Annotated in this window: 51 protein-coding genes (2 of these 51 cut by a window edge); 35 read left to right on the top strand and 16 right to left on the bottom strand. The window is 68.7% G+C overall.

Going from position 1 to position 57,671, the window contains the following annotated elements:
* A protein-coding gene (locus KEG38_RS03760; protein ID WP_272417595.1) for a YbaB/EbfC family nucleoid-associated protein crosses the window boundary here: on the bottom strand, positions 1-126 show its start. The gene continues 198 nt to the left of window position 1, outside the view; the window shows 126 of its 324 coding nt (coding positions 1-126); its start codon is at positions 124-126; its stop codon lies off the left edge, out of view.
* 155 nt (positions 127-281) lie between these two features.
* Between KEG38_RS03760 and dnaX the strand changes: the two genes are divergently transcribed.
* Together dnaX and KEG38_RS03750 are read left to right on the top strand one after the other, a co-directional pair.
* Complete coding sequence (dnaX, locus tag KEG38_RS03755) at positions 282-2,285, top strand: DNA polymerase III subunit gamma/tau (protein ID WP_272417594.1); 2,004 nt, start codon at positions 282-284, stop codon at positions 2,283-2,285.
* 8 nt (positions 2,286-2,293) lie between these two features.
* Positions 2,294-3,625 (top strand): MYXO-CTERM sorting domain-containing protein, encoded by a 1,332-nt coding sequence (locus KEG38_RS03750; RefSeq protein ID WP_272417593.1) that lies wholly within the window; start codon positions 2,294-2,296, stop codon positions 3,623-3,625.
* A gap of 3 nt (positions 3,626-3,628) precedes the next feature.
* On the opposite strand, the gene bioA is transcribed toward KEG38_RS03750, so the two are convergent.
* Positions 3,629-4,966, bottom strand: a complete 1,338-nt coding sequence (bioA, locus tag KEG38_RS03745) for an adenosylmethionine--8-amino-7-oxononanoate transaminase (RefSeq protein WP_272417592.1) — start codon at positions 4,964-4,966, stop codon at positions 3,629-3,631.
* Positions 4,963-6,537, bottom strand: coding sequence for a sensor histidine kinase (locus KEG38_RS55405; protein WP_272417591.1), 1,575 nt, complete (start codon positions 6,535-6,537; stop codon positions 4,963-4,965). Before KEG38_RS55405 ends, bioA begins: the two co-directional genes overlap by 4 nt.
* Positions 6,538-6,923: 386 nt before the next feature.
* Here KEG38_RS55405 and KEG38_RS03735 point away from each other — a divergent pair, with 386 nt between their 5' ends.
* The 20 genes from KEG38_RS03735 to gspN all read left to right on the top strand — a co-directional run bounded on the left by KEG38_RS03735 (position 6,924) and on the right by gspN (position 29,308).
* Positions 6,924-9,821 (top strand): vWA domain-containing protein, encoded by a 2,898-nt coding sequence (locus tag KEG38_RS03735; protein WP_272417590.1) that lies wholly within the window; start codon positions 6,924-6,926, stop codon positions 9,819-9,821.
* Complete coding sequence (locus KEG38_RS03730) at positions 9,803-10,978, top strand: pre-peptidase C-terminal domain-containing protein (protein WP_272417589.1); 1,176 nt, start codon at positions 9,803-9,805, stop codon at positions 10,976-10,978. The genes KEG38_RS03735 and KEG38_RS03730 overlap by 19 nt, the downstream gene beginning before the upstream one ends.
* Before the next feature lie 36 nt (positions 10,979-11,014).
* On the top strand, positions 11,015-11,404 hold the full coding sequence (locus KEG38_RS03725; RefSeq protein WP_272417588.1) for a (2Fe-2S) ferredoxin domain-containing protein: 390 nt from the start codon (positions 11,015-11,017) through the stop codon (positions 11,402-11,404).
* A complete protein-coding gene (locus tag KEG38_RS03720; RefSeq protein WP_272417587.1) occupies positions 11,401-11,844 on the top strand; it encodes a hypothetical protein in 444 nt (147 codons plus the stop codon). Before KEG38_RS03725 ends, KEG38_RS03720 begins: the two co-directional genes overlap by 4 nt.
* A 30-nt stretch (positions 11,845-11,874) precedes the next feature.
* Positions 11,875-12,435 carry an isochorismatase family protein gene (locus KEG38_RS03715; RefSeq protein WP_272417586.1) on the top strand — a complete coding sequence of 187 codons (561 nt, stop codon included), beginning with the start codon at positions 11,875-11,877 and terminating at the stop codon, positions 12,433-12,435.
* A 134-nt stretch (positions 12,436-12,569) separates the two neighbouring features.
* Entirely contained in the window at positions 12,570-13,973 is a 1,404-nt protein-coding gene (locus KEG38_RS03710; RefSeq protein ID WP_272417585.1) for a sigma-54-dependent transcriptional regulator, read from the top strand.
* Between the two features lie 181 nt (positions 13,974-14,154).
* The gene (gspC, locus tag KEG38_RS03705) at positions 14,155-15,123 is read left to right on the top strand and encodes a type II secretion system protein GspC (RefSeq protein ID WP_272417584.1); all 969 of its coding nucleotides are present in this window, start codon (positions 14,155-14,157) and stop codon (positions 15,121-15,123) included.
* Entirely contained in the window at positions 15,120-15,476 is a 357-nt protein-coding gene (locus KEG38_RS03700; protein ID WP_272417583.1) for a hypothetical protein, read from the top strand. The genes gspC and KEG38_RS03700 overlap by 4 nt, the downstream gene beginning before the upstream one ends.
* Positions 15,477-15,515: 39 nt before the next feature.
* Positions 15,516-18,170 (top strand): type II secretion system secretin GspD, encoded by a 2,655-nt coding sequence (gspD, locus tag KEG38_RS03695; RefSeq protein WP_272417582.1) that lies wholly within the window; start codon positions 15,516-15,518, stop codon positions 18,168-18,170.
* A 2-nt stretch (positions 18,171-18,172) separates the two neighbouring features.
* Positions 18,173-19,957 (top strand): type II secretion system ATPase GspE, encoded by a 1,785-nt coding sequence (gene gspE / locus KEG38_RS03690; RefSeq protein WP_272417581.1) that lies wholly within the window; start codon positions 18,173-18,175, stop codon positions 19,955-19,957.
* 13 nt (positions 19,958-19,970) lie between these two features.
* A complete protein-coding gene (gene gspF, locus KEG38_RS03685) occupies positions 19,971-21,197 on the top strand; it encodes a type II secretion system inner membrane protein GspF (RefSeq protein ID WP_272417580.1) in 1,227 nt (408 codons plus the stop codon).
* A gap of 15 nt (positions 21,198-21,212) precedes the next feature.
* On the top strand, positions 21,213-21,626 hold the full coding sequence (locus KEG38_RS55400; protein ID WP_272417579.1) for a type II secretion system protein GspG: 414 nt from the start codon (positions 21,213-21,215) through the stop codon (positions 21,624-21,626).
* Between the two features lie 7 nt (positions 21,627-21,633).
* Entirely contained in the window at positions 21,634-22,068 is a 435-nt protein-coding gene (locus tag KEG38_RS03675) for a type II secretion system protein (RefSeq protein ID WP_272417578.1), read from the top strand.
* Between the two features lie 11 nt (positions 22,069-22,079).
* Complete coding sequence (locus KEG38_RS03670) at positions 22,080-22,832, top strand: pilus assembly FimT family protein (RefSeq protein WP_372518157.1); 753 nt, start codon at positions 22,080-22,082, stop codon at positions 22,830-22,832.
* Positions 22,833-22,852: 20 nt separating this feature from the next.
* The gene (locus KEG38_RS03665) at positions 22,853-23,698 is read left to right on the top strand and encodes a type IV pilus modification PilV family protein (protein ID WP_272417576.1); all 846 of its coding nucleotides are present in this window, start codon (positions 22,853-22,855) and stop codon (positions 23,696-23,698) included.
* Positions 23,695-24,396 carry a type II secretion system protein GspJ gene (locus tag KEG38_RS03660; RefSeq protein ID WP_272417575.1) on the top strand — a complete coding sequence of 234 codons (702 nt, stop codon included), beginning with the start codon at positions 23,695-23,697 and terminating at the stop codon, positions 24,394-24,396. The genes KEG38_RS03665 and KEG38_RS03660 overlap by 4 nt, the downstream gene beginning before the upstream one ends.
* Before the next feature lie 3 nt (positions 24,397-24,399).
* Complete coding sequence (locus tag KEG38_RS03655; RefSeq protein WP_272417574.1) at positions 24,400-25,848, top strand: type II secretion system minor pseudopilin; 1,449 nt, start codon at positions 24,400-24,402, stop codon at positions 25,846-25,848.
* A gap of 21 nt (positions 25,849-25,869) precedes the next feature.
* Positions 25,870-27,396: a type IV pilus biogenesis protein PilM gene (gene pilM / locus KEG38_RS03650; RefSeq protein ID WP_272417573.1), complete on the top strand. Its 1,527-nt coding sequence runs from the start codon at positions 25,870-25,872 to the stop codon at positions 27,394-27,396.
* Positions 27,393-27,998, top strand: coding sequence for a type II secretion system protein M (locus KEG38_RS03645; protein WP_272417572.1), 606 nt, complete (start codon positions 27,393-27,395; stop codon positions 27,996-27,998). The genes pilM and KEG38_RS03645 overlap by 4 nt, the downstream gene beginning before the upstream one ends.
* Positions 27,995-29,308, top strand: coding sequence for a type II secretion system protein GspN (gene gspN / locus KEG38_RS03640; protein WP_272417571.1), 1,314 nt, complete (start codon positions 27,995-27,997; stop codon positions 29,306-29,308). Before KEG38_RS03645 ends, gspN begins: the two co-directional genes overlap by 4 nt.
* Before the next feature lie 57 nt (positions 29,309-29,365).
* On the opposite strand, the gene KEG38_RS03635 is transcribed toward gspN, so the two are convergent.
* Positions 29,366-29,935 carry a cytochrome c maturation protein CcmE gene (locus KEG38_RS03635; protein ID WP_272417570.1) on the bottom strand — a complete coding sequence of 190 codons (570 nt, stop codon included), beginning with the start codon at positions 29,933-29,935 and terminating at the stop codon, positions 29,366-29,368.
* Between the two features lie 108 nt (positions 29,936-30,043).
* Positions 30,044-30,736 (bottom strand): hypothetical protein, encoded by a 693-nt coding sequence (locus KEG38_RS03630; protein ID WP_272417569.1) that lies wholly within the window; start codon positions 30,734-30,736, stop codon positions 30,044-30,046.
* Positions 30,737-31,217: 481 nt separating this feature from the next.
* Between KEG38_RS03630 and KEG38_RS03625 the strand changes: the two genes are divergently transcribed.
* Entirely contained in the window at positions 31,218-34,106 is a 2,889-nt protein-coding gene (locus KEG38_RS03625; protein ID WP_272417568.1) for a hypothetical protein, read from the top strand.
* Between the two features lie 21 nt (positions 34,107-34,127).
* Here KEG38_RS03625 and KEG38_RS03620 read toward each other — a convergent pair whose 3' ends face one another.
* The 3 genes from KEG38_RS03620 to KEG38_RS03610 form a co-directional block, all read right to left on the bottom strand.
* Positions 34,128-35,483 carry an MYXO-CTERM sorting domain-containing protein gene (locus KEG38_RS03620; RefSeq protein WP_272417567.1) on the bottom strand — a complete coding sequence of 452 codons (1,356 nt, stop codon included), beginning with the start codon at positions 35,481-35,483 and terminating at the stop codon, positions 34,128-34,130.
* A gap of 806 nt (positions 35,484-36,289) precedes the next feature.
* Positions 36,290-36,907 (bottom strand): cysteine hydrolase family protein, encoded by a 618-nt coding sequence (locus KEG38_RS03615; protein ID WP_272417566.1) that lies wholly within the window; start codon positions 36,905-36,907, stop codon positions 36,290-36,292.
* Positions 36,908-37,044: 137 nt separating this feature from the next.
* A complete protein-coding gene (locus KEG38_RS03610) occupies positions 37,045-37,185 on the bottom strand; it encodes a hypothetical protein (RefSeq protein WP_272417565.1) in 141 nt (46 codons plus the stop codon).
* Between the two features lie 384 nt (positions 37,186-37,569).
* Between KEG38_RS03610 and KEG38_RS03605 the strand changes: the two genes are divergently transcribed.
* The 3 genes from KEG38_RS03605 (at position 37,570) to KEG38_RS03595 (ending at position 42,043) form a co-directional block, all read left to right on the top strand.
* Positions 37,570-38,430 carry a sigma factor-like helix-turn-helix DNA-binding protein gene (locus KEG38_RS03605; RefSeq protein ID WP_272417564.1) on the top strand — a complete coding sequence of 287 codons (861 nt, stop codon included), beginning with the start codon at positions 37,570-37,572 and terminating at the stop codon, positions 38,428-38,430.
* Positions 38,427-40,319, top strand: coding sequence for a protein kinase domain-containing protein (locus tag KEG38_RS03600; RefSeq protein WP_272417563.1), 1,893 nt, complete (start codon positions 38,427-38,429; stop codon positions 40,317-40,319). The genes KEG38_RS03605 and KEG38_RS03600 overlap by 4 nt, the downstream gene beginning before the upstream one ends.
* 572 nt (positions 40,320-40,891) lie before the next feature.
* The gene (locus KEG38_RS03595; RefSeq protein WP_272417562.1) at positions 40,892-42,043 is read left to right on the top strand and encodes a pectinesterase; all 1,152 of its coding nucleotides are present in this window, start codon (positions 40,892-40,894) and stop codon (positions 42,041-42,043) included.
* Positions 42,044-42,129: 86 nt separating this feature from the next.
* On the opposite strand, the gene KEG38_RS03590 is transcribed toward KEG38_RS03595, so the two are convergent.
* From KEG38_RS03590 to KEG38_RS03580, 3 genes are all read right to left on the bottom strand, one after another.
* Entirely contained in the window at positions 42,130-43,152 is a 1,023-nt protein-coding gene (locus KEG38_RS03590) for a DUF6585 family protein (RefSeq protein ID WP_272417561.1), read from the bottom strand.
* Positions 43,153-43,230: 78 nt separating this feature from the next.
* Positions 43,231-43,785, bottom strand: a complete 555-nt coding sequence (locus tag KEG38_RS03585; RefSeq protein ID WP_272417560.1) for a hypothetical protein — start codon at positions 43,783-43,785, stop codon at positions 43,231-43,233.
* A 305-nt stretch (positions 43,786-44,090) separates the two neighbouring features.
* Positions 44,091-44,651 carry a hypothetical protein gene (locus KEG38_RS03580; RefSeq protein WP_272417559.1) on the bottom strand — a complete coding sequence of 187 codons (561 nt, stop codon included), beginning with the start codon at positions 44,649-44,651 and terminating at the stop codon, positions 44,091-44,093.
* A 22-nt stretch (positions 44,652-44,673) separates the two neighbouring features.
* Between KEG38_RS03580 and KEG38_RS03575 the strand changes: the two genes are divergently transcribed.
* On the top strand, positions 44,674-45,282 hold the full coding sequence (locus KEG38_RS03575) for a hypothetical protein (protein ID WP_272417558.1): 609 nt from the start codon (positions 44,674-44,676) through the stop codon (positions 45,280-45,282).
* A gap of 185 nt (positions 45,283-45,467) precedes the next feature.
* Here KEG38_RS03575 and KEG38_RS03570 read toward each other — a convergent pair whose 3' ends face one another.
* Positions 45,468-45,911 (bottom strand): hypothetical protein, encoded by a 444-nt coding sequence (locus tag KEG38_RS03570; protein ID WP_272417557.1) that lies wholly within the window; start codon positions 45,909-45,911, stop codon positions 45,468-45,470.
* Between the two features lie 124 nt (positions 45,912-46,035).
* On the opposite strand from KEG38_RS03570, the gene KEG38_RS03565 reads away from it, so the two are divergent.
* Both KEG38_RS03565 and KEG38_RS03560 read left to right on the top strand, forming a co-directional pair.
* Positions 46,036-46,848 (top strand): hypothetical protein, encoded by an 813-nt coding sequence (locus KEG38_RS03565; protein ID WP_272417556.1) that lies wholly within the window; start codon positions 46,036-46,038, stop codon positions 46,846-46,848.
* Between the two features lie 54 nt (positions 46,849-46,902).
* Positions 46,903-47,088 (top strand): hypothetical protein, encoded by a 186-nt coding sequence (locus tag KEG38_RS03560; RefSeq protein ID WP_272417555.1) that lies wholly within the window; start codon positions 46,903-46,905, stop codon positions 47,086-47,088.
* Here the strand turns inward: KEG38_RS03560 and KEG38_RS03555 are convergent.
* Both KEG38_RS03555 and KEG38_RS03550 read right to left on the bottom strand, forming a co-directional pair.
* Complete coding sequence (locus KEG38_RS03555; RefSeq protein WP_272417554.1) at positions 47,085-48,110, bottom strand: formylglycine-generating enzyme family protein; 1,026 nt, start codon at positions 48,108-48,110, stop codon at positions 47,085-47,087. The genes KEG38_RS03560 and KEG38_RS03555 overlap by 4 nt on opposite strands.
* Before the next feature lie 46 nt (positions 48,111-48,156).
* The gene (locus KEG38_RS03550) at positions 48,157-49,830 is read right to left on the bottom strand and encodes a VWA domain-containing protein (protein ID WP_272417553.1); all 1,674 of its coding nucleotides are present in this window, start codon (positions 49,828-49,830) and stop codon (positions 48,157-48,159) included.
* A gap of 328 nt (positions 49,831-50,158) precedes the next feature.
* Here KEG38_RS03550 and KEG38_RS03545 point away from each other — a divergent pair, with 328 nt between their 5' ends.
* On the top strand, positions 50,159-51,118 hold the full coding sequence (locus KEG38_RS03545) for an NYN domain-containing protein (protein WP_272417552.1): 960 nt from the start codon (positions 50,159-50,161) through the stop codon (positions 51,116-51,118).
* Between the two features lie 61 nt (positions 51,119-51,179).
* On the opposite strand, the gene KEG38_RS03540 is transcribed toward KEG38_RS03545, so the two are convergent.
* Together KEG38_RS03540 and KEG38_RS03535 are read right to left on the bottom strand one after the other, a co-directional pair.
* On the bottom strand, positions 51,180-52,061 hold the full coding sequence (locus KEG38_RS03540; protein WP_272417551.1) for an MBL fold metallo-hydrolase: 882 nt from the start codon (positions 52,059-52,061) through the stop codon (positions 51,180-51,182).
* 45 nt (positions 52,062-52,106) lie between these two features.
* Positions 52,107-52,265 carry a hypothetical protein gene (locus KEG38_RS03535; protein WP_272417550.1) on the bottom strand — a complete coding sequence of 53 codons (159 nt, stop codon included), beginning with the start codon at positions 52,263-52,265 and terminating at the stop codon, positions 52,107-52,109.
* A 143-nt stretch (positions 52,266-52,408) separates the two neighbouring features.
* Here KEG38_RS03535 and KEG38_RS03530 point away from each other — a divergent pair, with 143 nt between their 5' ends.
* The 5 genes from KEG38_RS03530 to KEG38_RS03510 all read left to right on the top strand — a co-directional run.
* A complete protein-coding gene (locus tag KEG38_RS03530; protein WP_272417549.1) occupies positions 52,409-53,566 on the top strand; it encodes an acyl-CoA dehydrogenase family protein in 1,158 nt (385 codons plus the stop codon).
* A gap of 317 nt (positions 53,567-53,883) precedes the next feature.
* A complete protein-coding gene (kaiC, locus tag KEG38_RS03525; protein ID WP_272417548.1) occupies positions 53,884-55,590 on the top strand; it encodes a circadian clock protein KaiC in 1,707 nt (568 codons plus the stop codon).
* Positions 55,587-55,901 (top strand): circadian clock KaiB family protein, encoded by a 315-nt coding sequence (locus KEG38_RS03520; protein WP_272417547.1) that lies wholly within the window; start codon positions 55,587-55,589, stop codon positions 55,899-55,901. Before kaiC ends, KEG38_RS03520 begins: the two co-directional genes overlap by 4 nt.
* Positions 55,902-55,911: 10 nt before the next feature.
* The gene (locus KEG38_RS03515; RefSeq protein ID WP_272417546.1) at positions 55,912-56,304 is read left to right on the top strand and encodes a circadian clock KaiB family protein; all 393 of its coding nucleotides are present in this window, start codon (positions 55,912-55,914) and stop codon (positions 56,302-56,304) included.
* Positions 56,301-57,671, top strand: partial view of a hybrid sensor histidine kinase/response regulator gene (locus KEG38_RS03510; RefSeq protein WP_272417545.1) — the 5' portion only. Its footprint extends 360 nt past the window's final position; only the first 1,371 of its 1,731 coding nucleotides appear in the window; its start codon is at positions 56,301-56,303; the stop codon falls past the right edge of the window. Before KEG38_RS03515 ends, KEG38_RS03510 begins: the two co-directional genes overlap by 4 nt.

Raw genomic sequence — 57,671 nt, 5'->3', positions numbered from 1 at the left:
GACCTTGTCCGACGCGGCGGTCGCCGAGATCTCGTGGTCCTTGATCTTGGCTTTCGCCTCGTCGATTTTGCGCTGCATCCGGGCCGCTTGGCGGACCAGCTCGTTCATTCCACCGCGAAATTGCATGGGAGGAGCGTGTATGCCGTGAAGTCGGCTGGGCTGCAAGGCCGGACGAACGCCCCGGCGCGCCTCATCGTCCTCCCTTGCCCGCCGCGTCGGTCCGGCTGCGGGGGACTGGGTAGGGAGACGCCAGCACGCCTTTCTGCTACGTCGAGGCGGCGATGAGCTACGTCGTCCTCGCGCGCAAGTACCGACCGCAGTCGTTCGAGGATCTCGTCGGTCAGGGGCACGTCTCGACCACGCTCGAGAACGCGATCGCCAAGAACCGCGTCGCGCACGCCTTCTTGTTCACGGGCGTCCGCGGCGTCGGCAAGACGACGAGCGCGCGCATCCTCGCGAAATCGCTCAACTGCGTGAAGGGTCCGACGTCGAAACCCTGCCAGGAGTGCCCTCCTTGCAAGGAGATCACCGTCGGCAGCGACGTCGACGTCCAGGAGATCGACGGCGCGAGCTACACCGGCGTCGACGACGTCCGCAAGCTCCAGGAGAGCCTGCCGTACCGGCCTTCGCGCGACCGGTTCAAGATCTTCATCGTGGACGAGGTCCACATGCTCTCGAACAACGCGTGGAACGCGTTCCTCAAGACGCTCGAGGAGCCGCCGCCCCACGTGAAGTTCATCTTCGCGACGACCGAGGTCCACAAGATCCCGGTCACGATCCTGAGCCGCTGCCAGCGCTACGACTTCAAGCTCATCAGCGCGCTCTCGATCACGTCGCGCCTGCGCTTCGTCCTCGACCGCGAGGGCGTCGCCTACGAGGACGCGGCGCTCTCCATCATCGCCCGCGAGGCCGCGGGCAGCATGCGCGACGCGATGAGCTTGCTCGATCAGGTCCTCGCGTGGGTCGGCGTCGACGGCGACAAGCTCACGGCCGAGGGCGTCGCGCGCGTCCTCGGCGTCGCGGATCGCTCGGTCCTCCATGGGCTCGCGGCCGCGCTCGTCGACGGCGACGCCGAGGCATGCCTGCGCACGGTCTCCGACCTCGCGCATCAGGGCTACGATCTGCCGCACGTCGCGCGGGATTTCCTCGCGCATTTGCGGGACCTCGTGGTCGCCAAGGTCTCCGCGGATCCGACGGGCCTGCTCGACCTCGCCGACAGCGAGCTCGCCGACGTGAAGGCCCTCGCGGCACGCGCCGAGGCGGACGACCTCACGCGCTTGCATCAAGGGTTCTCGCGTTCGTTCGATGACGTCACCCGGAGCGGCCAGCCACGCGCGGCGCTGGAGATGACGCTCGTCCGCCTCGCGCGCCGGCCGCCGCTCATGCCGGTGGACGATCTCTTGCGGCGGATCGGGGAGATGGAGCGTCGCCTGCTCGGCGGCGGCGGAGGCGGCGGCGCGCCTTCGGGGAGCGTCGGGCACGGCAGACCCATGCAAGGCGGCGGAACCCCGCCAGGCCAGCGCCGAGGGGCCTCCGCCGACCCGTCGCCCGGTCCATCAGCCGCGAACGTCGCTCCAACCACATTTTCGGCGCCTCCGGCACCCGCGAACGGGGTCGCGCACGGTCCGTCGACCTCCTCGCCACCTTCGAACGGGGTCGCGCACGGACGGCCTCCGTACGCGCCTCCCACGAATGGGGCTGCGCACGGAGCCGCGACCTTTTCAGCGCCCACGAACGGCGCTCCGCACGGTCGGCCTTCGTTCGCACCTCCCACGAACGGCGCCGCGGCACGGCCTTCGACCGTTCCGCCTCCTGCCGAGGGCGTATCCCGAGGACCTTCCGCCCCGAACCCCGCCGATCTCGCTGCCTTTCGCGCCGTGATCGAGCTCGTCCGCGCCAAGCGCGCTCCCCTCGCCTCCGTCCTCGAACATGCCGCGCTGGTCCGCATCGGCCCCGACGGCATCGTGCTCGGCTTCGAGGCCAACTCCTTCCTCGGCAAGCAAGCGCAGGAGCCCGTCGCCATAGAGGCCATCCGCGCCGCCCTCGCCGCGCATTACGGCGGCAAGCCCGACGTCACCTTCGAAGCGCTCCGCCCCCAGAGCGGCGCGGTCACGCTCGCGCAGATCGAGGGCGCCGGCCTCCGCGCCCGCCTCGACAACGCGCGCCGCGCCATCGCGGATCACCCCCTCGTCACGGCCGCGATCGAGCTGCTCGGCGCCGAGCTCCGTGACGTCCGCCTCGGACAGGAAGACGCCGCCGCCGCCGAGCGCATGTCCACGCGCTAGGATCGGCCATGCGCTTGCTACCCTTCGCCGCGGCGATCGCGGCCCTCTCGCTCCTCGTGCCCGCCGAATCCCACGCGAACGGGCGCTTCCCCATCGCCGACCAGCTCGTCGTCGATCCCAAGGATCCTTCGCACATCGTCCTCCGCACCACGTACGGCGTCCTCGAGAGCTCCGACGCGGGCGGCACCTGGTCGTGGATCTGCGAGGGCGCGGTCGGCTACGGCGGCACCCAGGATCCGGCCATCGGCGTGCTCGGCGACGGAACGATCCTCGCCGGCGTCTTCGAAGGCCTCAGCGTGAGCCACGATCGCGGCTGTTCCTGGGGCTTCGTCCAGGATCCCTTGAAAGACGAGTACGTCATCGACGTCTCCGTCCACCGCGACGACCCCTCGCGCGGCGTCGCCATCACCTCCACCGGCAAGGGCACCGACGGCTTCCACGTGATCCTCGCCGAGACCGCCGACAACGGCGCCACCTGGACGCAGGCCGGCACGCCGATCCTGAGCGATTTCATCGCCCTCACGGTCGACGTCGCGCCCTCGAAGCCCGAACGCATCTACGCGAGTGGCATCGTGGGCAAATCCTTCGCGCCCGCGATCGAGCGCTCCGACGATCGTGGCGCCACGTGGACGCGCACCTACCTCGACGCCTCCTTCGCGAGCGGCGTCCCCTTCCTCGCCGCGATCGACCCGCAAAACCCCGACCGCGTTTACCTGCGCCTGAGCGCCGATCCCGTCGACAAGCTCCTCGTCAGCGAAGACGCGGGCGCGAGCTTCACCGAGGTCTTCACGGCCGCGGACGATCTGCTCGGCTTCGCCCTCTCACCCGACGGCACGCGCGTCGCGGTCGGCGGCCCCAAGGACGGCGTCCAGATCGCGAACGCGGCCGATCTCGCGTTCCAGAAGGTCAGCGACATCTACACGCGTTGCCTCACGTGGACGACCGCGGGCATCTATGCGTGCGGCAACCAGTTCGACGACGGCTTCACGGTCGGCTTCTCGAAGGACGAGGGCAAGACGTTCGAGAACCTCTACAACCTGCCCGACATCTGCCCGCTCGCATGCGGCGAGGGGGCGACGACGCCGGCCGCGTGCCTGATGACCTGGCCCGGCATCGCGGCGACGCTCGCGATCGATCCGTGCGCGTGTGACGGCAGCGGAGCCGTCACCTGCGGCGGCGGCGACGGCGGCGTGCCGCGCGAGCTCGAACCGGCGGGCGGATGTGATTGCGGCCTCGGAAGCGCGTCGAGTGCATCCGGCGCGGCCGTCGTGGCTGGGCTCGGTGCGCTCGTGCTTCGCTTGCGTCGCCGCAGGGCTCGCTTGGGGAGAGAGCGCGCGTAACGGCTACCGCAGCACCGCCCGCACGCTTTCCTCGACGATCCCAAGCAACGTCTCGAGCTCGTCGTCCGCGATCGTGAGCGGCGGCGCCACGTACACCACGTCGCCGAGCGGCCGTAGATACGCCCCGCGCCGCCGCGCCTCCGCGAACACCCGCCATCCGAGCCCGCCGAGGTAACTCGCGCCCTTCGACAGATCGAGCGCCCCGATCATCCCGAGCGATCGCGCCCGCGAAACCCCCGGGATCGCGCCCATCGCCGCGAACGCCTTCGTGATCCGCGCGGCCTTCGGCTGGGCCTTCGCGAGGATCTCCTCCTCGCGGAAGATCGCGAGCACCTCGCGCGCGATGGCCGCGCCGAGCGGGTTTCCGCAGAACGAGTGCCCGTAATAAAAGGCTCGGGTTGGCGCGCCGAGGAACGCGTCGAAGACCCGCGGCGACGCGAGCGTCGCCGCCATCGGGAACATGCCGCCGGAAAACCCCTTCGCGAGGCACATCAGATCGGGCGTGATCCCGGCGTGCTCGCACGCCCACATCGGCCCCGTGCGCCCGTAGCCCGTGAACACCTCGTCGATCACGAGCAGTACGTCGTACCGATCGCAGAGCGCACGCGCATGCCGCAGGTACGCCGCGTCGTACATCCGCATCCCCGTCGCGCCTTGCACGAGCGGCTCCAGCACCACCGCCGCGATCGTGTCGCTGCCCTCCGCGAGCAGCTTCTCGAGCGCTTCGAAGGCCCGCGCATAGCCTGCATCTGCCGGCGTATCTCCCTCGGGCGGCGGCACGTGGATGCACTCCATGAGCACGCCTGCGAAGGGCTTGCGAAACACCTCCACGCCCCCGAGGCTCGTCGCGCCGATCGTCTCGCCGTGGAACGCGCCGTCGAGCGCCACGAACCTCCGCCGCTCGGGCCGCCCTTCGTTGTGCCACATCTGCAGCGCGAGCTTCAGCGCGACCTCCACCGCCGTCGAGCCGTCGTCGCTGTAGAACACTTTTCCGAGCCCCGGCGGCGCGATCGCCACGATCTCCTCGCCGAGCACCGCCGCGCCCTCGTGCGTCACACCCGCGAGCGACACGTGGCAGAGCTTCTCGGCCTGACGCGCGAGCGCCGCCACGAGCCGCGGGTGGTTGTGCCCCAGCGTCGCGACCCACCAGCTCGAGTTCGCGTCGAGGTAGCTCCGCCCATCCACGTCGAAGAACCGCGCGCCCGAAGCCCGCTCGACGACCAGCGGATCCACCTCGTCGATGTACCGCTGCATCGGCGTGTACGGGTGCCACACGTACCGCTTGTCCGCGCGCACGATCTCCGCGCGCCGCTGGGCCCTTTGATCTACGCCTCTCGTCACGCTTTCCTCCCGGCGAACGCGCGCCGGACTTCCACCGGCATCGGCGGAAGCGAGCTCGTCCGGTTGATCTCTGGCGGCACCGATCTCCGCCCCGGCATGGGCTCGCCCTGCTGTGGCAAGAAGATCCGCACCTCCGTCCCCGCGCCCACGTCGCTCTGGATCGACAGCCGCCCGCCGTGCGCGTCCACGATCCGCGCCACGATCGCGAGGCCGAGCCCCGTCCCCGCCGCGCGCGTCGTGAAGAACGGATCGAGCGCGCGATCTCGCACCGACGTGTCCATCCCCTCGCCCGTGTCCGCGATGCGCACCTCGACCCCGCTCGCGCCGCTCTCCGCGTGCGGCACGAGCGTCACCGTCAAGGAGCCGCCACCCGGCATCGCTTGCAGCGCGTTCGTCACGATGTTCTCGAACACCTGCCGGAGCAGCATCGGATCCGCCTGGATCCGCTCGAGCGGCTCGGGCTCCACGAGCGTCACCTTCACGCTCGTCTGGTTCTGCGACAGCGCGAGCGCGCGCTCCACGATCTCGCGCGGCGACACGGGCTGACGCTCGCAGCGCACCGGCCGCGCGTACCGCAAGAGATCCCCCACGAGCCGGTTCAACCGCGACGCCTCCTCGTCGAGGATCCCGAGCAGCGTCTGCCGATCGTCCTCGCCGAGCCCTTCACGCCGGAGCGTCGCCACCGCGGTCGTGATGATCGCCAAAGGATTGCGCACCTCGTGCGCGATCACCGCCGACAGCTCTCCCACGGCCGCGAGCTGCTCCTTGCGCACGAGCTCCGCTTGCGCCGCGCGCAGCTCCTCGTAGGCCCGCGCGATCTCCGCCGACCGCTGCTTCAGCTCCGACGCGCGCTCCTCCAGCCTTTGCCGCAGCGACACGTACCGCGACAGGAGCGACATCACGACGCCCATCACGAACGCCGCGTATCCATACGGGCTCGTGAGCGGCTTGCCTTGCCGGAGCACGGCGTAGAACCCGTCGTAGCCCGTGCTCACGACGAGCGCGAGCGCGCCCCACAAGGACGGGAGCAGATCCGTTCGCCCGCGCAGCGCGCTCCGCACGAACACCAGCGCCGCGAAGATCGCCGTCGCGAACGAGCCGATCGACAGCACGGCCGCGAGCGGATGCGCCGGCGTCGTGACCTCCACGACCGAGAGCCCGAGCAGTGTCACCGGCGCTTCGGCCACGGTGTCGAACTGCCGCACGTGCAAGACCACGCTCGCGCCCCCGAGCAGCACCGCCGCGCCGTAGATCGCGAAGAGCACGCGTGGCGTGAGCCGCATCTGCGAGAGCTGCGCGACCACGTGCGCGAGCACCGCCGCCGCGAGCATGCGCCCCACGTCCGACGCGAGCAGCGCGCCCCGCACGAAGGCCGCGTCTCGCATCACGTGCAGCGCCGCCACGCCTGCCGTGTGCACCGACAGCGTGAGGCAGAGGAACCCGAACAGGACGAAGTCGACCTCGCGCCCGCGGATCCGCTCCTTCCGCCGCGCGACGAAGCAGAACGTGGCGATCGCGACGTACGCGACCACCCACGCGCTCAAGAATCCGGCGATGGAGTGGGCGTGCACGGTCCTTGGAGCTTTCCCCGATCCTGCGAGCGAGGGCCATCGGGAACCGGCCGCATCCTCGGGCCGGGAAGGGCCTGCGCCCGGGCCGAGCATGCGCGTGGACCCGGGCCTCGACAAGCCCGTTTTTCGCGGCGCGCGCCCCTCTACCCTACCCGCGCCCGAGGCCCCGTACGCCGGTTGTGAAACGGTTGCGGCCTGCGCAACTTTTTCCCCGGTAGACGCCGTTACCAGGCTCCTCGATTGCGAAGCCACCCACGCGCATTCCGCCTCCGCGCCTGGCCCTTCGTGTGGACGCGGCCTGACCGTTCGGGGCACGTTGCTTGCTTCTTTCGCCCCGGATCCTGCAGTCTTGCTTGTTGCGAAGGATCCACCGGAGGTTTCGACCCATGGCGCGTGCGTCGGGCAGATCGACAGGGACGCTCGAAAAGAACGGCTCGTCCGGCGCGGGATCCCGCGTGGCTCTCCGATCGACCTTCGCCCTCGTGATGCTCGTCCTCGCGCCTCTGGGCGTGGTCTTCGCCGCGTGCTCGGCCGAGGGGCCGCTCGGGGCGCGGCCCGGCGAGGGAGGTAGCGGCGGCAGCGGCGGCGGCGGCGGGACTGGCGCCGGGACGAGCACGGGACCCTGCGTGGATGGTCAGGTACGCGAGTGCCACGTCACGATCGGCGAGCAAAACGGGATCCTCACCTGCCTCGACGGCACGCAGACGTGCGTCGAAGGCACGTGGGCCCCCTGCGCCGACGGCACCATCTCCTCGCGCATCGCGCCGCCGAAGGGGAAGATCCGCGAGACCTCCGCGCGCCCCGACGACGACGGCCAAGGCGGCATCATCATCCTGAGCCACGTCTCGGGCCCGTGCGTCAACAACCCCTGCGATCCCTCGTGCCAGGTCTTCGACGAGCAGCCCGACGCCGGCCTCACGCCCGAGGCCGGGGGCAGCGTCTACAACTGGCAAAACGGCGACCTCAGCGACTTTCCGAACGGCCTCGTGAACAAGGGCCTGAAGGAGCCGTGCGCGCAGGCGAGCGACTGCCAGTTCAACATGCAGTGCGAGAGCCCGACCTCGAACACGTGCTCGCACCACAAGTGCAGTGTCGGCGAAGGGCTCTACCCCGAGTGTGATCCGTGCGTGAAGACGATCTGCACGGCGGATCCGACCTGCTGCCTCATCCCGTACAGCGGCACCTGCGCGCACGACCCGTGCGTCACGGGCGTCGGCCTGAAGAAGACCTGCAGCACCTGTGTGAACACGGTCTGCACGGCCAACCCGACCTGCTGCACCGGCACGTGGACGCAGGCTTGCGTGGACGCCTTCGCCACCGCTTGCCCGAAGAGCTGCGCCGGGGTGCAGGGGAGCTGGACGCCGAGCTGCGTCGACAAGGTCTACAGCCTCTGCGGCGCCGACTGCAAAACCGACCCGCCCTGCGCGCACGACAAGTGCTACTCGGGCGCCGCGCTGAACGCCGCTTGTGACGCGTGCGTCGCCACGATCTGCCAGGCGAGTCCGTCCTGCTGCACGACGAAGTGGGACAACCTCTGCGTCGACAAGGTCAAGACGCTCTGCAACGAGAGCTGCCCCGTGAAGGGCGCGTGCACGCCGTGGCTGCCCGGCGAGACCGACCCGAAATGCCCAGGGATCGACCTCTCCGTCGGCGTTCCGTGCAACGGCGTCGTGCCCGTCTGCAACCACGGACAAACCCAGGCGCCTGCGGGCATCCGCCTCGTCCACTTCCCGGCGAACTCGCAGCAGTACCCGAAGTGCGCGCCCGATCAGACGCACGCCGGCATGATGGAGTGCCTCACACAGCAGCCCATCCCGCCCGGCCAGTGCATCAACGTCGACGCGAACGCCTGCGGCATCGGCAACGGCAACCGCGAGATCATGATCAACCCGCCGAAGAAGACGGCGGCAAACCCTTACGTCACCGAGTGCTTCTGCGAGAACAACTGGTCGCTCGCGAGCGGCGGCAACGCCTGCGAGCCGCCTGATTGCTCCTCCGTCACGAGCCGGACGATCCGCCCCGTGAACATGTTCGTCCAGTTCGACCGCTCCGGCTCGATGACCACGAACGATCGCTGGGGCAAGACCACGGGCGCGCTGAAGGCGTTCTTCTCGGACCCCGCGTCCGCCGGCATCGGCGTCGCGCTGCGCTTCTGGGAGCACTACAAGCCCGTCACCGGCTGCGACGACACGAACTGCAGCATCGACGCGTGCGCGGTCCCGCTCGTCCCGCTCGCCAAGCTCACGACCGCGTCTGCGCCCACCGACACGCAAGAGCAGAAGCTCCTCAACGAGATCAACAACACCCTGCCCGCCGCCGACACGCCGCTCCTGCCCGCGCTCGCCGGCGCCGAGAAGTGGGCCAAGGCCTACCAGCAGGCGAACCCGAACCAGCAGACCGTCGTCGTGTTCGTCACCGACGGCTACCCGAACTCCTGCGGCACCGACTCGAACACGATCGCGGGCTACGCCGAGGACGCGTTCGTCAACGCCGGCGTGCTCACGTACGCGATCGGCATCCAGGACGCGAACGTCGCCTTGATGAACCTCATCGCGCAGAAGGGCGGCACGGCCAACGCGTTCTTCGTCACCGATCAGGGCGACGCGCAGCAGCAGATGCTCTCCGCGCTGCTCGAGATCAAGGGTGACGTCGTCGCGTGCGAGTTCGACCTGCCGAACGCGGGCCTCTTCGATCCGACGGACGCGACGGTCACGTTCATGCCCGCGTCGGGCAACGCCGTGGCCTTCGCCAAGGTCGCGAGCCAGGCCGCGTGCGGGAACGGCTGGTACTACGACAACGCCCAGAACCCGACGAAGATCTTCCTCTGCCCGAACACGTGCCAGACGGTGCTGAACTCGGCCGGCGCCACGATCGACGTCGAGCTCGGCTGCCCGGGCGCGTACACCGCGCAGACGTTCACGCACGTCTACCAGGCCACCTGCCCCACGGGCACCAAGGTGCAGTGGGGCTACCTCGCCTACGACAGCGTCACGCCCGGCGACTCGAACCTCCTCTTCGCCGCGCGCACCGCGGACACCGCGGCCGCGCTCTCGGGCGCGTTCACCACGCTCGCGACGGCCAAGTCTTCGCCCGTCGACACGCAGCTCTGCACGATGGCCGGCCCCTCGCCTTGCCCGGTCGACGTGTACACGAAGCTCGGTTTGCCCGGCGCGCGGCAGTCGTTCCTCGAGTTCTCCGTCACCTTCAACCCGACCGCCAACAAGGGCGCCGCGCCGACCCTCAACGGCTGGGAGATCACCTACTCGTGCGTCGACAGCGAATGACCTCGCCGCTCTGGTCCCTCGCCGCGCTCTTCGGCCTCGCGCTCGTCGCGTGCGGCGAGGACAAGCTCCCGCCGCGCCCCACCACCAGCTCGTCGAGCTCCGGCAGCGGAGGACAAGGCGGCGCGGGCGGACAAGGCGGCGCGGGCGGCGTGGGTGGACAAGGCGGCGCGGGCGGCATCGGCGGGCAAGGCGGCACGGGCGGCAGCCCTCCCGAACCCGTCTGCGGCGACGGCAACTTGAACCCCGAGATCGGCGAAGAGTGCGACGACGGAAACCCCGGCGGCGCCGATCTCTGCGACGCGAACTGCAAGCTCGTCACGAGCGAGACCGAGCCAAATGACACGCCCGCGCAGGCGAACGCGTGGAGCTCACCGTGGGGCGCCGAGATCGCGCCCGCCGGCGACGTCGACGTCTTCTCGTTCGATCTGCCCGCGGCCGCGAGCCTCGTCGTCGAGACCCGCGATCCGGGCGACGGCGCATGCGCCGCGTCGAAGCTCGACACCTTCGTCGAGATCCTCGGCTCGAACGGCGCCACCGTCCTCGCGAGCGACGACGACGCGGGCGAGGGCTACTGCTCGCGCGCCACGCTCTCACACGTCGATCCGGGCCTCTACTACGCGCGCGTCACGGCCGCGCCCGACGTCCCGAGCTCCACGTTCCACTACCGTCTCGTGATCGACGCCATCGCCAACACCTGCGGCGACGGCGTGCGCACGCCCGGCGAGCAGTGCGACGACGGCGGCACCACCGCGGGTGATGGATGCAGCCCGACCTGCAAGCTCGAGATCCACGAGACCGAGCCGAACGACACGATCGCCCAGGCGAACACCTACGCGAGCGGCTGGCAGGCGATCCTCTCGCCCGTCATGGACGCCGACTACGTCTCCGTCCAGGTTGCGGCGAGTGGCTCCGTGATCACCGCGCAGACGGGCGACGCTGGCCTCGGCGGCTGCGTGATGAGCACGCTCGACACGATCCTCACGATCTTCGACGCCACCGGCAAAGAGCTCGTCACGAACGACGACGCCTTCGGCTACTGCTCGCTCGCCAAGGCGGAGAACGTCGCGGCTGGCACGTACTACGTGCGCGTCACGGCGGGCGGCCGCGCCTCGGATCCGAGCTACTACGGCCTCTCCGTCTCTGTCACGACCCCCTGACTTGACCGCCGGAAGCCCCGGCGTAAGGCTCGCGTCGTGCCTCAGCGCAAGCGTTACCTCTTCGTCTGCGTGAACCGCCGCCCCGACGGCACTCCCAAGGGCTCGTGCGCGCAGCGCGGCGCCGTCGAGATCCACGCCGCCCTCAAGTCCGAGCTCCAGGCGCGTGGCCTCGCGAAGACCGAGGTGCGCGCCTGCACGTCGAGCTGCCTCGACGTCTGCTGGGCCGGCCCGGCGATCGCTGTCGAGCCCGACGGCTACTTCTACGGCCGCGTCACGATGGAGGACGTCCCCGCGATTGCCGAGGCCTTCGCGAACGGCACCCGCGTCGAGCGACTCGTTTTGCCCTCCAACGATTTCGACGAGAAGACCTCCGCTCCCCCGCTCCCCGTCCCGCAGCCCAAGCCCGTGGAGGGCGGCGAGCCGTGAGTGGCTTCGAGTTCCGCGAGACGATGGCGGGCAGCTACCACCGCGTGGACGAGCCTCACAAAGAGCGACCTCTCGCGTTCACGATCCGCGCCAAGAGCGCCCCGCTCCTCCGTTTCCTCCGCCGCCCCGTGGTCGAGATCGAGGGCGCGATCGACGCCCCGGGCCTCGCGGATCACCGCTACCTCCGCGGCACCCTCGGCATGGACCTCCTGCGCACGGGCACGCTCCCCTACGCGTTCCACTTCCGGGGCGACGACGACAAACCGTACGTCTTCGAAGGCCAGAAAGACGTCTCCGCGCGGGAGCTCGTCGAATCGATGACCGTGCTCCCCGGCGCCATCAAGAACGAGGAAGGCGCCATCGTCGCTCGCGCGCTCCTGCGCTTCGACGCCCGCAGCGACCTCGTCAAATTCTTGAAGAGCTTCCGGCTCTCTCGTTGACTGCTCTCATTCTCCGTTGGAGGACAAACGATGCGACGGCTCGATCCCAAGGCGAGCGTGGTGCTCGTCGTCGACGTGCAGGACAAACTCGCCGCGGCGATGCCCGAGGACCGCATGAAGGACCTCGTCCGCGCCGCCACCGTGCTCCTCGAAGCCGCGGACGTGCTCGGCGCGCGCGTGCTCGCCACCGAGCAGTACCCCGCGGGCCTCGGCCGCACGATCGCGCCGATCGGCGACAAGCTCCGCGACCTCGGCGCGCCCGTCGTCGAGAAGATCGACTTTTCCGCGTGTGACGATCGTGGCTTCGAGCGCGTGTGGGCCTCCATCGGCGCGCCGCGCAACGCGATCGTCCTCGGCATGGAGACGCATGTCTGCGTCATGCAGACCGTGCGCGAGCTCGCCACGCGTGGCACCAACGTGCACGTCGTCGCCGACGGCGTCGCCTCGCGCCGCGACGATCACCGCGCCATCGGCCTCGATCTCTGCCGCGCGGCCGGCGCCACGATCACCACGATGGAAACCGTCGTCTTCGACTGGCTCGGACGCGCCGGGACGGACTCGTTCAAAAAGCTCTCGAAGTTGATTCGCTGACACCCTGACAGCGGGACAACCTGGCAGCGGCGCATCCCGTCTATTTTCGTGATCCCAACCACCTCGCCTTTGCCAAGTTGACGAACCGTCAGACAACGTGGACACCGTGCCTCACGGCGTGACATGTTGTCGGCATGGTTGACGAGCTGTCAGGATCTTCGACGCCCGCGCCTCCCGAGGCGAAGGCGGGGGCCGACGCGCCCACCGTGCTCGTGGTGGACGACGAGCCCAGTAACCTTGCTTCCATCGAGAAGATTTTCCAGCGCGACGGCATGCGCGTCCTCACCGCATCGTCGGCCCGCGCCGCGCTCGACCTCCTCCGCGGACACCGTGTCGAGGTCGTCCTCACCGACCTCATGATGCCCGGCACCAGCGGCATCGAGCTCCTCCGCGCGATCAAGCAGCTCGCCCCCGACACCGAGGTCGTCCTCATGACGGCGTACGGCACCGTCGAAACGGCCGTCCAGGCCATGCGCGAGGGCGCCTACGACTTCGTCGAAAAGCCCCTCAAGCGGATGACGATCATCAAAAGCGTCCGCAAAGCCGCGGAACGCCGCTCCCTCGTCGCCGAAAACCGCTCCCTCCGCCAGGAGCTCAAGCTCCTCACGAAACGCGAGATCATCGGCTCGAGCCCTGCGCTTCGCCGCGTCCTCGACGTCGCGACGCAGGCCGCGCCGTCCTCCGCGACCGTGCTCGTCCTCGGCGAAAGTGGCACCGGCAAGGAGCTCGTCGCTCGTTACATCCACGATCACAGCGCGCGCCGCCACGGGCCTTTCGTCGCGGTCAACTGCTCCGCGATCCCCGAAACCATCCTCGAAGCCGAGCTTTTTGGCCACGAGCGCGGTGCCTTCACCGGCGCTTTCGCGCGCCGCGAGGGACGATTTGCCAAAGCGGCGGGCGGCACCCTCTTCCTCGACGAGATCGGTGAGCTCAGCCCTTCCGTTCAGGTCAAGCTCCTGCGCGTCCTGCAGGAAAACGAATACGAGCCCATCGGCGGCGATACCGTCCGCGCCGACGTTCGAATCGTCGCCGCCACCAACAAGGACCTCCGCGCCGAGATCGCAGCCGGCCGCTTCCGCGAGGACCTTTTTTATCGTCTGAACGTCATCGCCATCACCGTCCCTCCGCTCCGGGCGCGCCGCGAGGACATCCCCCTGCTCGTCGACCATTTTCTCGGCGTCTACTGCGCGAAGAACAATCGCGGCCGCCTCGAAGCCCCGCGCGAGGTCATCGCGCGCCTGCTCGACTACTCGTTCCCCGGCAACGTCCGCGAGCTGGAAAACGTGATCGAGCGCGCCGCCGTCCTCTGCCGCGGCGAGAAATTGTCCGTCGAGGACCTACCCGAGTCGATCCGCGAGAGCCTCGCCGCCGCCCCCGAGACGATCACGTTCTCGGTCGGAACCCCGCTCGACGAGGTCGAACGCCGGCTCATCCGGGAGACCCTCCGCTACGCCCATGGCGACAAATCCGTCGCCGCCCAGCTCCTCGGGATCTCCACCCGCACGATCTATCGCAAGCTCGGAGAGATCGAAGGTTGATCACCGGGAAGACCGGCGCTACCCCGGCGCTTGAAAATCCGATTGTCACTTTGGCAATCCTCGCCGCCCCCACCCTCCCCCCTTCGCCACGTTGTCGATCGTGGCCTTCCCGCGCGAAAAAAGGCGCGGGAAGCGCTAAGGTCGGGGCTGGCACGTCTCTCGCTAGTACGGAGCTGGGCTCATGGGACTCGACGCGATCCTGAAGCGCTACTTTCCCGCGGTCATCTGCCTTTTGATCGCCTCCGCCGCCTATCTCCAGGCGTCCGGAATGGGCGAGCTCGTCGCCGGCAGCGTGCTGCTCGATCCGTCGTCGATGCCACCGCCGCCGCCGCCGCCCAAGAGTGGCGCGTCACACAGCAGTTCCGGACAGGAGCGCACCGTCAACGCCGGGCCGATCCTGAGCCGCAACCCGTTCGACTCCGTCACGGGCCCTCTCGACGGCAAGCCCCTCGATCTCCCGAGCGCCCCCGAGGCGCCGGCGCCCGATAACAGCGATCCCTACAACGATCCCGTCTGCGACATCGGCAAGGTCCTTTTGATCACGCAATCGGAGGATCCGGATTGGTCGTTCGCGGCCATTGCGGGCTCGGACGGCAAAGCGCAGCTCCGCCGGCGCGGCGACGACGTCTCGGGCCACCAGATCTTCTGGATCGGCTGGGATCGCGTGTGGCTCACGAGCGGCAGCTCGCGGTGCCAGATGCAGGTCCACGGCGAGCCGCCGAAGAAGCTCGCGTCCGCCTCGCCTGCGCCGAGCACGGAGGCGCCGAAGCCGAAGGGCAAAGGAAAGGCTGTTCCGAAGGAGATCGCGGACAAGATTCACAAGGTCAGCGAAAATCAATTCGACGTCGAGCGTTCGGTCGTCGACCAGATCCTGGAGAACCAGGCGGAGCTCATGCGGTCGGCGCGCATCGTACCCGAAAAGGAGGGCGACAAGGTCGTCGGGATCCGGCTCTTCGGCGTGCGCCCGGAATCGCTGCTCGGTACACTCGGCCTCGAGAATGGCGACCGCCTCCAGTCCATCAATGGCTTCGAGATGAGCGACCCGCAAAAAGCGCTCGAGGCATACGCGAGGCTCCGCACCGCGGACAAGCTCCAGGTGAGCGTCAACCGCCGCGGCAAGCCGATGACGATCGATTTCAACATCAAGTGACCGGGACGAACGGTTCCGCGACGAACGGCATCGAGACGGGAGACCGAGGGATGGCCAAGCTCAAGCTGCCTGCATTCAACGAGGGGAGCCTGCTCCAGCGAACGCTGCTCTATGTGGGCACGTTCGTCGTGGGCTCGATCGGCTTCGTCGCCCTTGCTAGCCTGCTCGTCGTCGCGATCGCGAAATCGGTTTTGCCCGCCCGGGGCGAATCCAGCGAGGCGAGCGAGTCGAGCTCGGACAAACCGGCCGAGATCGCGGCGGCGACGCCGGGCAAACCGAGCAGCAAGATCCCGCGCCCGAAGCGGAACAAACCGGCCGCCCCGGCCGAGGCGCCCGCTGAAGCCACGCCCTGAAGTCTTCCGTAGCGAATGACCGAATCGAATTCGAGGATCATGAACACGCCTTACAGAAACTCCCGCCTGGGAAGGTTTGGCTTCGGTTTCGCGGCGCTGCTCTGCGCCTCCGCACCCGCGATCGCGTCCGCGCAGAATGGTCCGCCGCGCGGCGCCCCCGTCCTCAAGACGCCCGGTGCGCGCCCGCAGCTCGCCCCGACGCCCGGCGCGCCCGCGGCGGCCGCTCCGGCAGCGCCCGGCGGCGCCGGGGCCGGCCCGAATACGGGCAATCCTCCTGGCTTCCCGCCCGGCCCGCCGCCGCGCGCTGCGGCGCCGTTTGGCCCCGCGCCCGTCGTCGGCGAGGATCCCATGGCCGGCGTCAAGCAGGGCCCGAAGGAAATCGATTTCAAGCCGCGTAATGGCAACTTCATGGTCTCCTTCAATCTGGAGGAGGCCGACCTCAACGAGCTCGTCAAGGCCATCAGCAACATCACCGGCCGGCGCTTCATTTACGGCGGCAAGCTCCGCCAGATCAAAGCCACGGTGTATTCGCCGGACAAGGTCACGGTCCAGGAGGCGTACAGCGCGTTCCTCTCGATTCTCGAGACGAACGGCCTCACTGTCATTCCGCACGGCCGTTTCCTCAAGATCGTCGAGACCCCCGGCGTCGTCTCGCAGACGACCCCCATTTACGGCGCCGGCACCGCGGTCCCCGCCGAGGATCGCTTCATCACCCGCATGTATCGCGTCGCCAGCGTCGATCCGAACGAGGCGGCGAACGTCCTCGGGAAGTTCAAATCGAAGGAGGGCGACATCACGGTCCACCCGTCCGGCAACCTGATCATCATGACGGACACGGGCTCGAACGTGCAGCGCATGATCCGCATCCTCGAGGATATCGACGTCGGCGGCGCGGGCGATCAGATCTGGTTCGAGCCGATCCATTATGCCGGGGCGAACGATGTCGCCATGAAATTGAACGAGATCCTCGATCTCAAGCCCGGCGCGGGCGGCAAGGGCGGCGCCCGAGGCGGCGCGGGCGGCGGCGCGGGTGGCGGCGGCGCGCGCATTCTCGCCGACGACCGCACGAATTCGCTCGTCATCACGGCGAACCAGCCCGATTACATGCGCCTTCTCGAGCTCATCAAGCGCATGGACGTCCCGCAATCCGGCGAGGGGCAAATGCACGTATTGCCCCTCCAGCACGCTGGTTGCAAGGACCTCTCGGGCACACTGAACCAGCTCCTCGGCGGCGCGGCGGGCGCCGGCGGCGGCGCGACCGGCAGTCGCCGCGGCGCGCAGGCTGCCCCGCCCGTCCCCGGCTCGACGGAGGACATTTTCGAGGGCCAGGTCAAGATCACGTGTGACGAGGGCTCGAACAAGCTCGTCGTCACCTCCTCGCTCCGCGATTACGCCGCGCTCCGCAGCGTCATCGACGAGCTCGATCAGCCGCGCCGCCAGGTCTTCATCGAGGCCGTCATCATGGACCTGAACGTCGACCGCAAGAACGACACCGGCGTCCGCTGGCACATGGGCGCGCCCGTGCCCTCGCCCGTCGACATCGACGGCGCGAGCGGCGACGGCATCGTTTACGGCGGCAATGCCCCGCTCACCTCCGCGCTCGCGCCGCAATCGGTCGCGAGCCAGCTCGGCGCCTTCGCGCTCGGCGTCCGCGGCCCGACCATCGCGGAGTCGGCAAACCTCCTCGGCACGGGCATTTCGATCCCCGCGTTCGGCGTCATCATGCACGCGATGGCGACGGACAACGATTCGAACGTCCTCGCCACGCCGCACATCCTCGCGACCGACAACATCCCGGCCACGATCGAGATTGGCCAGAACGTCCCGCTCCAGACCAACATCGGCGGCGGGCTCGGCAGCATGCTCGGCGCGGCGGGCGGCGCGGGCGGGGCCGCGGGCGGCCTCGGCGGCCTCGGCCTCCTCGGCGGCCTCGGCGGCGGCTTCGCGGCGCCTCGCCAGGACGTCGGTACGAAGATCGAGGTCACGCCGCACGTCAATGACTCCGATCAAGTGCGGCTCGAGATCACGGAGGGTATCTCGGAGCTCGGCCCGCCGGCCGGCGGCGACCTCGGGGCGGTCACGATCATCAAGCGCAATGCGAAGACCACGCTCGTCGTCCGCGACCAGCAGACCGTGGTGATCGGCGGCCTCATGCGTGACGCCGTCACCAACAAGCGCACGAAGATCCCCATCCTGGGCGACATCCCCGTCCTCGGCGCGCTCTTCCGCACCACGGAGAAGACCACGTCGAAGACGAACCTCCTGCTCGTCTTGACCCCGTACATCATCCGGGATCAGGACGACCTCCGGGCGATCTTCGAGCGCAAGATGCAGGAGCGGCAGGAGTTCCTCGACCGATATTTCGTCTTCGGCGACTCCGGCTGGGAGCCCCCGAAGGACTATGCGCGCGCCAATGGCCTCGTCGAGGACATCCGGCAATCGCAGATCAAGATGGCGGAGCGGGCGCGGCTCGAGGAAGAGTCCAAACCCAAGGGCGCGCGCACGCATGAGCCCGGACAACCCATTGCGGTGCCGAGCATCGCCATCCGCGGCGGCGGGGACGACGGCGGCGGCGGCGCCGTGCAGACCGCGACGCCGCCCCCGGCGGCGGGCGGCGGCGGTGCCGCTGCGCCCACCCCGCGCCGCCGCCCGGCCGGCGCGGCTACGCCGAGGCCCGTGGAGCGCGTGGAATGAGCATGAACCAGGTTGCCCGAGAAGAATACGTCGGCGAGATCCTGGTCCGCCACGGCGTGGTCGACGCGCAGAAGCTCGCGCCGCTCTTCGAGACCGTACGCGAGCGCGGCCAGTCCCTCACGGAGCTCATCGTCTCCTCGAACATCGCGGGCGAGGACAAGATCGCGCGCGCGCTCGCGACCGAGATGGGCCTCGATTTCATGCCGAAGATCGACGTCGATCAGGTCAAATTCGACGTCGCCTCGCGCCTGCCCATCACGTATGCGAAGCAGCGCTTCATCCTGCCCATCTTCGAGGACGACACCTCCGTGCACGCGGTCGTCGCCGATCCGCTCGATACGCTGGCGGTCGACGACGTCCGCGCGATCTTCGCGAAGCCCGTGGAGATCTCGGTCGCGACGCGCAATCACGTCCACGAGGCGATCAACCGCATCTGGGAGAAGCGCGACGCGGGCCAATCGAACCTCGAGGGCGACAAGCACGAGGAAGAAGACAACCTCGTCGACATCATCGACTCGGACGACGACGCGCCGATCATCGCCTGGGTGAACAGCCTCTTCGCGCAGGCCGTCCGCGAGCGCGCGAGCGATATCCACATCGAGCCCGAGGAGCGCGACGTCGTCGTGCGGTATCGCATCGACGGCGAGCTCTACGTGGCGCGTCGCGCCTCGAAGCAGTTCATGGCGCCGATCATCGCCCGCGTGAAGATCATGGCGAGCCTCAACATCGCCGAGAAGCGCCTCCCGCAGGACGGGCGCATCACGCTGAAGATCGCGGGCAAGAGCGTCGACATCCGCGTCTCCACGGTCCCCACGAGCCGCGGCTTCGAGCGCATCGTCATGCGCCTCTTGCACAAGACGAGCATCCTCCTCGGCCTCGACGATCTCGGCTTCGCCCCGCGCGAATACGGGATCATGGATCACCTCATCAATCGGCCCGACGGCATCATCCTCGTCACGGGCCCGACCGGCAGCGGCAAGACGACGACGCTTTATGCGTGCCTGAACCGCATCAACGATCCGAGCCGCAACATCCTCACGGCCGAGGATCCGGTCGAGTACGAGATCGGCGGCATTCACCAGGTCCACGTCCACCCCTCGATCGGCCTCACGTTCGCGAGCGCGCTCCGCGCATTCTTGCGCCAGGATCCGGACGTCATCATGGTCGGCGAGATCCGCGACAAGGAGACCGCCGAGATCGCGATTCACGCCTCGCTCACGGGTCACCTCGTGCTCTCGACGCTCCACACGAACGACTCGGCCGCGGCCGTCACGCGCCTCGTCGAGATGGAGATCGAGCCGTTCCTCGTGCGCTCCAGCGTCATCGGCATCCTCGCGCAGCGCCTCGTGCGCATGCTTTGCCAGCAATGCAAGGTCCCGTATCAGCCGACGGCCTACGAGCTCAAGCAGCTCGGCCTCGACCCGGAGCGCCTCGCCTGGAAGGCGAAGCGCATCCCGTCGCAGCGGTATTCGGTACACGGGCTCGAATACGAATACGTCGGGCAGAAAATGGGCAGCTCGCCGGTTTTCTTCAAGCCGGGCGGCTGCGACGCCTGCTTGCAGAAGGGATTCGTGGGGAGGCGCGGGATCTACGAGCTGCTCGTCATCGACGACGCGATCGGCCCGCTCATCCTCAAGAACGCCGACGCGCAGACGGTCAAGCGCGTCGCGATCTCGCAGGGAATGGACACCATGCGCGACGACGGCGCGCGCAAGGTCCTCAGGGGTATGACGACGGTCGAGGAAGTGCTCGCCGCGACCCAAGAAGACATCATCGTGGACGAATAGGGAGGAGCGGGCCGTGGCCGTCTTCGAATACAAAGGCATCCTCGTCGCCACCGGAAAGCCGGTGAAGGGCGTGCGCGACGCGGAGAACGCGAAGGCGCTCCGCGTCCTCCTGCGCAAGGACGGCATCCTTCTCACGACGGCCGCGGAGGAGAAGGCCGCCGCGGCGAAGACCAAGAAATCGATCAACCTCCTCGCCTTCACGCAGCGCCCGTCAACGAACGACGTCGCCGTCGTCACGCGCCAGCTCGCGACCCTGCTCAAGGCTGGCATTCCGCTCTTCGAATCGCTGACGGCCCTCATCGATCAGGTCGAGAAAGAGTCGCTCAAGCGCGCGCTCACGCAGGTCCGCGAGCAGATCCGCGAGGGTACGAGCTTCGCCAAGGCGCTCGAACAGCACCCCTCGATCTTCCCGCCGCTCTACGTGAACATGGTCCGCGCCGGCGAGGCGTCGGGCATGCTCCAGCAGGTCCTCGAGCGCGTCACCGCGTTCCTCGAGTCCCAGGCGAAGCTCACATCGAAGGTCAGCTCGGCGATGGCTTATCCCATCCTGATGGCGATCCTCGGCGTCTCGCTCGTCTCGGTGCTCATGGTCGCGGTCGTGCCGAACGTGACCTCGATCTTCGCCTCGATGGATCAGGCATTGCCCTGGTACACGGCGACGCTCATCGGCACGTCCGACTTTTTGAGCAACTACTGGTGGCTCGTCCTCGGCCTGCTCGCGGGCGGCATCTGGGGCTTCCGGCGCTGGAAGCGCACGCCGGCCGGCCGGCTGAAATGGCACGGCTTTTTGCTCAAGGCGCCCATCGTCGGCAAACTCGTGCAGATGATCGCGATCGCGCGCTTCTCGCGCACGCTCGCCACGCTGCTCAGCGCCGGCGTCGCGCTGCTCGGCGCGATGGACATCGTCAAGAACGTCCTCGGCAACGCCGTCCTCGAGAAGGTCATCGCCGACGCGATCAGCTCGATCCGTGAGGGCCAGAGCATCGCCGAGCCCTTGAAGCGCAGCGGCCAGTTCCCGCCGATCGTGACGCACATGATCACGATCGGCGAGAAGAGCGGTCAGCTCGAAGAGATGCTGGAGAACGTTTCGACCGCGTACGATCTGGAGGTCGAGACTCGCGTGACCGTGCTGACGAGCCTGCTCGAACCCCTCATGATCGTGTTCATGGGCGGCGCGGTCGGGTTCATCGCGTTCTCGATCCTCATGCCGCTCATCCAGATGTCGAGTTTTGCAGGCTAACGGGGGAATCGGGGCGTGGCGCGGCGCAGGCAGAGAGAGACGACGATCTGGTTCCCGTGGGAGCGGGGCGGCGGAATTTTGCGCGGCCGCGGCATGGCGCGGGCGAAGCTCGTCGCGCTCGCGCTCGGGATGGCCACGCTCCTGCTCCTCCTCGGCGCGCGTGAGCGCCGCAAGACCGGCGTACGCTCCACGATGGCCACGATCGGCGTCGTCCGGGCGGGCCTCGATGCGTATCGGGCGGATCACGAGCGAAAGTGCCCCGCGTCGCTCGATGCGCTAAAAGCCGAGGGGTATATCGGGATCGACCCCATCGACGCGTGGGGCAGGCCGCTCCGGCTGGTTTGCCCTGGTCAGAAGGACCCGGAGGGGTACGATCTCACGAGCGACGGGCCGGATGGTGAAATCGGCGGTCTCGACCGCGTGGAGTGAACGGACCATGAAGGTGAAAGCGAATCGAATCCGGAAGATGAAGCGTGCGGCGTCGCGGGGCGTGACGCTGGTCGAGGTCCTGATCGTGCTCGCGATCATGGCGATCATCGCGGGCGGCGCGACGGCGCTCGTGTTCCCGCGGTACAAGGAGAGCCAGATCCGCGGCGCGGTGCTTAGCGCGGGCGTCATCAAGACCGCGGCGCAGCAGTACATGCACCTCGACAGCGCGAGCGGCGGCTGTCCGACGATCAAGGAGCTCGTCGAGGGCAAGCACATCGACGCGAAGAAGACGGACGACCCGTGGGGCACGCCGTTCAAGATTCAATGCGACGGCGACGAGATCACGGTGATCTCGGCGGGCCGCGATCGCAAAGAAAACTCGCCCGACGACGTCAAGGACGACTTCAAAGACGCCGACATCAAGCGCGTCGCGGCGCTCTGACGAGGACTCGAATGATGCCGCGCGCCTCCGCCCCTCTCGCGACATGCCACGCCTCCGCGCGATCGCGCGGCCGGCGTGGCATGACCCTGGTGGAGGTCCTGATCACCCTGGCCATCATGACCCTCGTCACGGGGACGGCGGTGGTCGGGCTCGGGACGCTCAAGCGCGCGCGGCTCAGGCAATCGTCGGTGATGATCGCCAGCGCGGTGCGGATCGCCTATGGGCACGCGAATGCGATCGGAAAACCCGTGCGGCTCGTCTTCGATTTCGAGCAGCGGATGGTGATCCTCGAGGAGGGCGGCGGCCAGCTCTCGGTCGACAAGAAAGACAAGACGGGTGGTGCCGCGGCCGCCACGGACATCGAGCAGAAGGCGATGGAAGAGGCCGAGAAGATCGTGAAGGGGCCTCGCGCGCCGCGGCCCTCGTTCACGCCCACGAAGGCCTTCGGATTCGAGCCGCAGGGCGGAAAGCCAGGCAAGGACCTCGCCGACGGCGTGCGATTCCTCTCGGTCGACACCTCGCATCAAGAGGGGCCGATCGAGGAGGATCGCGCGTATCTTTATTTCTGGCCCGGGGGGCAGACGGAGCGGGCGGCGATCCAGGTCGTGCTCGGCAATCCGGCAGAAGCGGATCCGGAGCGCGACATCATGACGGTGCTCGTCTCGCCGCTGACGGGCAAGACCGCGCTCCAGAAGGGGCGCGTCGAAATGCAGAGGCCGCGCGACGAATCCGAGGAATCGGAAGCCAGCGATTCCGGTTTCTGAGGGGTTCGGGGAGGTTCGATATGAAACGGAGAGGATTCACGCTGCTCGAGGTCATGGTCGCCGTCGCGATCCTGGGCCTCGGTCTGACCGCGATCCTCTCGGCGCAGGCGGGCGCATTCTCCGCCTCGTCCCACGCGCGGAACCTGAGCGTCGCCACCTCCCTCGCCCGCTGCAAGATGGGCGAAATCGAGGAGACGCTTTTCCGCGAAGGGTTCCAGGAGCTCGAGGTGATCGAGAGCGGCCCTTGCTGCGAGGGCGACGAGACGCCGAACCTCAAGTGCTCGTGGAAGATCGAAAAGCCGCAGTTCCCCGAGCCGAAGCTCGGCGAAATGGAGCTCGACACCGGCCTCGATCTTTCGTCGCCGCAAAATGGCGGCGCGAATCCCTCGGGCGCCTCGGGCGCCGCGGGCGGGCTCGGCGCCATGGGAGGCCTGCTCGGCCTCGCCGGCGGCGCGACGCCTCCGGCCACGGGCGACCTTGCGGGCGGCGGACTCGGCGACGTCGCGGGCGCGCTCGGCGGCGCCACGGGCGCGGATGCGCTCGGCGGCATGCTCCAGCTCGTCGGCACGTTCGTGTATCCTGCGCTCAAGGCGATTTTCGAGATGAACACCCGCCGCGTCACGCTCACGGTCACGTGGACCGAGGGCACCCGCGAGCATTCGTTCGACGTCGTGCAATGGGTGACGAACCCGAAGCCGACGCTCGTCACGAACGACCAGCTCGACGCCGTCGACGCCCTGATGAACCCCACGGGCGGCAGCAATTCCACGGGCGGCGGCAATCTCACGGGCGGCGGCCCCACGGGCGGCGGTAACAATCCGTTCGGCGGCCGTCCCACGTTCCCGGGAGGAGGCATGGGCCGATGAAGTCGCGTCGTCGTGCTTCGATTCGTGGCCTCACGCTCCTCGAGGCGATGGTCTCGATTGGCGTCCTCGCCCTCATTGGCTCGCTCATTTATGGCGCGTTCGACGGCATGTCCCGCTCGCGCAAGGGCATCTCGGGGATGAACGACCGCTACCACCAGGGCCGCGCCGCCATGCAACGCATGGCGCGCGAGATCCAGGCGGCGTTCGTCTCGAAGCACGGCGATTACACGAACAGCTCCACGATGATCTCGCAGCAGGTCCGCAAGACCGGGTTCATCGGCCAGGACGAGGGCACGTTCGATCGCCTCGATTTCACCTCCTTTGCGCACCGCCGCCTCGCCCGCGACGCGCACGAGTCCGATCAATGCGAGATCGGCTATTTCGGCGCGCGGAACGAGGCCGGCACGATGGATCTCGTCCGGCGCGAGGACAAATACCTCGACATGGAGCCGCAAAAGGGCGGCGTCGTGAACGTCCTCGTCGAGGACGTGCAGAGCTTCGACATCCAGTATTTCGACGACACCATCTCCGAATGGGTCGACACCTGGGACACGACGCAGGTCACCGGCCAGCCGTGGCGTCTTCCCCAGCAGGTCCTCATCACGCTCGTGCTGAATGGCGGCCCCGGCGGCAAGCCGATCGTCCTCCGCTCGCGCGTCTCCCCCGCGATGCAGCTCGCCCTCGATTTCGCGAACTGAGCCATGAACGAGCCGATCCGCGAAAAAGAGGCCAAGAGGCTCCGCAGGCGCAAACGAGAGCGCCGCGGCGTCGCATTGCTCATGGTGCTCGGCGCGATCACCGTGCTCACGGTGTTTCTCACCGAATTGCAGCAGGAGACGACCTCCGAGCTCGCGTCGGCGCTCGCGGATCGGGACGCGCTCAAGGCCGAATACCTGGCGAAGAGCGCCGTGAATCTGTCGCGCTTGCTGATTGCCTCCGAGCCGACGATCCGCACGAGCGTCCCTCTGCCCTTGCCGTTCAAGCAGCTCCCCGTCTGGGAGTTCACCGATATCGCGCTCGGCCCCTTCAACGACGAAACCGGCATGGCCACGTTCGGGGGGATGCTCGGCGTCGACACCTCGCAGAGCAAGGGCCTCGGCCTCACGGGCGGCTCGTTCACGGTGAAGATCGTCGACGAGGATTCGAAGATCAACGTCAACCGGGCCGCGCCGATCCAGGACATCGATCTCGAACGATTGCTCGTCAGCCACATGCAGGGCCCGCAATACGCGCCGATGTTCGAGGGCATGGACCCCGACGGCCAGTTTTCGACGATGCAGACGATCTGCGGCGCGATGACCGACTGGGCCGATCAGGACGAGGTCCTCTCGACCTGCTATGTCGGCTCGCAAGCCCAAGGAGCCACGGGCGCCGAGGACAACTTTTACCAGACGATCGGCCTCGAATATCGCCGCAAGAACGCCGCGTACGACTCGCTCGAGGAGCTGCGCCTCATCCGCGGCGTCGGCGACGACTTCTGGGCGACGTTCGTCGAGCCGAACCCGGACGATCCGAAATCACGCACGCTCACGGTCTGGGGCCAGAAAGCGGTCAACGTGAACACCGCGAACCCGCAGACCCTGCTCGCGGCGGCTTGCTCCGTCTGCTCGGGCGGCGCGGGCGCGACGCAATCGAACGCGTCGCAGGGCATTCCCCTTTGCACCGACCCGAACATCCAGGCACAGTTCCTCGGCCTCCTCGGCGTCCTCAAGACGTTCCCGATCCCCATTTTCTCGAAGCCGGCCGATTTCCCCAATCTCCTCAAATCGGGCACCGTCCCCGGGCCGCTCGGCGCGATGCTCGGGCCGATGCTCACGCCGCTGCTCGCGCAGGCAGGCCTGCCGTGCGGGCTCAACGCGGGCGCGAACAAGCAATTCACCGTCACGAGCAAGGTCTTCAGCATTTACGCCGAGGGCGTGGTTCCCGGCCGCAAGCGCACGACGCGCGTGCGCGTCCACGCCGTCGTGGACACGCGCGGCGTCAATCCGCTCACGGGCGGCACGCAAACCGGGTCGACGACGGGGCAGAACCCGCAGGGCGGGACCCCCACGGGTTCCACGTCCGGCAGCTCGGGCACGGGGATCGTCGATCCGATGCAAGCGCTCGCCACGAACCCGCTCGGCAAGATCGTCTATTATCGTATCGAATAGTTTCCTCGAGAGAGCATCACGATGTCCAAAATCCTCGGTATCGACGTCGGCAAAGCGGTGGTCAGGGCGGCGCTCCTGCGCCTCTCGTACCGCAAGATCACGCTCGAGGCCCTCGGCGAGGCGCCCGTCACGGGCCTCGAAATCGACGCCATCCGCGCCGCCGTGGGCGGCCTCAAGGCCGACGCGATGTCCATCGCGATCTCGGGCGAGCGGACGTTCTTCCGGTCGATCGACCTGCCGACCTCGGCGGTGAAGGAGATCGACAACGTCCTGCCCTTCGAGCTCGAATCCCTGATCCCGTTCGAGATCACGGACGCGGTGTTCGATTATCGCATGGACAAGAACCCGGGCGGCGACACCGTGCCGATCTTCGCGGCCATCGCGCGCATCGAGGACGTCAAGGCGCGCATCGAGGTCGTGCGCGAGGCGCTCGGCATGGAGCCCGAGCGCGTCGGCACGGGCGCCCTGCCGCTCGCGAACCTCGCGGGCGTCATGCCCGAAATCGAAAAACCGTTCGGAAAAGAGGCCCCCGCGGGCGAGGCGGCGCTGCCCGTCGCGATCCTCGATCTCGGCGAGGCCACGAGCGACATCGTGATCCTGCGCGGCGGCGACCCGGTCTTCGCGCGCACGCTCTCGCGCGGCACGCTCGGTTTGCCCGGGAGCGCGCCCGCGCTCTCGCGTGAATTGCGACAAACCCTCGCGGCCTTCCGCGCCTCGGGCGGCGGCCCGCTCGCGGGCATGTATCTCGTCGGCGGCGGCGCGAGCGCGCAGGGCGCAGAGGCGTTTCTCTCGACCGAGCTCGGCATCACGATCCTGCCCTTGCCGAAGCCGCGCCTCGAAGGCGTCACGGCCGAGCAAGAGGCAATGCTCCCGCGCTTCGCGAAGGCGATTGGCCTCGCGATGGGCCTCGCCGGCAAGGCGCGTGGCCTCAACCTGCGCCAGGGCGACCTCGCCGCCGCGCGCAGTTATCCGTTCCTTCGCGAAAAAATCCCGCTCCTCGCAGGCCTCGGCGCCGCGGTCGTCGTGAGCTTCGTCTTCAGCCTGCTCGCGCAGCATCGAAGCCTCACGGCCGAAAAAGAAATGCTGCTCTCGCGGCTCGAAACGGCCACGGGTGACGTCTTCGAAGAGGAGACGAAGGAGCCCGAAAAGGCGCGCAGCATGCTCGACAAGGGCCCCGGCAGCGCCGACGAGGATCCGCTGCCGCGCGCGGACGCATTCGACGTCATGGTGAAACTCTCGGAGGTCGTGCCGAAAGAGATCACGCACGACGTCCTCGAGTTCGACGTGAACCGCGGCCACGTCTCGATTCAAGGCACCGTGCCCTCGATCCCCGACGCGCAGGCGATCGCGGACAAGATGAAGGAGCACAAGTGCTTCAAGGACGTGAAGATCAGCCGCACGGCCCAGTTCAGCGAGGGCAAACAGAAATACGTGCTCGAGCTCGACGTGAAGTGCGAGGATAAGAAGAAGAAGACGACAAAACCCTCGGGCACCGCTGACGCGGCGGACACGTCCTCGCCCGCGGCCGGCAAGGAGGAAGAGAAGTGACGTTCGCGGAGCGCCTGGAGAAACTCGAGCCACGCGAGCGCAAACTGCTCGGCGTCCTCGCCGGCATCGTGGCGGCGCTCGTCGTGCTCGCCGTGCCGATCTACGCCTGGAGCGCGGTGAGCTCGTCGCGCACCGAGAACGACGAGATCCGCGCCCTCATCGACGAGGTCTACAAAGCGCGCCTCTCGGTCGCCGAGCGCAAGGCGAAGCAAGACGCCCTGCTCGCGCGTTATGGCCGCCCCGCCCCCGCACTCGCCGGCTTCATCGAGGACGCCGCGAAGCAGAACGGGATCACGATCGCGGACGCGCAAGACAAACCCGAGGTCCCGCACGGGAAGAAGTACACCGAGCGGCTGACCGTGGTGAAAATGCACAAGGTGGGGATGCTGGCGCTCGTGAAGACGATCGAGAAGATCGAGCAATCGGGCCACGCCGTCGCGGTGACGCGCCTCAACATCCGCCCGCGCGCCGGTGAGCCGGACTCGTACGAGGTGGAGCTCGGCGTGAGCGCCTACGACCGAAAGCCCGACGCGAAAGAAAAAGACAAGGACAAGGACAAGGGCGAGTCGAAGGATACGGCCGAGGAGGAGAAGACACCGTGAAGGCCCGTCTCCTGCGCATCGCAAAATTCCTGGCCTACCCGGCACTTTATTGCCTCTGCCTCGGGCTTTTCTTTTATCTGGCCTTCCCCTGGGATCGGCTGAAAGACCGCCTCGTCGCCGAGTTCCAGGCCGCGCAAAAAGGCAAAAGCGCGGGGCAGCGGATCGAGATCGACGAGCTCGATTCGTACTGGTTCACAGGCGTCGAGGCGACGGGCGTGCGGCTCTATCTGCCCCCGAGCGACGACGCGTCGTCGTCCGCGGCAGGGCCCTTCGGCAGCGGGGCCGACAAGGACAAACCCGCACCGAAGGAGAGCGTGATCGAGATCGACGCGGTGGAGGCGCGGCTGCAGATCCTGCCGCTCTTCCTCGGCCGCGTGCGCGTCAAGTTCTGGGCCCGCGCCTTCGACGGCGAGCTCAACGGCACGGTGCCCGTCGGCGGTTCGAGCGGGCCGATGGAGGTCGAGCTCGAAGGCGTGAACCTCGGGAAGGTCGACGTGATCAAGGACTTCCTCGGCGTGCCCGTGAAAGGCGTCGCGAAGGGGACGTTCGAGCTCACCGCCGAAGGTGGGAAGTTCAGCAAGGCAAACGGCGCGCTCGATCTGACGATCGCCGAGATGGCCGTCGGCGACGGGAAGTCGAAGATCAAAGGCCAGATCGCGCTGCCCGAGGCGAAGCTCGGCGATCTCGTGATCGCGGCCGAGGCGAAGGAAGGCGTCCTCAAGGTCACGAAGCTCGAAGCCAACGGGTCCGATCTCGAGCTCGCCGGCGACGGGAAGGTGAACGTGCGCGAGCCGTGGAACAACTCGACGGCCGACCTCTACGTGCGCTTCAAGTTCACCGACGCCTACCGCAACAAGAGCGATCTGACGAAGTCGCTGCTCGGCGCGCCGGGCTCGAACGCGCCATCGCTGTTCGAGCTGGCCGATCCGAAGATCAAGAAGTCCAAACGGCAAGACGGGTTCTACGGCTGGCACGCGCACGGCGCGCTGTCGCGGATGCGGTTCGATCCCCACTCGACCGACGGCCCGGCCGCAGGTCGTGGCCGCGGCAAGGGCGACTCGCCGTTCCCGTCGAAGAAGCCCGGGCTGCCCGTGGGCATGTCGACAGCGAAGGAGAAGGGCGACGAGGAACCGGCCCGCGCGCCCGCCACAGCCGAGCCGAAGCCCGTGGAGCCGCCGCGCGAGGCGCCGCCGCCCCCGGAGCCCGCCGACAAACCCACCCCGAGCGAGCCCATGCCCTCGCCCGCGATGCCCCCCGAAGAGATGCCCCCGGCCCCCGCGCCGCGGCGAGGCCAAGCCGAACCCGAATGAAATGAAAAACGCCGGGCCCCTTCTGGAGCCCGGCGTTTTCGCGTGGAGCCGATCCGATCAGTTGATCGGCATGCCCTGCCCCTCGCCCTGCTTCATCTCGTGGGTCTTGGGATCGTACTTCGAGGTGCACTTCGCCATGACGAGCGTGGCCTCGAAATCGGTCGCCGACTTGAGCGAGCCCTCGACCGTGACCTGCACGCCGCCCGCGGGTACGTCGCGGAACGTGTCGGGAATGACGCACTGCGGATACCGGACGGGCAAGGTTTGCTTGCCGTCCTTGCCATGAATGGTGAAGCGATACTCGCAAGGCTTGTCGCGCTTTTCGAGGGTGCCCGGCACGAGCTCGCCCTCGACGCGGACCTTGCGGCCCATCAGTTTGTCCTGCTGCGCGAGGAGCTGATCGACGGGCGTCGCATAAATGGCCGCTTCCTTGAAGCCGAACATGAAGAGGCTGACGAGCCCGCCGCCCATGACGAGCAGCGTGATCAAGAGGCCCATGCTGCTGTTCTTCGGTCGAGCCTTCTCGGCCGGCTGAGGCACCGTGAGCGGAGGCATCGCCGCCGGCCCATCGTCGTCCCGTCCAATCCCGGCCGCCTGCGCGAGCTCCTCGTCCAGCTTCTTGCTCATGACGAGCTCAGGGTAGCGAACCTTTTCGGGCAGGTCGAGGGCCAGAAAAGGAAAGCAGGGCGGGGGCAGCTCGCCCCCACCCTGCTCGATCCGGAGCGGAGCCCCGGTTCAGCGGTTCTGGGGCTGGCCGCCTTGACCGCTCTGAACCCCCTCCTGGCCCCACTGGCGCACGAAGCCACGCGCCTGGTTACGCAGGGCGGGGACGCCGGTCGTGTCCTGGGCGAGCAGGATGATCCGGATCTCGTTGGCCTGCTCCATGACGCCCGAGCGACCCGCCGTCTGGCCGAGGTCGAAGAGGGCGCAACGCTCCGACGCGCTCGTGGGCCGCGCCGCGCGCTGTTCGCCGGCCGGTGGGCTCATCGTGTACGCGATGTGGAGCGCATCGCCGCGCAGGGTAGAGAGGTCCACGCCCGACTTCGGGGTCGCGATGATCGCGACGCCGCCCTCGATGTCCTCGACGCGGAGGTTCGAGTGCTGGACGAACGAGGAGCACATCTCCTGCTCGCTCATCATGCCCATGCCCTGGCCCCACTGGCCCGCCTGACCCTGCGCCTGGCCCTGGCCCGCCTGGCCCTGCCCCGCCTGGCCCTGGCCCTGGCCCGCCTGGCCCTGGCCCCACTGCCCCGCCTGGCCCTGGCCATACTGGCCCGCCTGGCCCTGCTCCGCGGGGACGGCGGCCTCGAAGGCCGGCGTCGGCCGCTGCTGCGCACTCTGCGCGGGTTTCTCGCCACGCCCGCATCCCACGCCGAGGGTCATGAGGGCCGCGGCACCGAGCATCGTGAGCTGCATGGTCTTCGTCATCGAAAGTCCTCCTGAGAGGTAGAGGCTTCGCCTCCGAACGCGGAAAGGCCTCGAAAGAGAGCCCCTCGTGATCCGGAAAAGCCCCCTGCCGCTCACCGGGCATTGCAGCCGACGTGCCCCCGAGCACGTGCGGCGAGGACACCTCAGGACCGGCAGGGCGTGCACGCGGTCGCCGTCCAGGGTCGCGACGCGCCCGTGCTGCTCTTCCTGCACGCCCGGCAAACTCCGCGTTAAGGTGGGCGCGATCGTGGCGCGCCTCCCCCTCTCTTTCCGTGTGCAAAAAGGCCCGAGTCTTCTGCTGCTCTGGCTGCTTGTTGGAAGCTCCGCTTGCTCGGGCGCGAGCGTACGTGACACGCATCAGCCGAGCAGAGGCGGGCAAACGAGCGGGCGGCAGGCGCCGGAGGCAGGGAAGCCGAGCTCGGCCGCTGGGGCGCAGGTGACGCGGCTTCCGCTGGGTGCGGCGGAGGAAGCGGGTTTGCCGATGTCGGTGGAGCCGGTCTTCGGGGAGGCGGCGGCGCTTCTGGTGTCGCAGGCGGCGGGCGAGCCCGAGGGGTATGCGCGGTGGGTGGAGGAATCGGGGCGGATGGGGCCGATCGTGCGGCTCGTCGATGAAAACGTGGTGCTGGCTTTTACGCGGAGCGACGGGAAGCGGGCGCTCGTGACGTCGGTGGGTGGGGATCGGTTGTGTTTGTCGGTGTTCGATCGGGCGTCGGAGGTGGCGGAGATCCGAGGGTGTGAGCGGGTCGGGGACGTGAAAGCGGTTGCGGTGAGCGGGGAGCGGGTGGCGCTGATCTCGGTGGAGACGGTGGGGGCTTCGGGGGCAGTCCCCCCGAACTCGGGGCCTGCGGCCCCTCAAACAACAGGACCCACCACCCCCGCCCCCAAAAAAGAAGCGTCCCCGCGCCTCGTCCAGAATCGCAAGACGCCGGCGGTGGTGAAGAAGGGGAATGGGAAGGGCGGCAAGAAGGGCGGGGGGAAGAAAAAAGAGGTGGTGAAGAAGGCTGCGCCGAAGCCGACGGTGGAGGTGACGGTGCGGTGGGTGTCGCGGGAGGGGGTTTTCGAGGGGGAGGCGAAGGCGACGGGGTTACGGTTTGTCCCGCCGCTCGAGGGGATGGGGGTGGTGGATGCGCGAGGGTCGGCGCGAGGGGTGGAGATCGTTTGGTATGAGAGCGCCAAACCGTCGGCGGGAACGAAGGCGACGGGAATGGGGTGGGCCGCGATTGGTGGGGGGGTGATCGGGGAGGATGGGAGGTTCGAGGGGAAGAGTCGGGCGAAGGTGGTGGAGGGGGAGCTGGAATGGGGGGCGCTGAAGGGGTTTTATGCGCCGCGGTTGGTCGGAGGGACGCGGGTGGGGCTGTTGACGCAGCCGGTGGCGCGGGGCGGGAGTTGTGAGGTGAGCTGGTTCGGGGGGGCGGCGGCGAAGCTTGGGCGGGGGGAGTGTGCGATCGAGCCGGGCGCGGGGGTGGGGTTCGAGAAGATTTTGCAGGCGGAGCCTCGGCGGGTGGGGGGGCAGGCGCGCAATGATGTGGGGCTCGTGGTGTGGGCCGGGGAGCGGGCATTTTTTACGACGGGTGATGGGCGGGGGCTCCGATCGGCCGGGCGGGATGGGAGTTTGCGGGAGGAGGGGGTAGCGTTTCCGGCGCGGCGGGGGCGGGTGCATTGGGCCAAGGTTTGGCCGGATGGTACGGGGGTGGCGCTGGCCGGAGGGCGGGTGCGGGTGCTGGAGGGGGATGGGGTGCGGGAGGGTTTGTCGAAAGAGGAGATTTTTGCGGGGGGGCGGGGCGCAGGCGCGGTGGCGGGGATCGGGAAGGTCGGGGCGGCGGTGTGGGTGGCGCGGGGGGATGTGGGGCGGGTTTGGCCGACGGGCGGGACGGCGGAGGTCTGGCGGGGTCGGGTTTGGCCGGACGGGGCGGTAATGGTGGGGGGAAAGGCGAAGGGGCTGTTGATGGAGCTGTCCGGGGGGCGGCTGCACGTGGCGGGGTTGTCCGAGGAGGGGAAGGTGGGGGCGCCGGCGCTGTCGGATGGGCGGGCGCGGAGCGCGGCGTCGCCGGTGCGGGCAGGGTTTGCCGCGGTGGAGCGGGCCGCGGGCGGGGCGATCGTGGCGGGCGTGGGGGTGGGCTCGGACGAGGAGGTGGTGGCGTTCGTGGTGGACGCGGCAGGGCGGCTCGGGCCGGTGGCAAAGACGTCGCTGAAGGTGCGGGCCGGGGAGCTCGGGGTGCGTTTGTCGGGGCTGCCCGGGGGCGGAGCGATTCTGTCGGATGAGGGGCGGCGGTACGCGGTTTGGCTGGACGAGGAGGGGCGCGAGGTCGGGGCGGCGGCGTGGCCGGAAGGAGGGGCGGCGGGGATTTGTCAGGATGGGTCGCCGGGGCCGCGGTTTTATCCGTCGATGAAGCCGGGAGGGTTCGTCGAGGTGGAAGCGCTTTCGGCGCCGGGGACGTGCGTCGTGGGGGAGCCGGGGTGGGCGGCGGATGGGTCGCTGCGGTGGTTCGGGACGCGCGCCGAGGGGCGAGACGTGGTGCCGGAAGTGGGGCTCGTGCGGGGGCTCGCGGCGGCCGTGGAGCGGGCGGGCGCGGAGGCGGCGGAGGACGCGGAGGAGGTGAAGGCGGCGGCGCCAAGGCCGTGTCCGCCGGAGATGGTGCTCGTGCAGGGGAAGCTCTGCGTGGACCGATTCGAGGCGACGATCGTGGACGCGGCGAGCAGGGAGGCGCTTTCGCCCGATTTCCCGGTGACGCCGAATCTGCTGGAGATCACGCTGGGGGATTGGTCGACGGGGCGGAGCCGCATGGGCAGCGTGCACGCGCGGGCGATGCCGCTTCCGTTTTTGCCGGGGTGGCAGCGGGGGCAGAAGCTCGATGTGATGGCGGTGCCGCGGCGATTGGCCCGGCCCAACGGGTATTTGACGGGGCTCGTGGCGGAGAGCGCCTGCGCGGCGTCCGGGAAGCGGCTGTGCACGCTGCCGGAGTTCGTCTTGGCTTGCCGGGGGCAGGACGATACGCCCTTTCCGTACGGGGATACGTACGTGGAGGGGGCGTGCAACGTGTTCCGCGAGGCGCACCCGGCGGCCATTTTGCATGACAATGCGTCGATCGGGCACCTCGATCCACGCTTGAATCACGTGCGGGCCGGGGAGGCGCCGCTGTTCCGGAGGACGGGCGCGACGCCGGCGTGCCGGAGCCGCTGGGGGAACGACGCGATTTACGATATGGTCGGCAACCTGGACGAGTGGGTGGACGAAGGCAGCGGGGCGTTCGCGGGCGGTTTTTATGCGCGATCGACGCGGTCGGGCTGCGACGCGGTGGTGACGGCCCACCCGCGGAGTTATCTCGATTATTCGACGGGGGTGCGGTGCTGCAAGGACGCGGAGCCCTGAAGGAGGCGCCGGGATCGGGCGTCAACCCGGCAGGGTAGAAACGCCCCGTCGCCGCCGTCGACGCACGATGAGCGAGGCGCCGAACGCGACGGCGAGCGCGACGCCCGCCGAGGACGACGCTCCGCCCCCGGCCACCGCGCACCCGCTGCTCGTCTCCGTCGGTGTCGGTGTCCCCCCGCCCGGTCCGGGGTCCTCGCCCTTCGGGTCGAGACGCGCCGTTCGCACGAACAGCCTCGCGCCGTCGTCGTACGCGAGCGCGTACGAGCCGTCGGACGACGCCGCGAGACGAATATCGAGCGATGGCTGGGTCGAGATCACCGCCGTCTCTCCGCGGGGCGCTCCGTCCGCGTCGAGCGCGACGATCGACGAGCCGCCGCCGTTCGTACGATACGCGAGCGCGATGCTCGTGCCATTCGTCGCGAGCCGTGGGTCGCGGATCCCCGGCGCCTCCGCGAGATTGTCCAGCGTGCGGATCGAGCCGTCCGCGGCGAGGAACCACCCGTGGATATGCTCGCGGTTTTCTCCGTTCTGGCTGCCGGGCGGGAGGATGTACGACCACGAGACGGCGAGCGTCCCGGCGCCGGTGAGGGCCACCGCGATGCGCGCGTAGTTCGCGTCGCGGAAGCCGAGGAACGTCGGCTTCGGATCCGTGTTCGCGTCGTCGAGCGTGACCAGCGCGACGTTCCGCAGCGGATTCGAATCGTTCAGCTGGAAGCCCGCGACGCACGGAGCGGCTCGACATGCGATGTCGATGAGCGGCAAGCTGGTCGGCCAGAACAGCGTACTCGGCTCCCCTGCCTTCGGGAGCGCGGCGACGGGACCATTCGCGCACGAGAGCACGAGGCCGGTGCTCCGCGCCTCGAGCGCGAGCGGACCGCACTCGACGAGGCCCTGCTCCTCGAGCCCGTACGTTTCGGGGTCCCCCACCGCCCCCGCTTCGTCGACCGCGAACAGACGTGTGCCGGTGTAAAGCCCCTCTTGGTCTCCGACCGCGATGCGATACGCGCCGTCCGCGAAGACCGCGCGCACCGCGTAGAGTCGCGTCTCTGCCGAATAGACGAGGAACCGCGGGACGACGACGCCCTGCTCGGCGTCCACGATCGCGGCGTAGAGATCGCGCACGCCTTCGACCCACGTGACGAGCATCGACGAGCCGTGCACCGCGACCGCGTAGTCGTCGCGACGCTCGTCGAGGAACTCGGCCTCGCCGTCCGGAGACTCGGATATCGCGGGGAGCGTCGCGCCGACGTCGATCGGCGCGCTCAATTCGATCGGATCGGCCAGCGCGATGGACGCGTGCGTGACGGCGATCGCGGTAAACAGGCCCGCGAAAAGCGGGCGGCGAAGACGTGGACCTAGCGTGGAGTAGGTAAGCATGCCGCCTTGGACGCCGCCTCGTGACCCCTATTCAACTCACCGCGGCTGGATGACGGTCGGCGCGTCGACCCGAACCCCTCCCCGGGTCCGCCTCCCGCGGCACCCGCTGAAATAGGCAACCTTCTCAGCATATTCGCACATCGACGCGCGCCGCGAGGCCCCCGCGGGCTTATGTTGCCATTGTAAGGTGCAGGGAGGTCTGCCATGCGGCTATCAGCACTGCGATTGGGTACATTCGGCATCCTGGGGTTCTTCTCGTTCTCCTGCGATAGTGGTGAAATGGGCATGGATCCTGAGGCTCAGGAAGTGAGCTTGTTGGCAAAAGAAGAAGGGAGCCTGTCCTCGGACTGCGACGATGACATCGCGAGCGACAAAGGCGCGCTCATCGAAAGGGAAGGAGATTCCGAAGTGGAGAGGGCTCTCGCGGAGCGCTCCCTCATTCCGGTGAGGCGACCTGACCCCTGCGCCCGCTGGGGCGGCGCCGGGGCGCGGTGCGTTCCGGGCAGCCGGACGAACTGCTCCGTATTCGTTGTGGTGGGCGGCGGCTGCGCCTGCCTGCCCATCCCTTGTCCGCGGCCGAGCACGCGCTGCCCTGGAGCGGTTGCGTGCCCGTGAGCACGCGTCTGCGTGGTCATCCCTCGACCCGAACCCCTCCCCAGGTCCGCCTCCAGGTCCGACTTCACACCCAGAGCTCCGCAAGCCGTTCCTCAGGTCTGCCCTCGGGTCCTCTACCGGCTCCGATGCAGCTCCTGGGGACGGCGATCATGGCCGCTCTCGGATCCCTCTCCGCTCCTCGGGTTCATCTTCTACGTCTGTTTCGCGCCCGCCCCCTCTCCTCGGGTTTTCCTGTCGGTACCGCTTCCGGCGTGCCACCGCTCGTCGACCAGCCACCCGGCACACGGCACGACTTCGGCCGCACGGCTGGGAAAGACCTTATCCATGAAGAATTCGTGGACGGTGGGGTCGCTGTCCGCGCAGCCATCGCGGAGCACGGTGACCCGATACCCCCGATCGGCTGCGTCGTAACAGGTTGCGGCGACCATTGCACTGGTGGCCACTCCGGCGACGGCGATGGTGTCGACGGCATGGGCACGCAGCACGAGATCCAGGTCTGTCCCGGCGAAAGCGCTTGCCCGGCGTTTCAGCACAACGACGTCCTCGTCGTGCACCGGTAGGTCGATCTCGGTTCCGGCCGTCCCCTCGTGGAAGATATCCCCCGCTTCGAAGAAGGCGGAGAACAATGCATTACCCGGCGGGAGATCCGCCCGGTTGACGCGGAAGGCGGTGCGTATGAACACCACCAGCACGCCGGCGGATCTGGCGCGCGGGAGGAGGTCGGTCAGCGGTGGAACGACCTGCCGCGCGAACGGGTAGGCGCCGGTGATGCCGCGCTGGATGTCGCCGATGATGAGTGCGGTTGCCATGACGTCAGCATGTAGGACAAAGAAACCAGGATTTCCGCCTCCTCGGGTGCGGAGCACGCTTCTCACGCGGCGGTCAACCGTGTCCTTTTACACAGCGCGGAGCCCCGCTTCCCGCCCTGAGGCGTCACGTCAATCGACTACACCAGCACTCGCAGCACGCCAGCGATGAATTTCAGGTCGCGGTCGTCGCTCTCTTCTCGCACCAGCGCGAGCGCCTTGGCGACCCGCTCGCGGTCGGCTGGCTTCGCGGGCGGCCCCAGCGCCGCGAGCTCTTCCAATCCGGCGAGTCTGCGCTGGGTGTTCCGCAGATCGCTCGCCTTGCGCAGCGCGGCCTCGAGCGCCCCGCGGTCGGATGATCGCGCGCCGAAGAGGGCCGCCGTCGTGCCGAGGAGAGCGCGCAGCGCCTCGCACGTGCGAGGAACGTTCGCGCTCGCGGAGCACGCGGCCGAGGGCGCGCATGCCGAGCTGCCCGCTTCGTGGATCCATGACTCGGCCGCTCAGGAACGCCGTTGATCACGGTAAATATCCTTTGCGAACGGCCGGCATCATCATTGCTGGAGCATGGAGCTCGAGAAAGGAGATTCTCACCATGAACACTGGGCTGCGCCCTGCGCCCTGCGCGCGCGCCGCGCCTGGTACCCCCAAGAGCAGGATTTCGTCGCTTGCGCCCCCGGCAGGGCTCTGCTTGCCTGGCCCGCGTCGGGATGCACGCGAAGGACGCACGACTGGCGCTCGCGGCCGCGGGCCGAACGGCCTGGCCCGAGCTCGGCCTCGACGATTGCGTCTTCCTCGCCCACCTCGATCGTCACCTCGCCGCAGCGCCCGATCCCGAGGCCGCGCTCGCCCGCATCCGGGCCGATGATTTCTATCTCGCCTGCGCCTGCGCCGCCGGCTCGCCGGGCGCCGTCGCAGAGCTCGAGCGGCGCTTCGGCAGCGTGATCGACGCCGTCGCCGCCCGCTTCGCGCCGAGCGAAGATCGCCGCGCCGAGCTCCGCCAGATCCTGCGCGAGCGGCTCTTCGTCGCGGGACCGGGCGCGGAGCCGCGTATCGCCGGATACTCGGGCCGCGGGTTTCTGGAGAACTGGCTGCGCGTCGCGGCCGTGCGCGCCTTCGTGAACGCCGCAGAGAGCGAGCGGCGCGAGATCGAGGCCGGGGGCGACGCGCTCGAGGCCGTCGCCGACGGCCACGACGTGGAGCTGGATTTCCTCAAGGTGCACTATCGCGATGCGTTCCGCGTCGCGTTCGCGCACGCGATCGCGCAGCTCGCGCCGGCGGAGCGGCTCGTGCTGCGTCTGTCGGTCCTCGACGGCCTGGGCTGCGACGAGGTGGCGGCGTGCCTCGGCGTCCACCGCGCGACGGCGGCGCGGCGCACGGTGCAAGCGCGACAGCGGCTCGTGGACGCGACGCGGGTGGAGCTCGCGCGCTCGCTGCGCACCTCCGGCACCGAGCTCGACAGCATCCTGCGCCTCGTCGAGAGCAACCTCGATCTGAGCCTATCGCGCCTGCTCGCCCGGGAAGAATGAGCCCGCCGCCCGCGTCCTGCCCCGATACCGAGGCCCTCTGCGAATTCATCGAAGGGCATGCCGACGCGCCCGAGCGCGACGCGTTCGAGCGTCACCTCGACGGCTGCGCCGCCTGCCGCCGCGCCCTCGTCGCGCTGGGGCGCGTGCTCGGCGTCCGCCACGGCGGGGCGGCGAGCGAGCACCACGCGGAGGAGCCCCGCCCGTCGCACGAAGCTCGGAGCCTCGGTCGCTACGAGATCCGCGGGGTCGTCGGCGCGGGCGGCATGGGGGTCGTGTACGTGGGCTGGGATCCGGCGCTCGGGCGCCGCGTGGCGCTCAAGCTGACGCGGCCGGACCAGGCCGGCGCCGCCGAGCGGCTCGCGGCGGAGGCGCGCGCGCTCGCGAAGGTCACGCACCCCAACGTGCTCACCGTGTTCGACGTCGGCGTCGAGGGCGGCGCCGTCTTCCTCGCGGCCGAGTACGTCGAGGGGGCGACGCTCGACAAGGCCTGGCCGGAGGGCGCGGCCGGCTTCCGCAAGCGCGTCGAGGCCTACGTGCAGGCCGGCCGTGGCCTCGCCGCCATTCACGCGGCGGGCCTCACGCACCGCGACATCAAGCCCGCGAACCTCCTGCTCGGCGAGGACGGGCGCGTGCGCGTCGCCGATTTCGGGCTCGCGGTGAGCGCGGATCAACGAGCCTGCCTGGCCGGCACGCGGGCGTACATGGCGCCCGAGCAGCGCGACGGCGAGGTGGGCCCGGCGGTCGATCAGTTCGCGCTCGGGCTCTGTCTGGTCGAAGCGCTCACGGGCGAACGTCCGGAGGCGGGCACGGCGGCCGCGGAGCTCGCGCGCCTCGGCCGCGAGCGGTGGGGGAGCGCCGGCCCGGAGCCTGCGTTGTGGGAAGCCCTTGCCCGCGCGATCGCGATCGACCCTGCCGCCCGCCACCGCGACGTGGAGGCGCTGGTCGCGGCGCTCGTTGCCTCGCTCGAAGCGCGTCCCGTGGCCGATCCGGGACGGGCACGCGTGGTCTCCTTCGCGCTCGTCGGCGTCGCCCTCGCGACGCTCGCCGCGGCCGGCTCGTGGCGCGATCGCCCGATACCCACGAGCACCGCCCCTGGAAACGACGTCGATACGACCGAGCACACCGCCGCGTCCGCGCCGAGCGTGGCAGCGCCCGAAGCGTCTTCCACGCTCACGGCGGCGCCGGCCTCTTCTCCGCAGCCGCCGGTGCGCTCACCGCGCGTCCCGCCCGCGAGCGCGCGCTTTGCGGCGATGATCGCTCCGGCAGCCGGTTCCGGCGCGCCTCGCGCGTCGGGCAGCGACAGGGAGGAGGCCTTCAAGCTTTTGCAGAAGGCGACGTTGGGGTTCTACCGCGGGCTGAACGGCAAAGAGTGCCTGGAGCTCATCGAGCGGGCCGAGAAGCTCGACCCGGCGCTCGCCAGCTACACGACCCAGACGCGCGCCTTGTGCGAGATGCGCGCCGGCAAATGCGAGCAAGGCGCGCAGCGCATGCGCGCCGCCGGCAACGACGATGAAACGGTGAAGCGGTTGAGGTTGCAATACTGCCCCGCGGACGACACGAGCCGGGCCTCCGCCGAAGAGCGCGTGCTCGCCGTGTCGATGCAGGCGACTCTAGCGCCCTACACGGTCGCGCACTGCGAGCAGCTCGCCGCGCAACTCGAACAAGCCATCGGCGAGCGCGGTTCGACGGCGCCGACGCCAAGCACCGTAGCTGGCGCCCGGTCGGGCCTGATGACCTGCTTCGCTCGGGCGGGCGACTGCGCGCGTGCGCGGGTCGTCGCCAGCGCTCTCGTCGGCCCTGGGAACGACGTCGTCCCCGGGCAAGATCGTGAGACGCGCGCGGCGTGGTGGGTCGCCAGTCTGCACCCCAAATGCGCCTCCGCGCGGTGAACGCGCGATCGACCGTCGTCACTGTTCACAGACGCAGATCTCGCAGCCCCGGTCGTCGAAACGGCAGCGGATATCGTGGAAGGGGCACGAGGCCGGCGCCTCTCGCGAGGGGCATTGCGCGGTTCTGGTTCCCCCGTGGATATCGGTCACCTGCACGGCCGGCCCGGTGCTGCGCGTCTCGTCGAAGGACCCGCTGAGGGTCAAGCTGGAGCAGCCCGCGCCAAGCCCGATCGCTGGTAGCAAAGGGAGGATCGGCCCGAGGATGTTCCGCTTCATGGGGGGTACCCAGGATTGCACCTCGGGAGATCGGAAAAGGTCAAGCAGCGCTCAGGGTGAACCGCGTCACCGCCGCCGGCGCGAGCGACGAAATCCTGCTCCCGGCGCGACGGCCGCCCGGGGTCCCTGTCCGAACGGAGGTGTTGAGGACATTGCGACGGAGAATGACGGTGAAGACACGTGCGCTCGTTGTGGTTGCATTGGGGCTTTGGGCAGGCGCATGCTCGAACGATCCCGGGAAGGGGACCACCGGCGCGGGCGGCTCCGGAGGCACGGGCACGGGTGGCTCTGGAGGCATGACCCCGCCTGTCGGGAGCGGCGGCGCCGGGGGACAGGGCGGCGAGGGCGGCGGACAGGGCGGCGAGGGCGGCGGACAGGGCGGCGAGGGCGGCGGACAGGGCGGCGAGGGCGGCGGACAGGGCGGCGAGGGCGGCGGACAGGGCGGCGAGGGCGGCGGACAGGGCGGCGCGTGCCCCGACCCCACGTGCCGCGCCGATCAGGCCTGCGTCGCGGGCGAATGCGAGTTCACCTGCGACGGCGTATCCGTGCCCGGCGACTATGCGACCATCCAGTCCGCGGTGAGCGCGCTCGAGCAGCTCGGCGGGACGATCTGCGTCAAACCCGGGACGTACACCGAGGACGTCACCATCGATAACCTCCATACTTCGCTCCTCACGATCCGCGGCGCCGCCGCGGACAAGGTCACCCTCCAGGGTCACGTCAAGGTCGGCGCGGGGCTCACGCCCGACGGCGAGGGGCTCGTCTTCGAGGGGATCACGGTCACGGACGGGCTGAGGGTGACCGCGTACCCGCCGGTCGTGATCCGGGCCTGCACCCTGCAGGGGATGACCACGCCTGGCCTCGACATCGTCATCGTCCAAAGCGCTGTCCACGAGACCGTGACCGTCGATGGCTGCGACATCTCGAGCGCCCAGCAGGGGGCGCTGCGCGTGCAAAGCGACGGCACCACCGGAATGGGCGTCGTGGCGAAAGTGACCAACAGCTACCTGCACGACTCCGCGATCGGCGCCGAGATCGTGGCCACCACGTGCTGCAGCAATTCCGGCAAGGTGACCCGCGTGTCGCTCACGAACAACACGATCACGAACAACGGCACCGGGATCAATACCTACTTCTTCCTGCAGACACTCGAGCTCGGCTATTTCAACAACCTCATCCGCGGCAACGACGTGGGCGTGGACCTGTATGCCGGCACCGCCGCGACCTTCGGCAACAACGCGCTCTCCGGCAATACCACCAACTATGCCGGGAGCGCGGTCCCAGGGCCCGGTTACGTGACCGCCGATCCGCTGCTCACCGCCTCGGTCCCGCCCGCCCCCGGGGAAGGGTCGCCGCTCCTCGACAAGGCGGATCCCGCAAAGGCCCCTCCCCTGGATTTCTGGGCGAAGCCCCGGACGAACCCGGATATCGGCGCGGTGGAGCGTTGACCGCGCCCCGGCGCCGCGAGGAGCACGTTCCCTCGCTTCCCAGGCGCTCCAAGGGCGGCTGCATGGAGGGCGTTCTGCGGCTGCATTCAGCGTCGAGGCCCGGAGCGGTACGCGGCGAGGCCCTGGTAGAAGCGGACGGCGCCGAAGAGGATGGGCCCGTATGCGAGGATGTATGTGTCGCCATGCCGTGAGTAGGTGGCCCAGGTAATGGCGAGCCCGGCGAGGAAAAAGACGCCGCCGATGAGCATGTTCTGCAGGCCGAGCTCGACCCCTCCTTTCGCCGCCTCCGCTGCCTGGGCGCGTACCGCCTCGTCCCCGGAGGCGAAGGGCACGATGATCTGATCGTCGACGCGCACCCTGGGCACGCTCGCCATGAGCAGACGGACGAACACGGTGGGGTTGGGGATGCGGGCGAGGCTCAGCGTGCGCCAGGAGAAGATCGGCCACCGGCGATAGAGATAGACCTTGCCCCGCTGGACGACAGCGAGCCGGACCTCTTGCCATGCGATCCGTGCACCGGCGACGGTGATCCCCGCCCGATCGAGCTGGATGTGCCCGAACGTGAGCGTCTCCCCTTCGGCGAGCGCCTGTCGTGCCTCGGTGAGGAGCGGCCCCGAGCAGGCGCGCAGCACGCCGTCGGCGAGCGCAGCGGCGGCGCTGACCCCGAGCGGCAAGCGGTGGACCTCGCCATCGAAATCGACCAGACGAATGGCCAGGAGACTCGCTCCCGCCTGGCCCTGGAGCCGGTCGATCTCGAACCACACCTCGTTCACGTCCTCGAACGCGACGGGCCGGCGCACACCCGCCTGTGTGATCAAAAGCCCGTGGGCGTGGAGCGCCGCCGAGAAGCCGCGGGTGCGGAGCGGCGACCAGGCGAGGAGGACGAGCGTGGCCGCCCCGAAGGGCGCCACGATGGCGAGCGGCCCGCCCACCGCGGCACCCACGCCGACGACGAGGCCCGCGATCAGGATCGGGCCGAGGAGGGCGCGGTGGAGGGGCGGCGGGGCGTGGACGGAGCGTAGGCTGCCGAGGCGGGCCAGCGCCGCTGTCGGCTCCGGAGCGGGGCCGGGGTCGATCGGAGCGGGCTCGCGGTAAGGACGGCCGGGCATCTGGGGAGGGGAAATACTCTCGATTCTCTCGTCCGCGTCAAGGACGTTACACGCAGGAGCAGGACCGCGGGCGCGTGATCACGGCTTCGCCGCGGCGCTGGTCGCCGGCTCGGTCGCGGCCGGCGCCGGGAAGGTCCACGACGCGTCGCCGACGCGCAAGGATGGGGACGCCTTGGTCAGGACCCCGTTGTTCGGTGTGCAGCCCTCGTATTCGAATGCCCAGATCGCGACTTGCTTGTTGAATCCCTTGTTGAAGCACGATCCGACTTTCGACGCGCGCGTCTTGCGCGCGTCGATGTAGCCACGCTCCGCGCCGCTCGACACGCTGTAGCCCTCGCTGCTGTTGGCGGTCGGCTCGCCGGTCCATCCCGGCGGTGCGTCCTTGTGCTGGAGCGCGGTCACGCAGACCTCGCTCTCGCTCGCCTTGACCGTCATCGTGTCCTCGAACGGCCACACGTTGCAGTCCGGCTCGCTGACGACCCCGATCTTGCCCTTGCTCCGTGCTTCGAGCGGCGCACCACTGACCAGCGGGTTCTGCGCGGGCGTCCCCTCGGATACCATGCCGGGTGGCATCATCAGCAAGCAGGCGGGGGTGGTGCCAGCGAGAAGGACGACCGCGATCTTCCTGTACATGACATTCTGCTCCAAATCGGTGATGGGCGCCTGAGACAAACCAGGATTCCCGTCCCCCCCGGCGCCCGGCAGGAGGGAAGGGATAGGAAAAACGGGCCACCGATCACGCAGATCGGCGCGTGCCCGTTCCGGACAGGGCGCCCGAGCGGCCGTCGCGCCGAGAGCAGGATTTCGTCGCTCACGCCGACGCGCGAGCTCCGCTTACCGTCGACGCAGCGAAGCTCGATGGAAGGGCAGGCCATAGCCTGGGCGCGGGCAGGCCCCTCCTTCGCCTTCTTTTCCCAGGCAAAGCGCTTCGGAAAGCCTCAGCTCTTCGTCTCGCGCGGTGGGTGGGCGACGCGGGGATCGGCGGGCGGCGGATCGAGCAGGGTCTGGTAAGGTTCGCCGGTGTCGATGGCGCGTTGCATGCGATCGTAGATGTCGAGGACCAGCGCTCTCGTCCGGTATGTACCGAGCTCACGTTCGTCGCGCTCCCTCACCTTGTCGAGCGCATCCAGCACGTACTCGACGTCGCCGCGCTGCAGAGCATATGCACGGAAGCACAGTGCGTCGATCTCCGCGCGGAGGAGCGAGCGCCTCTTTTCGCGCCATTGAAAAGCGCGCTCCTCTCCGAGCATGTCTTTGGCAAAGCCACCGGGACACACCGTCACGTCAATCGCAACCACATGCCGCAAAAGCCACGCCCACGGCTTGCGGCACATCTTGCCAGCGTCGAAATCCGATTGAGCCTCCATCTGCCCGAACAGCGATAACTGTTCAATGCCTGGTGTCTTCAACGTCGCAGGAGCTAGCCGCGGTGTACATCGCTTATCGGCGTCGACCTGGACCCCGATCCTCGACATTACCTCGACGTTGCGCGCGAACATCGGGACCCGTGAACGTGACCTCATGCAGTTCCTGAACGACCTCGACATCGGTGAGATGATCGCCATCACCGAACAATGGACCGGCGCCTTGAAGCCCGTCTTCCTCGGCATCGCCGAGCTCGCGCCCCTCCTGCCTCGCGTGGAGGAGGATCACGGCGCCCTCGTGAACGCGCGCGCGGGCAGCTCCGCGGAGACGGCCTTGCGCGCCCTCTCCGACCAGGCCAAAGCGCTCGACTCCCGCCATGATCACCTCCAGCGCGCCCTGCATTTCGGGCTGCGCGCCGCGAAGGAGGCCCTTCTCGGCCAGGATCCTCCGGATGTCGCGCTCGCCGAGGCCATCGATGCCGCCCATGAAAAGCTCCTGCCCACGGGGCTCGAGGTCGTCAAGGCGTCCTACGAGAGCGAGGCAGGCAATGCCGTGCAGATGGCGCAGCTCGCCAAGAAGGAGCTCTCCGGCGTGCTCGAGCAGATCCGCGTCCTCCCAAATGTCTCGGCGCTCGATCTCGTCCTTCAAATTGGCACGGTCGGCGCGTCGCTCGGCGCGGTGGAGCAGAAGAAATCGATGACGGCCGTGGCCGCGGCGAAAGAAGAGATTCCGGCCGCCGAAGTGCGGCGACGGATGCGGACCTAGGTCCGTACCGTCGAGCTCGTCCTCGGCGCGCTGGAGCGCACCAAAGCGACGGCGGAGCACGTCGAGCAGATCCGCAAGCCGGTGAGCGACGCCGCGGAGAAGGCGAGGATGAGGCGTTTGGCGAAGCGGAATTCAGGTGGGAAGAAAAAACCCGAAGAGGAAACGAAGACGGGGTGACGACCGCGTTAGCCCGGAATCGAGGCCCTGCGCTTGCTGGCGATCGTCTCGGTCCGGGCCCGCTCGAACTTGGGGCGGTCGGCATACGCCTTGAGCCTGCCGCCAAGCGCGACGTTCGCGACCGAAACGCCCATCGCCACGATACGCGACTTCACCAGGATGTGCGCCTCTCCCTGCTTCGGGTGCTCCTGCGCCCAGCGCACGAATTCCTGCCGCACGATGCTGTCGTAGCCCGTGACGTGCTCCCAGTCGTGGAAGACCTCGATGTCGCCCAGCGTGAGCGCGGCGAGGCGGTCGAACGCGCGCATCACGTGGAGCGCGCAGTCGAGGTCCGCATGCCCGGAGACGCGGGTGAAAAACACGCCATGCGCAGGGCTCGTCATGAGGAGCTCCCAGGCGTCCGTCTTCCAGGACTCTTTCCAATGCCCACGTTCGGACAGGGCTTCGGCCATGCTTGCCCATGGTGAGCATGAATTTCGGCGGAACGGAAGGGGGATCAGGGCGTAGCGCTTCGCGAGGAGGCACGTGTAAGCTCGCCGGACGGGCCCCGTTCTCCGCCCACCGAAAGGATTTCCGATGCGTCGCCTCGCACCTCTCGCTCTCTGCGCCCTCGCGCTCACCGGCCTCGAGGGCTGCGGCGCCAGCTACGTGCCGTCCCGAAACACCAGTTTCGAGATGGATCGCGAGGTCGAGATCGACGACGAGGACATCCGCAAGGCCTTCGAAGCTCGGCCCCAGATGCCCCCCGGCGCGATCCGGCTCGCCTATTACACGCTCGACCCGGACGTCGCCGAGGACCTGGAGAAAGTGTTCGGCAAGCTGCCCGGCGTCACCAGCATCTATCGAATTCCGTCCTTGTTCGTCACCGGCCAGCGGCGGCTTTCCGAAGGGAATGGAAACGGGTATTCCTACGAACCGCCGCGCGAGATCTCCTTGAAGAAGCTCCGCTTGCTGGCGGCCCGCGCGAACACCGACGTGCTCGTCATCGTGGACCACGGCTACCGCAACCAGGGCGTCAATCCCCTCGTCGCCACGGTCTCGCTGCTCGTGCCCATCTTCTTCGTGCCGTTCGTCGATACCCAGGTGAAAGGGTACGTCGAGGCATTCGTCGTGGATGTGCGAAATGGTTACCTCTACGGCCACCTCTCCGAGGAGGATACGCGCGGAGAGCCGTACGCGACGATTTACGCGAAGGGCCCCAAGGACTACGCCGAGGAGCAATGGATCGATCTGCGCATGTCGCTGCAAAAACAGCTCGTGAAGCTGGTCGAGGACGAGCGCGCCCGCAAGCCCGCGCCGAGCGAGCCCCCTCCCCCGCCCCCGCCCGGCGCCGCACCCCCGCTCGCCGCACCGCCAGCCGCGCCGCCCGGGGCGTTTCCGGCGCCCTGAAATCGTCGATGTTGCCCGATTGACGAGGCAGGCGGGTCTCGTCACATCGGAGGTATGCGATCCGTCGTCCCGAAGACCCTGCTGCTCGCCGCCCTGACGCTCGCCGCCGCCTGTCGCGAGCCTCTGCCCAAGGACAAACCGCCCAAAACGCCCACGGGGCCGATCGCACCCGTCACGAACGAAGCGCCTGGGACGGCCACGCCGGACGGCCCGGCCGCGCCCGATACGCAGTCGAACTAGCGCTTCTTCGTACGGGGCCTCCTCTCGGCCCCGGGCGCGTCCATGCAGCAGCGGAATCCCGTCGAATAGTCGTGGTAGGCCGGCTCGTGGGCGACCGTGGTGAACGAGCAGCCCGGGCCGTGCTCCTGGGTGGTGCTGAAAAACCCGCCCATGAAGATGCCATTTCCCACTTTCCAGGGCTGCTTCTTCCGCTCGACCTCGTCCCGCGCGAGGACGTCCTCGATATCGGAGTCGACGGCGTCGCTCACCCACTCGTGCAGGTTGCCGACCATGTCGAAGACGCCTTCGTCGCTGCCGCAGGTCGCGTACGCGCCCGACTTGGCGAGGAAGCCGGGCTCGCGGTCGAGCCTCGGGTCGTTGAAGACCTCGTACGTCCAGGCGCCGCGGCTCCGGCCGTAAAATCTCTCGAGGAGGTGGAGCTTGCCGGTATTGCAAGCGCCACGCTTGCCGTTGTTGCCGTACGGATACCGGTAGCCCATGCGGCCCTTGCAGGCGCGCGTCCATTCGGCGCGGCTGCACAGGCGTTTGCCCGCGTGCGCGCAAGCCTCGGCGGCCTCGACGCGGCTGATGTAGGCCTGCGGGTAGACGTCGGGCGCGCTCATGGCGAGGTAAAACGTGCCCTTCTCGGGGCGATCGTAATGGGGCCAGGGCGTGATGGCGCCGTCCGCGGTCTTCGTGGCGAGGTGCGCCTCCCAGCGGTCGACGCAGTAACGGCCGATCTTGATCATGCCGGAAGGACAAACGGGCGGGGTTCCGCCGTCAGCCTCCGCGTCCGCGCCCGCGTCGGCAATCGCTGCCGTGGAAGCGTCCGCTTCCGCGCCCGCGTCCGTGCCCGCGTCCGCCTCCGCGACCGCCTCCGTGACCACGGGCATCGTGGACCCCACGGGAGCGGCCTCTGTCGTGCTCGGCACGGCCTGTCCGCCGGTGGGTTTGTTCTCGGAGGAGCTGCACGCGGCGAAGGATGCCGCGGTGATCAGCGTGAGAGCGGCAACGAGGAAGGCAGGGCGAGAATCGAGGCGCATGGGAAGCAAAGGACGGAAACGCGCGAGGCCCGGAGGGGCCTTTCCACTATCGTTCTTCTTCGTATTTGAGCTCGAACTCACCGACCCCGATCACGTCCCCAGGCTTGAGCGCCGCCGGCGCCGTGATCTTCTTGCCATTGACGAGCGTGCCGCTGCCGCCGCCGAGGTCGGTCAGCCAAAACCTGCCATCCTGCCCCACGATCGAGCAATGCTCGCGCGCGACGTCCTTGCCTTCGAGGCGGATCTGCGCGTGGTTTGTCTGGCCGATTGTGATCGTGGTGCCTTCGAGGCGATACCCATCGTTCGGGCCATTGCCTTGCACGACGAGCAGGCGGGCGCGGGGGAGGTTTCCCGCGATGGTGGCCATGGCGCGGCGGCTGAGAGGGCCCGCCTGGCTTGCGCCCGCGCGGCGTGAAGCCGCCGCGGCGCGGCCCGCCTGGGCCTTGCGGAAGAGGCGATACGCCGCAGGGTTCGGCTTCTTCGCGAGGACCTCCGCCTCCTCCGCGAGCTGCGCGATCGTTTCGCCGAGCGGCGTGCCGTCCTCGTCGTTCCACGCTCGGGGCTCCGGATCGCCTTCGGCGTCCTGCGCCCCGAACCCCAGCAGATCAGCCTCCGCGCGCATGCCGTCCACCGCGCGCCGGAGCAGCGCCGCCGCCAGCTCGAACGAGCTCTGATCCGCAAGCACGCGCGCCGCGGTGCGCGCCTCCTCCGCGAGCGCGACGAGCACCCGCGCCCGCGCCGAAGGGTCGCGCTCGGGCACGCCGTCCTGCACGAAGGCGCCGATCGCGCGCTCGAGGACGTGCACGTCCGAAGCGCCCGGGCGGCGATGCGCGAGGCGCGCGCGCACGACCTCGAAGGGCCCGTTCGCCGAGGCGCCGGGCTCGATCGCGACCTCGACGATCAGCGACGCGTGTTCGCCCGGCTGGAGGTCCGGCAGCTCCACGCGCGCCGCGCCCATGGTCTTGCGCACGCGCACGTCGCCCGCGATGCGGATGATGTCGACGCCGCGCGCAGGCGAAACGTCGACCGACACGCCCTCGGCGACCGCGTCGCCCGTCGCGCCCACGGCGAGCGCGAGCTCGGTCGCGCAGAGCGCCGGATCCCGCACATAATAATACTGGCCGCCGCCCGCGACCGCGATGCGCCGCAGGATGTCTTCGTTGTGCTCTTCGCCGTAGCCGAGCGTGGAGACCGTTGCATCCGAGCGGAACGTGGCTGCGATCTCGGCGAGCGCCTCGGGCCGACGATCCCCGAGCGTCGGATCGCCGTCGCTGAGCAGGAGGATGCCACGTCGCTCCGCGGGCACGCGCGGGCCGAGCGCGCTGCGGCTCGTGCGCAGGCCGCTCTCCATGTCGGTGCCGCCCTCGGGATCGATGCGCCGCAAGCTGCCCGCGAGCCTGCGCCGCGCGGGCGCGTCGAGCTGCTCGAGCTCCGCGACGATCTCCGCGCCTTCGGAGAACGAGACGATCCCCACGCGATCGGTGGGATCGAGCAGCTCCACCATCCGCTCGATGGAGCGCACGACTTGCTCCATCGGCTGACCCCACATCGACGCGGAGACATCGATGGCGAACACCAGCGCGAGGGGCGGCCGCTCGTGCCGTTCATCCTCGGGGAGCGCGGCCGAAACCTCGATGACGAGGTGCGCGCGCTGCGTGGTGCCCGGAGGGACACTCCGGACATCGAGCGCGAGCGACAGATCGAGGGCAGGACCGGGCATGCGCCCCCAAGAATACCCAGCAGAGGCAAGAGCGCGAGTCGAGATCGTTTGGGGGCTCCCAAAGACCTGCAAGCGGGACGGAGCGCCACGTCGTCGGACCAGGGTACGGCCGACCATAACACTACGATGACGGCGAAAGCGTGAGCGGGCCCGGTGGGCAGGAGCCCTGCGTCGCACAAGCCGTTTTTTTCGGCCGAGAAAGCGGGTTGACCGGACGCGGAGCCTCGGACTAAGACACCCCGCCCCCGCGATCGCGTGATGGGATCGTCAATGGCCGTGATCGGCATCTCGAAGGGGCGACGGATTCTTTGTTTCGAGCGGCGGTGTGATGCGCGTCTGTATTTTCTTCGACGGCAAGAATTTCCACTCCGGTTGGCGTGACGAGGCGGGAGGCCGAAGGCTCGCGTTTCCCAAACTCTCGCGCTGGCTCGTCGAACGCGTGGGCGGATCGCTGCTTTGGGGCGCTTATTACTATACCGGCATCGAGATCGGATCGGCCGCGGTGACCGAAGGGCAGAAGAAGCTCGCAGGCTTCCTCGACATGCTCGAAGTGCAGCCCGGCTTTTTCGTGAAGCGTTTCCCCCGCAAAACGACGATGTTCCAGTGTGCGGCTTGCGGGGCCGAGAACCGGTATACACAGGAAAAAGAGGTCGACACCTCGATGGTCGCGGACATGCTGCGCCTCGCGGCCGTCAACGCGTTCGACGTGCTCGTGCTCGTCTCGGGCGACTCCGATCACGCGCCGGCCGTCGAAGGCGTGCGGCAGCTCGGCCGCCAGGCATACGTGTCGACGTGGGGGCGCGCGGGGCTGTCGACGCGGCTGCGCAAGGCAGCGTTCGATCACATCGATCTGCTCGAAGGGATCTCGTTTTTCGAGGATACCGAGGGCTCCGGCGCGCCCGCGCCGCCCGGGCCCGAGCCGCGCTGGGCGAGCGAGGACATTCCCCCCGCCGTGCCCACGCCGCCCGCAGGAACGGTGCCGCGCGAACCGACGCACGACGAGTGCGAAGACCCGCACGACGCCGACCCGGACGCGCCCGAACCGGCGCCGCCCTCGTACGAGCCGTCCGACGACGAGTCGGTGTTCATCGAGGAGCTGCGCGCCGCCGAGCGCAGGCTGCGCAACGGCTACGTCGGGGCGAACTACTTCGTGACGCGATGGCAGTCGAACCGGCTCGATCCGTCGCCCGACGCGCGCCGCCGCATGCTCGAGCATCTCGTGACGTCGCGGCTCATCGAGGTCTATCACGCGCCCGACGGGAACGCGGCGATCCGGGCGCGCGAGTAGGCGGAAAGACCCTCACCCCCTGCCCCTCTCAGAGGGGTTGGGGAGAGGGAATCCTTTCAGGTCAAAGGAAGAGGTCGCCGAGCAGCGGGAGCGCGCCGACGCGCACGTCCCGCGACGCGCGCGTGAGCCGCTCGGCGAGCGGGGCCATGCCGACGGCTGGCAGGACGTGCACGGGCTCGTGCAGCGGCCGGAAGAAATCGTCCCAGTGCGAGAGGAGCACGGTTTCGGGCGCGACGGCGCGCATCACGCGCTCGGGCAGGTCGACGCCGCTGCGCCAGCCCGCCACGCAGAGCAGGAGCAGGTCGACGTGCCGCGGCGCGGGCTCGTCGGGCAAGAGCTCGGCGCTGCCGAGGTGCACGATCGTGCGGCCCGCGACCTCGATTTCCACGCGGAAGACGGCCCCGCAGCGGTAGCCCTCGGTGCGGACGGGGACGGCGTCGCAGTCGTCGATGTCGCCCGGGAACGGCACGCGGCCGAGAGCGAAGCGCGAGTGCGCGCTCGGGACGAAGCGCAGGCGGAACGGGCCGACTTCGCGGACGATCGGCGTTTGTCCAGGCTCGCGCTCGACCACCTCGACGCGGGCTTCGGGCACGCCCGCGGCGCGGCAGAGCGCGGCGGCGGAGCGGGAGCCGAAGACGCGCGCGCCGGTGCGCTTGGCGATGACGGGGACGTCGAGGGCGTGGTCGAAGTGCGTGTGGCCGACGATCACCGCGTCCGCGCGGCGGATGTAGCGTCCGATCGCGCCGAGGTCCGGGGCGAGCGGGGAGGTGATGCATCGGGCGAGCGAGGCGCGCGTGACGTAGGGATCGAGCAGGAGGACGTGGTCCTCGCAGGTGATCTCGAAGCCCGCCGTGCCGAGCCAGCGGACGGTCACGGAGGGGCGGTCGGCCGGGCCCTTCGGGGCGAGCTCATCCGGCCGGAAAAACAGGCTTTCGGGGCGCACGGGCGCCGGTATAGGCGTGACGCACCGCGCGGGGAACGGTTTTTCTCAGCGCCGGCCGATCGGGCGGAACAGGAGTCCCGTCACGGCGAAGGCGATGGAGATGACGAGCAGGACATGGATCCACGGGCCTGCTTCGTAGACGCCCGTCACGGCGAGCAGCCAGGCGAGGAACGCGCCCACGGTGAGTCCCCAGAAGACCAGCATCGCTCCGAGGCGTTGCGAAGGGCGTGCCCGGCCGGAGTGGGAAGGTTCGTCGCGGGGGTGGGGGCGGAGCCCGGCTTGTCCGGGCGTAGCCCCGAGCGTTGGATGGGGACGTTCTCGGAGCCTCTCGTGCTAGTGTCCCGCGCATGAGCGACGTCGTCTTCGACCTCGAGAACCCGACCGAAGAGCACCGGATGCTGCGCCAGATGGTGCGGAACTTCGTCCGCGACGTGGTGGAGCCGCAGGCGGAAGAGCATGATCGCACGGGCACGCTGAACGTTCCCTTGCTGAAGCAGGCCGGCGAGCTCGGTCTGCTCGGGCTCACGATCCCGGAGCAGGACGGGGGCGCGGGTCTGGACGCCGTGGGCGCGGTGATCGTGCACCACGAGCTCTCGAAGAGCGATCCGGGCTTCTGCCTCGCGTACCTCGCGCACGCGGTGCTGTTCGTGAACAACTTCTACTACGCCTCGAACGCAGCGCAGCGCGAGCGCTGGCTGTCCAAGGTGATCTCGGGCGAGTGGATCGGCGCGATGGGCATGACGGAGCCGTCGAGCGGCACCGACGTGCTCGGGATGCGCACCACGGCGCGGCGCGAGGGCGAGGGGTTCGTGCTCAAGGGCCACAAGGCGCTCATCACGAACGCGGTCGATGCCGACGTGTTCATCGTCTACGCGAAGGTCGATGCCGACGTGACGACGTTCGTCGTGGAGCGGAACACGCCTGGGTTCTCCGTCGGAAAGAAGACCGAGAAGATGGGCATGCGCGCGAGCACCTTGAGCGAGTTCATGCTCGACGACGTGTTCGTGCCCGCGGAGAACGTGCTCGGCACGGTGGGCGGGGGCGTGCGCAACATGATGCGCAACCTCGAGATCGAGCGGCTCACGCTGGCGGCGATGAGCCTCGGCATCGCGGATCGTTGTCTCGACATCATGGTGCGGTACGCGGCGGAGCGGACGAGCTTCGGCAAGTCGATCGCGGAGCACGGACAGATCCAGCGCTACATCGGCGAGAGTTACGCGAAGACCGAGGCCGCGCGGGCGCTCGTCTACAGCGTGGCGCGGGACGTGGGCCCGGCCAAACGCAACCGCATCGGCACGGACGCGGCGAAACTCTTCGCGGCGCCGGTGGGCAAGGAAGTCGCCGACAACGCGATGCAGGTCCTCGGCGGCTGGGGATACTGTAACGAGTACAAGGTGGAGCGGTTCCTGCGCGACGCAAAGCTCCTGGAAATCGGCGGTGGTACATTGGAGTCCCACCAGAAGAATCTGACGAAGGAGCTCCTGCGGAAGGTGAAGCAGGATTAAGCCACACAGCTGGAGCGATTTTCTTTCGACAACATTGCCTCGTCCTCCTACGATATTGTCATCGTTGGTGACGGATGGGGGATGTATGACCGTGACAACCTGTATCCTGTCTTGCACAGCGCTCATTTCTGTGCAATAAGGTCAAATCCACGAAAAGATATGCCCCAGATGGAGCCGGTGCGGGATCCATCGGCGGCCATGAGCCGTTCGGCGTGGATCGATCTGCGCCCGAACGATTGACATGATTTCGTCCGGGAGTTGGGGTTCGTATGGACACATACGAGTCGAAGACAGGTGTAGTCGAGACAAGAAAATCGTTGAACGTTCTGGCAAAGTCCCCGACCGGCATCAAGGGATTCGATGAAATCACGGTCGGGGGACTCCCGAGGGGGCGCACCACTCTGGTATGCGGCAGCGCCGGGTCGGGCAAGACGCTCTTTGCATTGGAGTACCTGGTCCGCGGCGCGACCGAGCATGGCGAGCCAGGGGTATTCGTGGCGTTCGAGGAGACCGCGGTCGAGCTCACGCAGAGCGTCGCCTCCCTCGGATTCGACCTCGACGGTCTCGTCGCCAGCAAAAAGCTGGCGATCGACTACGTGCACGTGGAGCGGAGCGAGATCCTCGAGACCGGGGACTACGACCTCAATGGCCTCTTCGTGCGGCTCGAATACGCGATCTCGTCGGTCGGGGCGAAACGCGTGGTCATCGACTCGCTGGAGACGCTGTTCTCGGCCCTCGGCAACGAAGGCATCCTGCGCTCCGAGTTCCGGAGGCTTTTCCGCTGGCTGAAAGATCGCGGCGTCACCGCAATCATCACGGGCGAGCGCGGCGACGGCACCCTCACCCGGCACGGGATCGAGGAATACGTCTCGGACTGCGTGATCCTGCTCGAACAACGCGTGCACGAGCGGGTTGCGACGCGATACCTGCGTGTCGTCAAATACCGCGGGACGATGCACGGGACGAACGAATATCCGTTCCTCATCCACGCCGGAGGCATCTCCGTCGTGCCCGTGACCTCGATCGGACTGACGCACCCCGCCTCCGAGGAGCGCATGTCGACCGGCGTGCCGCGCCTCGATGCCATGCTCGGCGGCAAGGGAATCTTCCGCGGGTCGAGCGTGCTGATCTCGGGGACGCCGGGCACGGGCAAGTCGAGCCTTGCGGCGCACGCGATCCACAGCGCCTGCCGGCGCGGCGAGCGTTGCCTCTACTTCGCCTTCGAGGAGTCGCAGGGCCAGTTCGTGCGCAACATGCGCTCGATCGGCCTCGATCTGAAGCCCTGGCTCGACCAGGGCCGGCTCCAGTTCCACGCCTCCCGCCCCACGCTCTTCGGGCTGGAGATGCACCTCGCGAACATGCACCGGCTCGTCGAGTCCTTCGATCCGAGCGTGGTCGTGATCGATCCCGTGACGAACCTCGCCATGGTGGCATCGAACTTCGAGGTTCGCGCGATGCTCATGCGGCTCGTCGACTTCCTGAAGAGCCGCGGGATCTCCGCGATCTTCACGAGCCTGACGGCCGGCAGCGGCGCGCTCGAAGAGACGGACGTGGGGATCTCGTCGCTCATGGATACGTGGCTGCTCGTGCAGTTCCTCGAGGGCAGCGGCGAACGGAACCGCGGGCTTTACGTGCTCAAATCGAGGGGCATGTCGCACTCGAACCAGGTGCGCGAGTTCCACATGGGCGCGCACGGGATCGACCTGCTCGACGTCTACGTGGGGCCCGCGGGAGTGCTCACGGGGTCGGCGCGGCAGGCGCAAGAAGCGAGAGAGCGCGCCGAGGCGATCACGCGGCAGCAAGAGATGGACCGCAAGCAGCGTGATCTCGCGCGGAAGCGCGCGCAGGTCGAGGCGCAGATCCTCGCACTGCGGGCCGAGTACGAGGCAGAGGAGCAGGAGGTCCTGGCCATCCTGGATCAGGACAAACGTCGCGAGGTGAGCCTCGGCCGCGACCGTGAACAGATGGCCCGTCTTCGGCAGGCGGACCCGAACAGGCAGCAGAATGGAGGTGGTGCCGGATGACGAGCCCCGTGGACGGGATCCACCACGACGTGACCCCCGAGTTCTGGGAATTACGTCTCTACGTCGCAGGTCAGACGAGGAAGTCGCTCCTCGCGCTGGGCAACTTGAGGCGGCTCTGCGAGGAGCACCTCGCCGGGAAATACCGCATCGACATCATCGATCTGCTCCAGCACCCGCAGCTCGCGGAGGGGGATCAGATCCTGGCGATCCCCACGCTCGTGCGGCGGCTGCCCGAGCCGATCCGCAAGATCATCGGGGACCTGTCCAACACCGAGCGCGTGCTCGTGGGTCTCGACATCCGGCCTCGCTGAGAGGGCGATCATGGGGGGAAGCGATCACGACGACGGGCGCAACGGAAAAACCCCCTCGGCGATCGCCGGGGACAAGGACGACTTCTGGGCGCAGGCGCTCGTCGACGCGCCCCGAGAGACGTACGTCCTAAGGCTCTACGTCGTCGGCAATTCGCCGAGATCGCGCTTTGCGATCCGCAACGTGCGGAAGCTCTGCGACCAGCACCTCGCGGGCCACTTCGACCTCGAGGTGCACGACCTGAACCAGGAACCGTGGCTCGCGCGCGACGCGCAGATCGTCGCTGCGCCGACGCTGGTGCGGGAGCGGCCGCTGCCCGTGCAGCGCATCATCGGCTCGCTGTCCGACATCGAGCGTGTCCTCGTGGGTCTTGGCGTTTCTCCGACCCCGACGGGGGAACCATGACGAAGAAGGACGACGAGCTGACCTCGAAGCCGGACGCCCCGATCGTCGCGCACGACCTGCTCCTGCGCGTCGAGGAGGCCGAAGCGACGCTGGCCGCGATCCGCGCCGGCGAGGTGGACGCGCTCGTGGTCTCCGCCGACGGCGCGCCGCGGGTGTTCGTGCTGAAAGGCGCCGATCACGCGCACCGGACGCTGCTGGAGACGCTGAACGAAGGCGCGATGACGGTCAGCGGAGACGGGACGATCCTGTTCGCCAATCGCAAGGTCGCCGAGATGCTCGGTCGCCCGCTCAGCAAGGTGCTGGGCGCCTCGCTGCGCGGGTGCGTCGGGGCCGCGGAGGCGGGGACGTTCGACGCGCTGCTCGCGGCGGCCCAGGGCGGGAGCGCAAAAGGCGAGATCACGCTTGCGCAAGCGAGTGGGGCGCCGCTGCCGGTGATGCTGTCGATCCGGGACGCGGGCGAGGAGGATCCGACGTTCACCGTGGTCGCGACGGATCTGACGCCGCTCAAGGCCGCGGAGGCGGCGCTCCGGCAGGCAAACGACGAGCTCGAAGCGCGGGTCGCCGCGAGGACGGCCGAGCTCGTGAAGGCGAACGAGGCGCTCCGCGAGGCCGATCGGCGCAAGGACGAGTTCCTCTCGATGCTGGGGCACGAGCTACGGAACCCGCTCGCGCCGATCCTGACGGCGGCGGAGATGATCCGCGTGGCGACGCACGGCGACGCGCGGGTCGAGCGTTTCCGCAGCGTGATCGAGCGGCAAGCGCGCAACCTCTCGCGGCTCGTCGACGACCTGCTCGACGTCTCGCGCATCACGCGCGGGACGATCACGCTGCAGACGAAGCTCGTGGATCTCGGGACGATCGTGCGAAGCGCGGTGGACGCCGCACGGCCGCTCGTGGACGCGTCGGGCCACACGCTCCGGGTCGCGCTCCCGGCGGCGCCGGTGCTCGTGCAGGGCGATCCGACGCGGCTCGAGCAGGTGATCGTGAACCTCTTGAACAACGCGGCGAAGTACACGGAGCGCGGCGGCGAGATCGCGCTCTCGGTCGTGCAGGACAAGGCGGCCGTGACCGCGACCGTGAAGGACAACGGGATCGGGATGCCGGCGGAGCTCCTGCCGCGGGTGTTCGATCTGTTCGTGCAAGGTGAACGCGCGCTCGATCGATCGCAGGGCGGGCTCGGGATCGGGCTGACGCTGGTGAAGAGCCTGATCACGATGCACGGGGGCACGGTCGAGGCGCGAAGCGAGGGCGTGGGCAAGGGCTCGGAGATCGTGGTGCGGCTGCCGCACGTGCGAAGAGATGGGCCGAGCGAGAAGGCGCATCCGGTGGAGGAGGATCCGGGGAACGTGCAGCGGGCGCTCGTCGTG

Source organism: Polyangium jinanense (assembly GCF_028435265.1).
Lineage (GTDB): Bacteria > Myxococcota_A > Polyangia > Polyangiales > Polyangiaceae > Polyangium > Polyangium jinanense.
This window is presented reverse-complemented; position numbering and strand designations above follow the sequence as displayed.

Bases quoted from the DNA above. Each gene is read 5' to 3' on its own strand.
- dnaX (WP_272417594.1), top strand. From the start codon at position 282: ATGAGCTACGTCGTCCTCGCGCGCAAGTACCGACCGCAGTCGTTCGAG.
- KEG38_RS03750 (WP_272417593.1), top strand. From the start codon at position 2,294: ATGCGCTTGCTACCCTTCGCCGCGGCGATCGCGGCCCTCTCGCTCCTC.
- KEG38_RS03735 (WP_272417590.1), top strand. From the start codon at position 6,924: ATGGCGCGTGCGTCGGGCAGATCGACAGGGACGCTCGAAAAGAACGGC.
- KEG38_RS03715 (WP_272417586.1), top strand. From the start codon at position 11,875: ATGCGACGGCTCGATCCCAAGGCGAGCGTGGTGCTCGTCGTCGACGTG.
- KEG38_RS03710 (WP_272417585.1), top strand. From the start codon at position 12,570: ATGGTTGACGAGCTGTCAGGATCTTCGACGCCCGCGCCTCCCGAGGCG.
- gspC (WP_272417584.1), top strand. From the start codon at position 14,155: ATGGGACTCGACGCGATCCTGAAGCGCTACTTTCCCGCGGTCATCTGC.
- gspD (WP_272417582.1), top strand. From the start codon at position 15,516: ATGAACACGCCTTACAGAAACTCCCGCCTGGGAAGGTTTGGCTTCGGT.
- gspE (WP_272417581.1), top strand. From the start codon at position 18,173: ATGAACCAGGTTGCCCGAGAAGAATACGTCGGCGAGATCCTGGTCCGC.
- KEG38_RS03675 (WP_272417578.1), top strand. From the start codon at position 21,634: ATGAAGGTGAAAGCGAATCGAATCCGGAAGATGAAGCGTGCGGCGTCG.
- KEG38_RS03670 (WP_372518157.1), top strand. From the start codon at position 22,080: ATGATGCCGCGCGCCTCCGCCCCTCTCGCGACATGCCACGCCTCCGCG.
- KEG38_RS03665 (WP_272417576.1), top strand. From the start codon at position 22,853: ATGAAACGGAGAGGATTCACGCTGCTCGAGGTCATGGTCGCCGTCGCG.
- KEG38_RS03660 (WP_272417575.1), top strand. From the start codon at position 23,695: ATGAAGTCGCGTCGTCGTGCTTCGATTCGTGGCCTCACGCTCCTCGAG.
- KEG38_RS03655 (WP_272417574.1), top strand. From the start codon at position 24,400: ATGAACGAGCCGATCCGCGAAAAAGAGGCCAAGAGGCTCCGCAGGCGC.
- pilM (WP_272417573.1), top strand. From the start codon at position 25,870: ATGTCCAAAATCCTCGGTATCGACGTCGGCAAAGCGGTGGTCAGGGCG.
- KEG38_RS03635 (WP_272417570.1), bottom strand. From the start codon at position 29,935: ATGAGCAAGAAGCTGGACGAGGAGCTCGCGCAGGCGGCCGGGATTGGA.
- KEG38_RS03630 (WP_272417569.1), bottom strand. From the start codon at position 30,736: ATGACGAAGACCATGCAGCTCACGATGCTCGGTGCCGCGGCCCTCATG.
- KEG38_RS03625 (WP_272417568.1), top strand. From the start codon at position 31,218: ATGTCGGTGGAGCCGGTCTTCGGGGAGGCGGCGGCGCTTCTGGTGTCG.
- KEG38_RS03620 (WP_272417567.1), bottom strand. From the start codon at position 35,483: ATGCTTACCTACTCCACGCTAGGTCCACGTCTTCGCCGCCCGCTTTTC.
- KEG38_RS03615 (WP_272417566.1), bottom strand. From the start codon at position 36,907: ATGGCAACCGCACTCATCATCGGCGACATCCAGCGCGGCATCACCGGC.
- KEG38_RS03600 (WP_272417563.1), top strand. From the start codon at position 38,427: ATGAGCCCGCCGCCCGCGTCCTGCCCCGATACCGAGGCCCTCTGCGAA.
- KEG38_RS03595 (WP_272417562.1), top strand. From the start codon at position 40,892: ATGACCCCGCCTGTCGGGAGCGGCGGCGCCGGGGGACAGGGCGGCGAG.
- KEG38_RS03590 (WP_272417561.1), bottom strand. From the start codon at position 43,152: ATGCCCGGCCGTCCTTACCGCGAGCCCGCTCCGATCGACCCCGGCCCC.
- KEG38_RS03585 (WP_272417560.1), bottom strand. From the start codon at position 43,785: ATGTACAGGAAGATCGCGGTCGTCCTTCTCGCTGGCACCACCCCCGCC.
- KEG38_RS03580 (WP_272417559.1), bottom strand. From the start codon at position 44,651: ATGTTCGCGCGCAACGTCGAGGTAATGTCGAGGATCGGGGTCCAGGTC.
- KEG38_RS03575 (WP_272417558.1), top strand. From the start codon at position 44,674: ATGCAGTTCCTGAACGACCTCGACATCGGTGAGATGATCGCCATCACC.
- KEG38_RS03570 (WP_272417557.1), bottom strand. From the start codon at position 45,911: ATGGCCGAAGCCCTGTCCGAACGTGGGCATTGGAAAGAGTCCTGGAAG.
- KEG38_RS03565 (WP_272417556.1), top strand. From the start codon at position 46,036: ATGCGTCGCCTCGCACCTCTCGCTCTCTGCGCCCTCGCGCTCACCGGC.
- KEG38_RS03560 (WP_272417555.1), top strand. From the start codon at position 46,903: ATGCGATCCGTCGTCCCGAAGACCCTGCTGCTCGCCGCCCTGACGCTC.
- KEG38_RS03555 (WP_272417554.1), bottom strand. From the start codon at position 48,110: ATGCGCCTCGATTCTCGCCCTGCCTTCCTCGTTGCCGCTCTCACGCTG.
- KEG38_RS03550 (WP_272417553.1), bottom strand. From the start codon at position 49,830: ATGCCCGGTCCTGCCCTCGATCTGTCGCTCGCGCTCGATGTCCGGAGT.
- KEG38_RS03545 (WP_272417552.1), top strand. From the start codon at position 50,159: ATGCGCGTCTGTATTTTCTTCGACGGCAAGAATTTCCACTCCGGTTGG.
- KEG38_RS03535 (WP_272417550.1), bottom strand. From the start codon at position 52,265: ATGCTGGTCTTCTGGGGACTCACCGTGGGCGCGTTCCTCGCCTGGCTG.
- KEG38_RS03530 (WP_272417549.1), top strand. From the start codon at position 52,409: ATGAGCGACGTCGTCTTCGACCTCGAGAACCCGACCGAAGAGCACCGG.
- KEG38_RS03520 (WP_272417547.1), top strand. From the start codon at position 55,587: ATGACGAGCCCCGTGGACGGGATCCACCACGACGTGACCCCCGAGTTC.
- KEG38_RS03515 (WP_272417546.1), top strand. From the start codon at position 55,912: ATGGGGGGAAGCGATCACGACGACGGGCGCAACGGAAAAACCCCCTCG.